The organism is Leeuwenhoekiella polynyae, from assembly GCF_004104075.1.
In the GTDB taxonomy this organism is placed as follows: Bacteria; Bacteroidota; Bacteroidia; order Flavobacteriales; family Flavobacteriaceae; genus Leeuwenhoekiella; species Leeuwenhoekiella polynyae.
In genome coordinates this window covers 1-57671 of record NZ_QOVK01000021.1, presented here as the reverse complement: position 1 = coordinate 57671, position 57671 = coordinate 1, and the positions used below count along the sequence as shown (strand labels likewise).

56 protein-coding genes (1 of these 56 running past the window's edge) are annotated in these 57671 nt (G+C 38.2%); 20 read left to right on the top strand and 36 right to left on the bottom strand.

Translation table 11 applies throughout. The features are described 5' to 3' along the window. From DSM02_RS16755 to DSM02_RS20820, 20 genes are all read right to left on the bottom strand, one after another. Nucleotides 1–646 carry the 5' portion of a cation transporter gene (locus DSM02_RS16755; protein WP_449405355.1) on the bottom strand. Its footprint begins 146 nt before the window's first position, so 646 of the gene's 792 nt are visible here — the first part of the coding sequence; its start codon is at nt 644–646; its stop codon lies off the left edge, out of view. A 10-nt stretch (nt 647–656) separates the two neighbouring features. After that, entirely contained in the window at nt 657–2006 is a 1350-nt protein-coding gene (gene nhaA, locus DSM02_RS16750) for a Na+/H+ antiporter NhaA (protein ID WP_128766684.1), read from the bottom strand. Between the two features lie 97 nt (nt 2007–2103). Continuing rightward, the gene (gene lpdA / locus DSM02_RS16745) at nt 2104–3507 is read right to left on the bottom strand and encodes a dihydrolipoyl dehydrogenase (protein ID WP_128766683.1); all 1404 of its coding nucleotides are present in this window, start codon (nt 3505–3507) and stop codon (nt 2104–2106) included. Between the two features lie 89 nt (nt 3508–3596). Further along, the gene (locus DSM02_RS16740) at nt 3597–4025 is read right to left on the bottom strand and encodes a Fur family transcriptional regulator (RefSeq protein ID WP_009778862.1); all 429 of its coding nucleotides are present in this window, start codon (nt 4023–4025) and stop codon (nt 3597–3599) included. 38 nt (nt 4026–4063) lie between these two features. After that, nucleotides 4064–6616 (bottom strand): heavy metal translocating P-type ATPase, encoded by a 2553-nt coding sequence (locus tag DSM02_RS16735; protein ID WP_128766682.1) that lies wholly within the window; start codon nt 6614–6616, stop codon nt 4064–4066. Between the two features lies 1 nt (nt 6617). Then, nucleotides 6618–7049, bottom strand: a complete 432-nt coding sequence (locus DSM02_RS16730) for an MgtC/SapB family protein (protein ID WP_228249894.1) — start codon at nt 7047–7049, stop codon at nt 6618–6620. Nucleotides 7050–7064: 15 nt separating this feature from the next. Further along, on the bottom strand, nt 7065–7955 hold the full coding sequence (locus DSM02_RS16725; protein WP_008613747.1) for a bestrophin family protein: 891 nt from the start codon (nt 7953–7955) through the stop codon (nt 7065–7067). 57 nt (nt 7956–8012) lie between these two features. Further along, nucleotides 8013–8267, bottom strand: coding sequence for a zinc ribbon domain-containing protein (locus DSM02_RS16720; protein WP_008613749.1), 255 nt, complete (start codon nt 8265–8267; stop codon nt 8013–8015). 5 nt (nt 8268–8272) lie between these two features. Continuing rightward, the gene (locus tag DSM02_RS16715; RefSeq protein WP_011709087.1) at nt 8273–9034 is read right to left on the bottom strand and encodes an AlbA family DNA-binding domain-containing protein; all 762 of its coding nucleotides are present in this window, start codon (nt 9032–9034) and stop codon (nt 8273–8275) included. Between the two features lie 58 nt (nt 9035–9092). Continuing rightward, entirely contained in the window at nt 9093–9284 is a 192-nt protein-coding gene (locus DSM02_RS16710; protein WP_041250021.1) for an SHOCT domain-containing protein, read from the bottom strand. Nucleotides 9285–9341: 57 nt separating this feature from the next. After that, nucleotides 9342–9563: a SpoIIAA family protein gene (locus DSM02_RS16705; RefSeq protein ID WP_013073459.1), complete on the bottom strand. Its 222-nt coding sequence runs from the start codon at nt 9561–9563 to the stop codon at nt 9342–9344. Between the two features lie 210 nt (nt 9564–9773). Next, complete coding sequence (locus DSM02_RS16700; protein WP_013073460.1) at nt 9774–10316, bottom strand: hypothetical protein; 543 nt, start codon at nt 10314–10316, stop codon at nt 9774–9776. Then, entirely contained in the window at nt 10316–10567 is a 252-nt protein-coding gene (locus DSM02_RS16695) for an SHOCT domain-containing protein (RefSeq protein WP_013073461.1), read from the bottom strand. The genes DSM02_RS16700 and DSM02_RS16695 overlap by 1 nt, the downstream gene beginning before the upstream one ends. A gap of 30 nt (nt 10568–10597) precedes the next feature. Next, nucleotides 10598–10957, bottom strand: a complete 360-nt coding sequence (locus tag DSM02_RS16690; RefSeq protein WP_128766681.1) for a SpoIIAA family protein — start codon at nt 10955–10957, stop codon at nt 10598–10600. 26 nt (nt 10958–10983) lie between these two features. After that, nucleotides 10984–11406: a Fur family transcriptional regulator gene (locus DSM02_RS16685; RefSeq protein WP_128766680.1), complete on the bottom strand. Its 423-nt coding sequence runs from the start codon at nt 11404–11406 to the stop codon at nt 10984–10986. Between the two features lie 15 nt (nt 11407–11421). Then, entirely contained in the window at nt 11422–11760 is a 339-nt protein-coding gene (locus DSM02_RS16680) for a P-II family nitrogen regulator (protein WP_009778856.1), read from the bottom strand. Nucleotides 11761–11856: 96 nt separating this feature from the next. Beyond that, entirely contained in the window at nt 11857–13107 is a 1251-nt protein-coding gene (locus DSM02_RS16675) for an efflux RND transporter periplasmic adaptor subunit (RefSeq protein ID WP_190324899.1), read from the bottom strand. A 22-nt stretch (nt 13108–13129) separates the two neighbouring features. After that, the gene (locus DSM02_RS16670; RefSeq protein ID WP_128766679.1) at nt 13130–17563 is read right to left on the bottom strand and encodes a CusA/CzcA family heavy metal efflux RND transporter; all 4434 of its coding nucleotides are present in this window, start codon (nt 17561–17563) and stop codon (nt 13130–13132) included. A 137-nt stretch (nt 17564–17700) separates the two neighbouring features. Next, complete coding sequence (locus tag DSM02_RS16665; RefSeq protein WP_121668025.1) at nt 17701–18021, bottom strand: DUF6660 family protein; 321 nt, start codon at nt 18019–18021, stop codon at nt 17701–17703. 180 nt (nt 18022–18201) lie between these two features. Continuing rightward, entirely contained in the window at nt 18202–18366 is a 165-nt protein-coding gene (locus tag DSM02_RS20820; protein WP_382402986.1) for a DUF1232 domain-containing protein, read from the bottom strand. 587 nt (nt 18367–18953) lie between these two features. Here DSM02_RS20820 and DSM02_RS16655 point away from each other — a divergent pair. Further along, nucleotides 18954–20156 (top strand): site-specific integrase, encoded by a 1203-nt coding sequence (locus DSM02_RS16655; RefSeq protein ID WP_128766678.1) that lies wholly within the window; start codon nt 18954–18956, stop codon nt 20154–20156. A 90-nt stretch (nt 20157–20246) separates the two neighbouring features. Here the strand turns inward: DSM02_RS16655 and DSM02_RS16650 are convergent, their stop codons facing one another. Further along, nucleotides 20247–21140 (bottom strand): helix-turn-helix domain-containing protein, encoded by an 894-nt coding sequence (locus DSM02_RS16650; RefSeq protein WP_128766677.1) that lies wholly within the window; start codon nt 21138–21140, stop codon nt 20247–20249. 157 nt (nt 21141–21297) lie between these two features. Here DSM02_RS16650 and DSM02_RS16645 point away from each other — a divergent pair, with 157 nt between their 5' ends. The 6 genes from DSM02_RS16645 to DSM02_RS16620 are packed head-to-tail and all read left to right on the top strand — an operon-like array spanning nt 21298 to nt 25719. Next, nucleotides 21298–22281 (top strand): aldo/keto reductase, encoded by a 984-nt coding sequence (locus tag DSM02_RS16645; protein WP_128766676.1) that lies wholly within the window; start codon nt 21298–21300, stop codon nt 22279–22281. 27 nt (nt 22282–22308) lie between these two features. Further along, nucleotides 22309–22761 carry a nuclear transport factor 2 family protein gene (locus tag DSM02_RS16640; protein ID WP_128766675.1) on the top strand — a complete coding sequence of 151 codons (453 nt, stop codon included), beginning with the start codon at nt 22309–22311 and terminating at the stop codon, nt 22759–22761. A 7-nt stretch (nt 22762–22768) separates the two neighbouring features. Continuing rightward, nucleotides 22769–23374: a flavodoxin family protein gene (locus DSM02_RS16635; RefSeq protein WP_128766674.1), complete on the top strand. Its 606-nt coding sequence runs from the start codon at nt 22769–22771 to the stop codon at nt 23372–23374. Between the two features lie 9 nt (nt 23375–23383). After that, entirely contained in the window at nt 23384–24535 is a 1152-nt protein-coding gene (locus DSM02_RS16630) for a carboxymuconolactone decarboxylase family protein (protein WP_128766673.1), read from the top strand. 54 nt (nt 24536–24589) lie between these two features. Further along, a complete protein-coding gene (locus DSM02_RS16625; RefSeq protein WP_128766672.1) occupies nt 24590–25054 on the top strand; it encodes a (2Fe-2S)-binding protein in 465 nt (154 codons plus the stop codon). 20 nt (nt 25055–25074) lie between these two features. Beyond that, nucleotides 25075–25719 (top strand): hypothetical protein, encoded by a 645-nt coding sequence (locus tag DSM02_RS16620; protein ID WP_128766671.1) that lies wholly within the window; start codon nt 25075–25077, stop codon nt 25717–25719. 633 nt (nt 25720–26352) lie between these two features. Here the strand turns inward: DSM02_RS16620 and DSM02_RS16610 are convergent. Further along, a complete protein-coding gene (locus tag DSM02_RS16610; protein WP_128766670.1) occupies nt 26353–27369 on the bottom strand; it encodes an XdhC family protein in 1017 nt (338 codons plus the stop codon). Nucleotides 27370–27390: 21 nt separating this feature from the next. Then, nucleotides 27391–29628 (bottom strand): xanthine dehydrogenase family protein molybdopterin-binding subunit, encoded by a 2238-nt coding sequence (locus DSM02_RS16605; protein ID WP_128766669.1) that lies wholly within the window; start codon nt 29626–29628, stop codon nt 27391–27393. 304 nt (nt 29629–29932) lie between these two features. Here DSM02_RS16605 and DSM02_RS16600 point away from each other — a divergent pair, with 304 nt between their 5' ends. Beyond that, nucleotides 29933–30232 (top strand): DUF4172 domain-containing protein, encoded by a 300-nt coding sequence (locus DSM02_RS16600; RefSeq protein WP_128766668.1) that lies wholly within the window; start codon nt 29933–29935, stop codon nt 30230–30232. A 325-nt stretch (nt 30233–30557) separates the two neighbouring features. Here DSM02_RS16600 and DSM02_RS16595 read toward each other — a convergent pair whose 3' ends face one another. From DSM02_RS16595 to DSM02_RS16575, 5 genes are read right to left on the bottom strand one after another with little or no spacing between them, the layout of a single operon-like run. After that, nucleotides 30558–32684 carry a glycoside hydrolase family 97 protein gene (locus DSM02_RS16595; protein ID WP_128766667.1) on the bottom strand — a complete coding sequence of 709 codons (2127 nt, stop codon included), beginning with the start codon at nt 32682–32684 and terminating at the stop codon, nt 30558–30560. A gap of 10 nt (nt 32685–32694) precedes the next feature. Further along, complete coding sequence (locus tag DSM02_RS16590) at nt 32695–34074, bottom strand: alpha-amylase family glycosyl hydrolase (RefSeq protein WP_128766666.1); 1380 nt, start codon at nt 34072–34074, stop codon at nt 32695–32697. A 31-nt stretch (nt 34075–34105) separates the two neighbouring features. Beyond that, the gene (locus DSM02_RS16585) at nt 34106–35458 is read right to left on the bottom strand and encodes a SusF/SusE family outer membrane protein (protein WP_128766665.1); all 1353 of its coding nucleotides are present in this window, start codon (nt 35456–35458) and stop codon (nt 34106–34108) included. Between the two features lie 12 nt (nt 35459–35470). Continuing rightward, the gene (locus DSM02_RS16580) at nt 35471–36964 is read right to left on the bottom strand and encodes a RagB/SusD family nutrient uptake outer membrane protein (RefSeq protein ID WP_128766664.1); all 1494 of its coding nucleotides are present in this window, start codon (nt 36962–36964) and stop codon (nt 35471–35473) included. 6 nt (nt 36965–36970) lie between these two features. After that, on the bottom strand, nt 36971–39934 hold the full coding sequence (locus DSM02_RS16575; protein WP_240674092.1) for a SusC/RagA family TonB-linked outer membrane protein: 2964 nt from the start codon (nt 39932–39934) through the stop codon (nt 36971–36973). Between the two features lie 481 nt (nt 39935–40415). Here DSM02_RS16575 and DSM02_RS16570 point away from each other — a divergent pair, with 481 nt between their 5' ends. From DSM02_RS16570 to DSM02_RS16535, 8 genes are all read left to right on the top strand, one after another. Continuing rightward, nucleotides 40416–42020 (top strand): DUF6377 domain-containing protein, encoded by a 1605-nt coding sequence (locus DSM02_RS16570; RefSeq protein ID WP_240674091.1) that lies wholly within the window; start codon nt 40416–40418, stop codon nt 42018–42020. Between the two features lie 329 nt (nt 42021–42349). Further along, nucleotides 42350–42568: a hypothetical protein gene (locus DSM02_RS16565; RefSeq protein ID WP_128766662.1), complete on the top strand. Its 219-nt coding sequence runs from the start codon at nt 42350–42352 to the stop codon at nt 42566–42568. A gap of 11 nt (nt 42569–42579) precedes the next feature. Continuing rightward, nucleotides 42580–42918 carry a single-stranded DNA-binding protein gene (locus DSM02_RS16560; protein WP_128766661.1) on the top strand — a complete coding sequence of 113 codons (339 nt, stop codon included), beginning with the start codon at nt 42580–42582 and terminating at the stop codon, nt 42916–42918. A 65-nt stretch (nt 42919–42983) separates the two neighbouring features. Next, on the top strand, nt 42984–43364 hold the full coding sequence (locus tag DSM02_RS16555) for a DUF6876 family protein (RefSeq protein ID WP_128766660.1): 381 nt from the start codon (nt 42984–42986) through the stop codon (nt 43362–43364). An 11-nt stretch (nt 43365–43375) separates the two neighbouring features. Further along, nucleotides 43376–43825, top strand: coding sequence for a JAB domain-containing protein (locus DSM02_RS16550; protein WP_128766659.1), 450 nt, complete (start codon nt 43376–43378; stop codon nt 43823–43825). Between the two features lie 443 nt (nt 43826–44268). Further along, on the top strand, nt 44269–44649 hold the full coding sequence (locus DSM02_RS16545) for a BfmA/BtgA family mobilization protein (RefSeq protein ID WP_128766658.1): 381 nt from the start codon (nt 44269–44271) through the stop codon (nt 44647–44649). 11 nt (nt 44650–44660) lie between these two features. Continuing rightward, entirely contained in the window at nt 44661–45692 is a 1032-nt protein-coding gene (gene mobB, locus DSM02_RS16540) for a MobB family relaxase (protein ID WP_128766657.1), read from the top strand. Nucleotides 45693–45696: 4 nt separating this feature from the next. Next, the gene (locus DSM02_RS16535; RefSeq protein ID WP_128766656.1) at nt 45697–47286 is read left to right on the top strand and encodes a type IV secretory system conjugative DNA transfer family protein; all 1590 of its coding nucleotides are present in this window, start codon (nt 45697–45699) and stop codon (nt 47284–47286) included. A gap of 264 nt (nt 47287–47550) precedes the next feature. Here DSM02_RS16535 and DSM02_RS16530 read toward each other — a convergent pair whose 3' ends face one another. From DSM02_RS16530 to DSM02_RS16500, 8 genes are read right to left on the bottom strand one after another with little or no spacing between them, the layout of a single operon-like run. Next, on the bottom strand, nt 47551–48405 hold the full coding sequence (locus DSM02_RS16530) for a DUF4138 domain-containing protein (RefSeq protein ID WP_128766655.1): 855 nt from the start codon (nt 48403–48405) through the stop codon (nt 47551–47553). Between the two features lie 10 nt (nt 48406–48415). Then, a complete protein-coding gene (gene traM / locus DSM02_RS16525) occupies nt 48416–49345 on the bottom strand; it encodes a conjugative transposon protein TraM (RefSeq protein ID WP_128766654.1) in 930 nt (309 codons plus the stop codon). 21 nt (nt 49346–49366) lie between these two features. Beyond that, nucleotides 49367–49984, bottom strand: a complete 618-nt coding sequence (locus DSM02_RS16520) for a conjugal transfer protein TraK (protein ID WP_128766653.1) — start codon at nt 49982–49984, stop codon at nt 49367–49369. A gap of 10 nt (nt 49985–49994) precedes the next feature. Next, nucleotides 49995–50837 carry a hypothetical protein gene (locus tag DSM02_RS16515; protein WP_128766652.1) on the bottom strand — a complete coding sequence of 281 codons (843 nt, stop codon included), beginning with the start codon at nt 50835–50837 and terminating at the stop codon, nt 49995–49997. Nucleotides 50838–50839: 2 nt separating this feature from the next. Continuing rightward, nucleotides 50840–51427 (bottom strand): conjugal transfer protein, encoded by a 588-nt coding sequence (locus DSM02_RS16510; protein WP_382402982.1) that lies wholly within the window; start codon nt 51425–51427, stop codon nt 50840–50842. Then, on the bottom strand, nt 51424–53835 hold the full coding sequence (locus DSM02_RS16505; RefSeq protein ID WP_128766651.1) for a TraG family conjugative transposon ATPase: 2412 nt from the start codon (nt 53833–53835) through the stop codon (nt 51424–51426). Before DSM02_RS16505 ends, DSM02_RS16510 begins: the two co-directional genes overlap by 4 nt. Then, a complete protein-coding gene (locus tag DSM02_RS20425; RefSeq protein ID WP_164918334.1) occupies nt 53822–54106 on the bottom strand; it encodes a hypothetical protein in 285 nt (94 codons plus the stop codon). Before DSM02_RS20425 ends, DSM02_RS16505 begins: the two co-directional genes overlap by 14 nt. Nucleotides 54107–54141: 35 nt before the next feature. Further along, nucleotides 54142–54429 carry a hypothetical protein gene (locus DSM02_RS16500; protein WP_128766650.1) on the bottom strand — a complete coding sequence of 96 codons (288 nt, stop codon included), beginning with the start codon at nt 54427–54429 and terminating at the stop codon, nt 54142–54144. 110 nt (nt 54430–54539) lie between these two features. Between DSM02_RS16500 and DSM02_RS16495 the strand changes: the two genes are divergently transcribed. The 4 genes from DSM02_RS16495 to DSM02_RS16480 form a co-directional block, all read left to right on the top strand. After that, entirely contained in the window at nt 54540–55220 is a 681-nt protein-coding gene (locus DSM02_RS16495; RefSeq protein WP_240674090.1) for an N-acetylmuramoyl-L-alanine amidase family protein, read from the top strand. Between the two features lie 87 nt (nt 55221–55307). Then, complete coding sequence (locus DSM02_RS16490) at nt 55308–55982, top strand: response regulator transcription factor (RefSeq protein ID WP_128766649.1); 675 nt, start codon at nt 55308–55310, stop codon at nt 55980–55982. Beyond that, the gene (locus DSM02_RS16485) at nt 55983–57257 is read left to right on the top strand and encodes a sensor histidine kinase (RefSeq protein WP_240674089.1); all 1275 of its coding nucleotides are present in this window, start codon (nt 55983–55985) and stop codon (nt 57255–57257) included. It abuts the gene before it with no gap. Nucleotides 57258–57318: 61 nt separating this feature from the next. Then, nucleotides 57319–57671 (top strand): carboxypeptidase-like regulatory domain-containing protein (locus DSM02_RS16480; RefSeq protein WP_164918333.1); only part of this gene is annotated, 353 nt, incomplete at its 3' end.

The following is a 57671-nucleotide window of genomic DNA, read 5'->3' as shown; positions in this document are numbered from 1 at the left end:
TCGACGTAAAAATAGCACTGGCCTGCATATGCGCCTCCTTACTTTTGGCCTTATTTATCAACCAAAGCGAAATAAGGTTACCCAGAAGGGCGAAAATGGAAACAATGATCATCAATTGGAAAATTGGTGTTTCACTACTGGTAAAAAACCTTCTTAATACCTCTGCAAAACCAAGTGTTGCCAAGGCCATCTGAAAATATCCGCTGAATTTTGCCACCTTCTTTTTTCTGGAAATGGCACCACCTACTGCAAATAAACTTAGCGCATATACTATCGAATCTGCCAGCATATCCAACGAATCTGCAATAAGGCCCATAGAAGAAGAGATCCACCCCGTGGTCATTTCGATAATGAAAAAGCCGAAATTTATCCCAAAGACCCACCAAAGGATTGTTTTCTGTTTGGATTGGTCTTCTATTACGGGAGGATCGGCTTCTTCGGTCCCTTGGAAGGAATCCCCAAGGTTTAAACCGGCTATTGATATTTGTATATCTTCGATTCCATTCACATGATATACTTCCAATTTCCTGTTGGGAATATCAAAATCCAAATATTTCACTTGTGTATAAGCCTCCAACTTCATCCGGATCATCTGTTCTTCTGAAGGACAGTCCATTTGACTTACTATAAAAGTACTTTTGTTCATTTCTCCCATATCACTTAACTATATTTTTCTTTCCTTTATTGGAAGTTAATAAGAGAATTACCGCACCGCCAATAGCTGCAAGTAATGAAGCTATCAAAATGCTTATTTTCGAAATTTTAATCAATTCCTGATCATTAAATGTGAGATTGGTAATAAAAAGGGACATGGTAAAGCCAATTCCCGCAATCATACCAATTCCAATTATATGTTTCCAGTTTAGTGTAATATGTAATTCGGAAACTCCAAGTTTTTGCCCAATCAATGTAAAAATACCAATCCCTGTTACTTTGCCAATTGCTAATCCCAAAAGGATCCCCAGCCCTAAAGAACCGGAAACAACCTCAATTAAATTTACATCGAGCTTTACTCCCGCATTCGCGACTGCAAAAATTGGAATGATAAAGAAAGCATTGAAATCAACAAGGGAATTTTCCAGTTTGAGCAAAGGAGGCCTTGAATTCTCAGTATCTGTTTTAATGGCTTTTAAAATTATTTGTTGTTTTTTATCCTGAAGAGGATTTAATTTTTCCAGCTCTGTTTTCTCAAGATTAGTAACGTTTGTGGCAGTCCTTTCTTTTAATATTTTACTGTCTAATTTGGGCACTATTGGAATGGTAATGGCAAAAAGTACTCCCGCAATAGTTGGATGGATCCCCGAATTAAGGAAGCAATACCATAAGATGATCCCAATAATAATATACCAAATCAAATTTTTGATCCCAGTCCAATTCATTAATAATAATAACCCAAATGCCCCCATGCCCGATCCAAGGTATATCCAGCTCAACTCGTTGCTATAAAACAATGCTATCACCAATATGGCACCTATATCGTCAGCAATAGCGAGGGCTATTAAAAATGTTTTTAACTGCCTGGGGACATTTTTTCCCAGTAGGCCAATAATCCCTAGTGAATATGCGATATCGGTAGCCATAGGGATGCCCCAACCCTTTATATTTTCAGTGCCTAAATTTAGGCTAATAAAAATGAGGGCCGGAACTGCCATACCACCTAAAGCTGCCAACAAGGGGGCTGAGGCTTTTTTAATTGAAGATAATTCCCCCACCATAACCTCCCTCTTCAATTCAAGGCCGGCAACCAAAAAGAAAATTGCCATTAGGCCATCATTGATCCATTCTTCAATTGTTAGCCCAAAACTAAGATGCTCGGAAAATTCAAAAAGCAATTCATCGCCAAGAAAATGATGATAGGCACCTGCCCACTGTGAATTAGCTAAAAGAAGGGCAACTATAGTAGCAATTATTAAAAAAATCCCCCCAGCTGTTTCCCTGTCGAGGAACTTTGTTGCCGTTTCCCTGATATACCCAATAGTGGATTGATTTCGAACTGATTGCCCCATTTTATCTTATCTGTTTTTTGAGTTAATTACTTAAACCTTAATATTTCAAAAAGCTTAGTAGCGTCTTAATTTTTAAGAACTTACTGTTAGGTCAACTTTAAATATGCAACGCCCTGTCTTCGGTAGCTGCCAGACAGGCCTCCTTAAAGGTCTCGGAAAATGTGGGGTGACCGTGTGACATTCTTGCAATATCCTCGGCAGCTGCCCTAAATTCCATCGCTACCACCGCTTCGGTATAACTGTCTGCTATGCGTGGGCCTATCATATGAACCCCCAATATCTCATCGGTCTGTTTATCTGCGATTACCTTGATAAAACCGTCAGTGTCCATACTTATCTTTGCCCGTGCGTTTGCCTTAAAAGGGAAAGAGCCTGTTTTTATACTTTTATTGGCCTTTTTCAGTTCTTCTTCCGTCAAGCCTACACCGGCGACCTCAGGCTGGGTGTACACGATATTTGGGATAAGCGAATAATTGATATGGGGCTTTTGGCCAACAATCCGTTCGGCTACAAAAACGCCTTCTTCACTGGCTTTATGGGCAAGCATTGCCCCCCGGATTACATCCCCAATGGCATACACACCCTTGACGTTGGTTTCAAGGTTTTTATCTACCGTTATCTGTCCTTTCTCATTGGTTTCCACTCCTATATTTTCAAGCCCTAAACTGGCGGTGTATGGTTTTCGGCCAATGGCCATAAGACAGTAATCGCCATCTAAACTCATTTCTTCTTTATCGGAAAGATTTTCCGCTTTCAATTCTACTTTATCCTCAGTTGCCGTTGCGTTTGTCACCTTATGTTCCAAATAAAAATCAATTCCCTGTTTTCTAAGGGAACGGTGCAATTGATGTCCCAGTGCGCCGTCCATAGTGGCGATAAGGCTATCAAAATATTCTACTATGGAAACCTTTGAACCCAGGCGGGCGAATACGGAACCTATCTCAACACCGATAACGCCACCCCCAACGACCATTAAGTGCTTGGGGATTTCCTGTAGGGCAAGGGCTTCGGTAGAAGAGATGATACGCTTTTTGTCTATTTTAATATTGGGCAATGAAGCGGGTTTGGACCCTGTGGCAATGATGATTTTATCGGTTGCTATGGTTTCCGTTTTATCTTCTCCCTTAATTTCAATCGTGTTTTTGTCCTTGATGGTGCCATGACCTTCATAAACGGTAACCTTGTTCTTTTTCATCAGATAATCAACGCCATTGATGATTTCCTGTACCACATCCTGAACCCTTTGGCTCATTTTCAGGATATCGACATTGGCCTCTTTAACATCAATCCCAAATTTTTCGAATTGATGCTTGAGTTTGTAATAATGCTCAGAGGCTTCCAACCAGGCTTTTGACGGGATACAGCCCACGTTTAGACAGGTGCCGCCCAGGGTGCTGTATCTTTCTACAATGGCTACTTTTAATCCTAATTGGGCGCAACGGATCGCACTTACATACCCGCCCGGGCCAGATCCTATTATAGTTACATCAAATTTTTCCATATTCACATTTTTTTAAGTTCGTTACGGTGGAAAAAACCTTAAGCTTGACCATTGGGGGCTGGGATTCAGGCTTAAGGCACTCCCACCTATTATTTTTTACTACAATTTTTACATATCCCTTTTAATACCAGGTTCACATCGTTCACCTCATACTGGTCTGGCAAACTCTCTTCCGATATTTTATTTGGTAAACAGATTGTTTTCTTACAATCGGTACAATGAAAGTGCATATGTAAACCTGTACTGAGTTTAACATTGGTGTTTTCATCAGAAAGCGCATATTTTGCAAAAGCAGTTCCATCGTCAATTTGGTGCACCATGCTTTTTTTCTCAAAGAGCTTTATCGTCCTATAGAAAGTGGTCTTATTGGCTGTTTTGATATTTTTATGGATAAAGACTTTTTGCATTTCATTTAAACTTACCGCATAAGTTTTCCTTTTGAGGTATTTGTAAATTTTCAACCTCATTTCAGTGGAACGTATCCCTTTTGACGATAATTTTTTTTCCGTTTTTGTCATTTTATATTCTTTCGAAAAACAGTCTAAGTCCGGATTTTCTATTCTTTTTTATAAGCCAAAAGCCTTAACGCATTAAAAACCACCAGTAGTGTGGAACCTTCATGGATTACAACCGCCATTCCAATATTTGCCAAGCCGAATATGGTTGAAGGTATAAGTAGGGCAACAATACCAAGGCTTACCCAAAGGTTCTGCCTGATAATCGCCTTTGCCTTCCTGCTTAAGCCTATGGCAAAGGGCAGGGTTTCCAACTTGTCGGCCATTAGCGCAATATCCGCCGTTTCTAGGGCCACATCACTTCCAGCAGCACCCATAGCTATTCCTACAGTGCTGTTTGCCATGGCAGGGGCATCATTAACGCCATCGCCCACCATTGCCACCTTGGATTCCTTTTCTTTTAATTCTTTTATAGCATCCACTTTTTCTTCCGGCAATAGGCTCCCCCAGGCATCGGTCAATCCTATTTCTTCTGCTACTGCGTCTGCTACCTTCTGGTTATCACCAGTAAGCATGATCATTCGTTTAATTCCTATTTCTTTTAATTTTTTAAGGGTTCCCTTGGCGGCTTCACGAGGGGTATCCATTAATGCAATGATGCCTATATATTCTTCATTTTTTCGTATAAGCATTGTTGTATTTCCACCACCTTCAAGACCACGCACTTTCGTAGCTATTTTTTCGGAAGGTGTACTCTCATCAAGCCCTTCGTACAGGTCGAGGTTACCTATATAGATTTTATCATTGCCAAATGATGCTTTAATCCCTTTACCCAGAACTGCCTCTAAATTAGAGGCATTTGGGATTTCCTCGCCTTCCAGACGCTCTTTTCCATCACGAACTACAGCTTTGGCCAGGGGGTGATCACTAAGACCTTCCACGGCTACTGCTATTTTGAGAAGTTCATTGTCTGAAATATCCCCAAGTGGCACCACTTGGGTAAGTTTTGGCTTTCCTTCCGTTAGAGTTCCGGTTTTATCAAAGGCTAGGGCGGTAATAACCCCCAGGTCCTCCAGAGGGCGCCCTCCTTTAATTAATACCCCGCCACGGGCAGCTCTGGCCACTCCACTTAATACAGCACTTGGGGTCGAGATTGCCAACGCACAGGGACTTGCAGCTACTAATACGGCCATCGCCCTGTAAAAGCTGGCGCTAAAGGGTTCGTCAATAACTAAAAAAGCAAACAAAAGAATCCCGACCAAAATAAGGACGGACGGCACAAAATATTTTTCAAATTTATCGGTGAGCAACTGGGTAGGCGATTTTTGAGTCTGAGCTTCGTTAACCAGTTTCACCAATCGGGAAAGCGTTGAATCTTTGGCTGCTTTGATAACTTTAATCTCCAAAGTATTGTTCCCATTGATCGTTCCGGCAAAAACGCGGTTTTCATCTTTAATATCATCTACCTCTGAGTAATCCTTCTCAACATCTTCTACGGGAACTTTATCTACCGGTACACTCTCCCCGGTTATTGGAGCCTGGTTAACACTACTCTGCCCATCTACCACTACGCCATCTGCAGATATTTTACTATTTGGTTTCACCACAATGATATCCCCAATATTGAGTTTTTCGATACCAACTTCTTCCGTTTTACCATTTTTCTTAACCAAAGCTGTTTTTGGCGCCAGTTCTGCCAGTGCAGCTATAGATTTTCGTGCTTTGTTCATTGCATAATGCTCCAAGGCATGCCCCAGGCTAAAGAGAAATAATAACAAAGCTCCTTCAGCCCATTCCCCAAGAATAGCTGCTCCTATAGCTGCGACCAACATGAGAAAATCAATTTCAAATCCACCTTTGGCTACGGTCTGTATGGCTTCTTTTGCTGTAAAGTAACCTCCAAAAAAGTAGGCACCTATGTATAGGGATAAGCTGACCCATTCCGGTATTGATGTTACGTAGGACAAACCAAAACCAATACCCAAAAGAGCACCACAAATAATAGCAAAAATAAGTTCGGTGTTTTTCCCAAAAATACCTCCGTGGGCGTGGGAATGTTCTTCCCCGGCCCCGTGGCTATCCGCTTCTCTATGATTCTGGAGATCAGTATCTTTATGCTTTTGTTCTTCTATATCCCTTACCTTTTCTTTATTTAAATTTTGAGGATTCTTTTCGGCAGATTTAAAGCCCTTATTCTCAGCAGAGGAGCTTTTTTTAACTTGTAGGTTTTCTTTTTCGAGCTTTGTAGTTATCTCATCAAAACTTGTTTCCCGTTTATCATATTCTAAACGGATCATTCCTCCGGCATTGGCGGAAGCTTCCAAAACGCCTTTGATATTCAGCAGACTCTTTTCTAAAGTCCTTGCATGCCGGGTATGTCTAATCCCCTCAACCTCTATAAGCAAATGTCCATATTTCGCGGTAATTTCAGCCCCGGTTCTTTCTGCCAATGATTGAATGCGGTCAATAGAAATTATATCCGGATCGTAATGAAAGCACAATTGTGGCACCGTATCTTCCTGATCGTCTTTTATATGCACTTTATCAAGACCTTCTTTGGCTTCTAATTCTTCAATGAGCCTTTGCACACAAGTGTCTTTTTCATTTGGCACCTGAGGTAACAGTACCGGAATTTTCAGTTGTAATTTTTTCATTTTAGGTGTTGTTTATTTTATGTTTTTTCAAAAAAGGGAAATGATGTGAAACCAATAATAGAATAAGAAAAGCGGATGTAACACTTCCAATGAGGTACATACCAAACCCAATTGATATACCAACCGCGGCAGTGGCCCAAATTGTAGCTGCGGTAGTCAAACCGGAAATTAAATTTTTCGCGCTATCCCTAAAAATAATTCCTGCACCAAGGAACCCAATACCGGAAACAATATTGGCGACAATGCGGGTTTGGTCAGTTACTTCAATATGAGTATTGATTATTGTAATTAATGCGGCCCCAAGGCAAACGGCTGCATACGTTCTAATTCCTGCCGCATTTCCGTCAATTTCCCTATCGAGTCCTATCAGGACACCTAGTAAAAGAGCGACAAATAATCTCGGTATCAGTGTTATTTCAGTTTGAAAATCCATTGTATTCATCTTGTATTATAAAATATAATAATCTGTTGGCTCTTTCTTTACAGGAACATCTGTTTCACCTATCATTTGTTTAATGTTTATTTCTATCGTTTCGGCCAAATCAGTCATGGGTGTATCCAAAGGGTCGTTTTCAAAGGGATCCTGCATGAGTATGGATGTTTTTTCAATGGCAATGAAAATGACTGGTATAATAAATGTTATAGCGATTTCAACTGCTATATTTTTATCGTCCAATCCAAAAGGCAACATTGTAGCAAAAACGTAGATGATCAAATGAATCAATAAGCTGTGTGCTTTGGGGAAGACAGTATTTTTTATACGTTCGCATTTGCCCATTGAATCACATAACCTGGCTATAGTACTGTCTATCTGTACCTGCTGAAAATCATTGACCATACCAATTTCTTTTGCCTTTAACAAAGTTTCAGAGTGTTGTGACAATAAAGCATTAGGAATATTAAATGCTTTAATCCCATAGGATTCTGAGTATACCTTAACCCGAGTGGAAAAGGGTAGTTTCCTCAACGATTCCCCTAGGGCATAGCACCAGATTACCTGACGATCGGTCATCTCTTTCACCATCTTTTGATAGCCTCCTTGATCCCTTGCAAAAAAAGACACACACTGCCTGACCAGTGTTCTGGAATCATTGACAATAGCCCCCCAAATAATACGGGCTTCCCACCACCGTTCATAGGCTTGATTGGTTCGAAAACCCAAAAGTAGAGCCACCGCAGTACCAAAAACGCCGGTTATTGCAATTGGAATAGAGATTTTTGACAAAAAACCATATTGGTCCATATAGCCAACCAGAATTGAATAACTACCGATAAATATCAGGTCAAATTTTATGGTTTTCAAGAAGTCAAAAATTGATATCCGCTTATTTAAGAGCATATTTAAAAATTATTTAAGTCCGTTCAATAAGTTGTTTGCTTATTCTCATAATGTAAACTATACTTCATTGCCACATTTAGAACAAAATTTTGCATCCATAGGTATTGGTTCTTGACAACTTATGCATTTTACTTTACCTAAAGGCTCGCCATAATGTTGACAAAAAGAAGCATTTTCAGGATTGTCTTTGCCGCATTTTGTACATCTCACAACAACCTTGGGTTCATTAAATCTTGGGTCATTATTTTTACGTTGATGCTTGTTGGAATGATGACCATAATTTCCTCTTAATAAATGTTTTAAAAATCCCATATTGTTTAGTTTAAGTATGTTTCCATATATTCCAACGCCTCGGGCATATCCAACTCGCGGGTTCCGTTCCCTGTTCTGATAAAGAAATGCGAACGATCGCCCAAATTCAAATACACAGGTTTTTGTGATTTGTGAACCCTTACATAACAGATATCCTTTTCTTCAAATTGGTGAAAAGACACTTTAACCAAAGTGCAAAAATGGGTACCCAACTTGAGGGACACCAATTGCATTATATATTGCTCAAACCCGTCCTTGCCAGGTTTTTTTAAAGTACCATAATCCTGTTCCAGCCCCAGAATACTACCTTCATCATCAATTCCGATAATTAAATGCCCTCCTTGGGTGTTCATAAACCCGGCAATTGTTTTTGCTATTACGTCTTCCAAAGCCTTATTCGGTTTAAACTGCCTCAAATCCCATCTCAAGGTAGATTTAAATTCTACTTGCTGGTTTTCTCCTGCCGCAATCAGCTCTCTGATCTCCTCCAGCTTATCTCTTCTTCCGGTCAATTGAAATATTCTTTGCCTGACCATAAACATAAGCGACAAGGCAATGCCCAGCAGTCCAAATAGCAATTTGATTATGGCTTGATCCAAATCCCATACTCTAAATTCCTGCTGATATGAAGCAAGCAGGTATTTCCACCATTCGCCATTATCTCCCTGCATGTCATACATGTGGAGTGAAATAGCCAGGGGCTGTATTATAAATAAGCCAAGGGCTAATCCAATGAATATAAAAACAAATACTTTCCGTTTTTTCATTTTTACCTTCTTTTATATGCCATAGGTGCCATCGCCTTCGATACCTGTGGCCTTATAACTACTTCTTCTTATCCTGAAGGACTTTCTTCTTTTGTTCAAATTCCTCATCGCTTATCTCGTCCCGGGCGTATCGATCTCTCAGGGCTTCCATAGCCTTATCCTTCCGTCTGTTTTGTCCCGGGGTGGGATAAGGAATTAAGAATATCCAAAAGATAAGGATTATCCAAAGCCCCCACCATATCCAGTGCATTCCCCCAAAATATCAGTCGTCCATCATAATCTTTCTGTTTAAATTTATTTAACTTTTTTAATGATTTCCTTTCTCCATCCATTCCTTGGCCAAATCTTTTTCTTCAGGGCTAAAGAATTTAATATGTGCCCTTGTAAAGGGAATCAAAACTTCCGTAAACTGTTCCTTCCATTTTGTATTTCCCACCAATGCAACCTTTTTAACGCGTTCTTCGTTCGGAAGTTTCAGTTCAATGCTCTTCCAATACGCACTTGCGGTCCACCCCTCAAAATTTTCCATTATTAGTAATAAGCGAAAAATGATAAGACGGAAATATTTATATATCACATCTATGTCCCTAATTGCGGTACAAATTTTGTACGGCAGGAGGATATTTTATTTACACTTATTACATCTCCCCAGCGCTATTTTAATAAGGCACTACTGGAAGAGGATGGGATTCTATTTATACTTTTTCATCTTTCTATGTTATTTTGAATTAAATGGCATTCACTCTTTCTTTAAAATAAGCTGGGCAAATTTTATTTCTATGGATCCTTCAAGTCCAGGAACCACTTGATTTAAGCTTGGGCTTATAGTTTTCTCTATAAATCCACCGGCACTTAAAAGACAGGAAAATGTAGGACCTTGGGGGATGTGGGTCAATGTCGCTTTAAAGTAGTTTTGCACTTCTTTATTAGGAAGCCTGATCGTTACCAACCAATTAAAATCAATTGGTTCATGTGGGCGCAAAAGGAAATCCTCAACCGGGACCTTCCCGGAAAATCTTATCCATATAGGTGCTTGAGTACTTTTAAGATAGGTGGCTAGCTGTGGATTATTTGTGTCTATAGTTCTCAAATCTATGGAACCCGTAATTTCTTTACTTGTGTAATCAAAAAACATGGAAAGTTGATGGCTTTCCGCCTTAAATGCATTGCCATCTATATTAGCTTTTATAAGGATATGCCCCTCCCGTGTACTGTATATAGTTTGGGTATGCAGGATAGGAGCCAGCATTAAAAAAAATATAGTTAGTTGTCCTTTTCCCATTATTTTTCCTGCCTAATTTTTTTCTGGTCCTTTGGTTCATTTTTATTTTGAAGTATATTTACCCGGTGTTTATATTCTTCCTCGCTTATTTCGCCCCGTGCAAAACGCTCCCTTAGAATTTCCATTGCTCCGTCTTTTTTCCGTTTTTGTCCCGGGGTGGGGTAAGGAATTAAAAATATCCAAAAGATAAGAATTATCCAAAGTCCCCACCATATCCAGTGCATTCCCCCAAAATTCCAGTTGTCCATCATAATCTTTCTGTTTAAATTTACTTAACTTTTTTAATGATTTCCTTTCTCCATCCATTCCTTGGCCAAATGTTTTTCTTCAGGGCTAAAGAATTTAATATGTGCCTTTGTAAAGGGTATCAAAACTTCGGTAAACTGTTCCTGCCATTTTGTAATTCCCACCAATGCAACCTTTTTAACGCGTTCTTCATTCGGAAGTTTCAGTTCAATGCCTTTCCAATACGCACTTGCAGTCCACCCCTCAAAATTTTCCATTTCAATATACCAGTATACTTTATGGTTTGCCTGTATATGGTTTTTTAATTGAGATATCAAATTGTCATAATCGGTAGCATCCAATCTATTTTGAGCTACCATATATACCTTGTTTTCTTTTTTATAAATTTTCATCATTGTTCCAATTTTTTAAATCAAAAAACTTAATCCAAGTCATTGCTACATTTCTCACAGACTCCCTTGGCCACCAGATTGATATCCTCTGCCACATAGCCGTCGGGCAGGTTTATCTGAGGGATTTTGTGCTCTGTAAGGCACACGGTTTCCCCGCAACTATTGCAATGAAAATGTAAGTGAAGGTCGTTTCCCACCTCACATTCACAATTGTCTTCGCACAGGGCATATTTAATGATGCCGGTGCCATCCTCAATTTGATGCACGATTCCTTTTTCTTCAAATGTCTTCATAGTACGGAAAAGCGTACTCCTTTCCGAGCTTTCGAAATCCTTTCCAAGGTCGCCTAAGCTAACGGCCACATTCAGTTGTGCCAGCCGTCTATAGGTCATCAAGCGCATTGCCGTAGGGCGGATGCCTTTGCTTTCCAACTTTTTTACTATTTTTTCCATTTGCTATAAAAGTATTTAGGGGTCGTAACGCTTTATGGATTCCCCGGTTTTTATCTGGAAGGCATCTTCAATATCGGAAAGATAAATTATTCCGTCACCGGGTTCAGTTGTTTTTGCATTCTCAAGGATAATATCTATTGCTGATTGTGCTTCTTCGTTTTGACATACCAGTTCTAACTTTACAACCGGACTGTCTGTTACACGGAAATCTAAAGAAGGTGATGCGCCTTTTGCTTTAAAAGCCCCCGTTCCTTCTCCCTGGGAAAGGGTCATACTTTTAAATCCGCTTTCACTAAGAGCTTCAATTACATTTTGAACTCGTTTCGGTTTTATAAATGCTTTTATTTCTTTCATTGCTGTAATATTAATTTTAGTATTAAGGATGAACCCTCTGGAATTTTAATTAAGACAAACATTTAACAGAGAGTCCATCCATCTAATTTTTTTAATTTAATGACCATGGGAAGTCTGGCTTTTCTGCATTTCAGAAACCAGATAATAGGCATTATTATAGGCAACCAACGTACCTTCAGGCAGAGGCTCCAGCAGTTTAATTTCAACCCAACCATCTTCATTTATTCCCGTTCTAACCTGCACTGGTTTCAATTCCCATTCGGTTTCACCATCTTCCTGGTGTTTTTGGGCCGTAAAGATGTAGGGATTTCCTTCTTCTTCAATTATTGCTTCTTCCGGTAAGGCAGGAACAGCTTCTTCACCGGTCCTGATTTTTCCGTTTATATACATCCCCGGAATTAGAAAATCTTCTTTATTATCGATTTCTGCATGCACATGTACCGCTTTGGGGTTTTGTTCAAATTGTTTCCCCACTGAATAAATTTCCCCGGTTAAATTACTGCCTGGAACCGATTCCAGTGTAAACGCAATCTTTTGGCCTTCTTTCACCTTATAAATATCTTTTTCAAAAACCATTAGATCGGCATGAACATGTTCATTATCAACTACCATAAACATACTGGTCTGAGGGTCTACATATTGTCCTACCTGTACCAGTACTTTTTCAATATAACCTCCAATTGGGCTTACTACCGGAATATATTCATATAATTCACCGTCTCTAACCTGGGAAGCATTTAGGTTTAACTGGCGCAATTGCGATTCGTACCCCCGCACTTCACCTTGTACAGACTGGTAATCTGATTGGGTTTGTTGAAAAGATTTTCCAGATCCTACCTCTGCTTCATATAAACGTTTCTGTCTTTCAAATTCCTTTTCCAAAAATTGCATCCTACTATATGCATTAATATAATCAGACTGCATTCTGGTTAAATTTGGGTGAGAAAGATAAGCCAACACCTGACCTTTATTTACCTTATCCCCCTCAATAACCTTTATAGAAGTTATATTACCGCCTAAAATTGCCGTAACGGTAGCTTCATATTGTGGCGGCACTTCTAACTGGCCATTGGCTTCCACAATACCCGACAAAGCTTTTTTAGGCAAGGTATCTACTTTAATCCCCAGACTATTGAATTTCATTTCTGAAAGATGTACCGAACGCATCCCACCTTCTTCTTCACCGTGTTCTTCATCTCCTTCCTCACCGTGATTTTCACCTTCTTCGGTATTAGTAGTTGCAGTTTCACTGGAAGCATCTTCCCCTGCCGCAGGATTTTCTTTACATCCAAAGAATATGCTGAGCGTTAAGGCAAGCATTAGAATATTTATTGATCTTGTATTCATATCGATTTTCTTATTTTAATTTTTAATTTGAATTCTTAAGGTAATATTCCAGTTGGTAGCGGCTGTCGAGATAATCGTTAAAAGCACTCCAGGCATTTACCTCGATTCTAATGGCATCTCTTATATTTTGGAGAAATGTCACATAATCGATAGCGCCTTCCTTAAAGGCCAGCACTGATCCACCTTGTTGCTCTTTGGCCAGCGGAAGTGCTTCATCCCTATAATAATTCCATGAGTTTCTCCATTTGATGTAGTCTTCACGCATATTTTTATAGGCGGTTTCCAGTTCGATTTTATCCTGATAAAAGTTTTGCTCTGCAATCTGTCTATTTACTTGTGCTTCCTGTGTACGGCCTAATTCCGGCCCAAAAAACAGCGGAATTTGAATTCCTATTTGATATTGGAAGAAACCCGATTGCCCGGCTATTTCCTGCCTACCGTACTGACCCTGAAATTTGGGCAAAAATTCAGATTTTCGTTCTCTGGTAACCGCTTTGGCAACATCTATCCTTTGTTCCGAAACCTGCAGCAACGGATGATTTTCAAGCGACTCTACCAGAAAGTTTAAAGGTTCGTCTAAAGTTTCAACAGGCAAATCTGGTACATCATAGATCGTATCACTAACAAACCATAAATTTAGACGCTGTAATGATTTCAGGTAATCTCGGTACGATTGTTCCAGCTGTATTTTAACCTCATTCCCCTGATTTGAAGTAGCAAGATACTCCAGTTTAGAGGTAGCTTCTGTTTCATACCTGATTCGTGCTGCTCTTTCAATGTCTTCAAAAATTGAATCCATTTTCTTATATACCCGATACCTCTTTTTACTTGTATAAACTGAAGCCCAGGCCCTGCTTACTTCACGTTCCACTTCTAAGGTATTTAGTTCTAAAGCATTTTCAGCAAGGGCCACCCTTTCTTTCTGTAATTTCAAACGGGGAGCTATTCCAAAAACATCTATGCCTTGTTGTTGAACACCAATTTGGGTATAGATCCCATCAGAGCCATTTCCTACCTCTTCTTTTCCTGTAAAGATTTGGGTATTCCCAAAATCATAGGCGGTTTTACGCAATACTTCCTCACTTTCAATTTCAAGTTGGGCAGCTTTTAATTGTGGAAAGTTTTGGATTGCCATTTCTTTAGCCTCTTCCAAACTAATAGTTTGTAAAGAATCCTGTATTGGATTTTCCGATGACATTTCATCAGATTGTGCATTTACGGAAAAGGTTCCGCCTAACATCAAGCCAATTATCAAAATTGTGGCTAAAGATCGTGAATTGGAAGAACCAAGCTTGTTCTGTTCCTTTTTCTCTCGTCTCTTCTCTACAAATGTATAAAGGACAGGAAGAACAACCAGCGTAAGTAAGGTAGCTGTAAGCATGCCACCAATAACAACCGTAGCAAGGGGTCGTTGTACTTCAGCTCCTGCTGACGATGAAAAAGCCATCGGCAGAAATCCAAAAATATCTGTTGTTGCTGTTAACATAATGGGACGTATTCGTTCTTTGGTTCCTGTAAAAATTCTATCTTTTATACTGGTTACCCCTTCTTCTTTTAAGGAATTAAACCTGTTAATAAGCACCAGCCCGTTTAAAACGGCAACCCCAAACAATACAATGAAGCCTACACCAGCTGAAATACTAAACGGCATATCTCTTAACCAAAGAGCAAATATTCCTCCAATAGCCGCCAGTGGAATGGCTATATAGATCATAATTGATTGGGAAAAAGATTGGAGTGCAAAGTACAGAAGCACGAATATCAGAAATAGAGCGATGGGCACTACTATTTGTAAACGCCCTTTTGCTCTTTGAAGGTTTTCAAACTCCCCACCATAAGTAATGTAATATCCTGGAGGTAAATCTAACTCTTCATCCAATTTTTGCTGGATGTCATTTACCACAGATTCCACATCCCTCCCGCGGGCATTAACTCCCACATAGGTTCTTCTAAAGGTGTTATCCCTGGAAATTTGCATAGGACCCGGTACATAACTAATATCAGCTACTTCCTTAATCGGAACCTGGGTTCCATCCGGCAGATCTATATAGAGGGTACGTAAATCATCAATGCTTTGGCGGTGCGCCTCATCAAAACGTATTACCATATCAAACCGCTTTTCCCCTTCAAAGATCACTCCGGCCGTTCCTCCGGCAAAAGCTGCACTTATATAATCGTTAATCTTTTCAATGTCCAATCCATATTGCGCAATTTTTTTACGATTAAACCGCACCGTCATTTGTGGAAGACCAGATGTTCGTTCAGGGTTCACATCTCCTACGCCCGGTATAGTCTGTATTATTTCAGCCATTTTATCAGCTTTTTCAGCAAGAAGGTCTAAATCTTCGCCATATAATTTTACCGCAACATCTTCCCTGACCCCGGTAAGCAGTTCATTAAAACGAAGCTCTACAGGCTGGCTAAAAACCAGGTTGACTCCCGTAAGTTCTTCATTAAGTTTCTCTTTGATCTTTTCTATCAATTCCTCTTTAGAACTTGCCGAAGTCCAATTATCCATATCCTTCTCTAATACAATAAACATATCGGCAATATCCATAGGCATTGGATCAGTAGGGATATCGGCAACCCCAATCCTCGCTACGGCGGTTTCTACTTCCGGGAAATTCTCAAGAAGGATATCTTCTATTTTTGTGGAAACATCGATTGTTTCACTCAACCCACTTCCAGGCCTGATTAACGCCTGCATGGCGATATCCCCTTCATCAAGTTGAGGGACAAATTCCCCTCCCATTCTGGAAAAGATAAAACCGGCTACTATAAGTGAGACAACCGCAGACCCCAATACTATGAACTTCAATCTTAAAGCTCCTTTTAATAAAGGCATGTATCCTTTTTGAATCCCTCCAATAATTTTATCACTAACTTTTTCCAGCCAGCGTTCAAACTTTCCAAACCAGTTCTTTTTATTCTGAATTGGTTTCATAAATAAAGCAGACATCATAGGGACATAGGTAAGGCATAAGAAAATAGCACCTATCATGGCAAAACCAAAAGTAAATGCCATTGGCCGAAACATTTTCCCTTCTACCCCCGTTAGAAAAAGAATGGGCGCAAATACGATAAGAATGATAATTTGTCCAAAAAAGGCGGAACCCATCATCGTACTTCCGGCATCATAGGCTACTTCATCCATTTTAGCCTTATTAAATTTTATTTTGCCGGAACGCATCCGTTTTTGTATTTCATATACCGTACCCTCAATGATGATCACAGCACCGTCTATAATAATTCCAAAGTCAATAGCTCCCAAACTCATTAGATTGGCCCAGACATTAAATTGCTTCATTAATATAAAAGCAAAAAGAAGTGATAAAGGAATGGTAGTCGCTGTTATAAGTCCACCTCTTAAGCTACCTAATAGTATCACCAGGGCAAAAATCACGATTAAAGCACCTTCCAGAAGATTCTGGGTCACGGTACTCGTAGTTCTTTCAATTAAAACACTTCTGTCAAGGAAGGGTTCTATTGATAAACCTTCAGGCAAAGATTGTTCTACCGTCTCCATACGATCCTGAACATTTGCAATTACTTTATTAGGATTTGCACCTTTCAACATGAGCACCATACCGCCAACAGCTTCACGGCCGTCCTGGGTAAAAGCACCATAGCGTACCTGGCTACCAAACTGGACCTCTTCAGCTGCATCTCCAATTGTTACAGGCACTCCATTTTCATTCTTGATAACAATAGATTTTATATCATCTAGTGACCTGATTAAACCCTCACCACGGATAAAATTGGCCATATTATTTTTTTCTATATATGCACCGCCTGTATTAACATTATTTTTTTGCAGGGCATCGAAGACTTGGGAAATAGAAACGTTTAACGCATTCAGTTTTTCGGGATTAATGGCAATTTCATATTGTTTTATAGAGCCCCCAAATGAATTTACCTCTACTACACCTTCGACGAGGGTCATTTGACGCTTTACGATCCAATCCTGGATGGTACGCAATTCCGTAGGGGAATAAACAGTGTCATACTCTTTTTGGGGCTTTATCGTATATTGATAAATCTCACCCAAACCTGTAGTAATGGGCCCCATAGCGGGACTTCCAAATTTTTCAGGTATTTGGTCCCTGACTTCGTTCAGTTTTTCCTGAACCAGTTGACGGGGTTTGTAAATGCCCATATCGTCCTCAAAAACAATTGTAACCACGGAAAGGCCAAACCGGGAAACAGATCGTATTTCCGTAACCCCGGGCAGGTTCCCCATTGAGAGTTCTACAGGATAGGTTACAAATTGTTCAATATCTTCTGTTGCAAGATTAGGTGATTGGGTGATCACCTGAACCTGGTTGTTAGTAATATCTGGCACCGATCCCAGGTTGACGGTCATCATGGACCAAATACCCGTCCCTATTAGTGCTAAGGTAAGTAGTCCAATAATAAATTTATTATTAATGGAAAATGCGATTATCTTATTAATCATATAAATAAAAATTTAATTCAGTTAAAATTCTTGATAATAATTTTGTGCCTAACAAAATCTATCAATAGGACCAAGGATCTAGTATGAGAACCAGGATTTGGTCAAAAAAGGACATAGCTATCCTTCTAAAAACTGAATTAAACTTTAGGGGGATCTAAAAAGGAAAGAATAGGTTCTTCCACTGAGCTGTCAAAATGGACAAAGGCTTTTGATGGAATTTCAATAATCAAAGCCTTGAAATTTGAAGAACCGAAATCTACTGTATGCACATGGCAGCAATGACAACTACAAAAAGGAGGGCATAAATCTGCTACTTTATCATGTGAATGGTCGATATCTAAATCCTGGGTAGCAACCATTGTTACTTCTGAATCAGAAATCACTTGTGAAGTATCACTATCATTACAGGCTAATAAGTTAAGCCCGAATATATATAGAGATAATATGATAGCGATCATTTTCACACTACAAAGATAAAAAAAAATCAATGCACAGATTGTGCAATGATATAATGAGTACGTTTTTAAAGTATATTCAATTATTTCAAATCTTGAAATAATCGCGAAAATCTATACCACAATGAACAGCCAAAATACAATAATTATGTTCCCGATCATCCAATTGTTATTTTTGTTCCATTAGTAGTTCTTTGCTTTTATCAAACACTCCGCTTTTACATCTTCAGGAACAAGCCTTCCGATGAAATAAATCCCAATCGGTATTAAGATTAGGCTGTCAAGATATCCAATTATCGGGATGAAGTCAGGAATAATGTCAATTGGACTTAACGCATAACCGATAATTATAAAAATCGAAAGTTCGGCTTACCAGAGAGTTCGCTTTTCTTTCGAAGTCAAATGGAGCATCACTATTCGCTGCTTTAGGTTCTTCCCCAGGTTTTTAGATTTTCAATAATACATTAGGCCTGTTCAAAATACTTAAGAATTGTTGCACAAAGGGGGAGCCAAATAGAATTTGATTCTATTTATTGTCTTTTAGTTTAAGATAATCATATATCTTTGCATTTACGAATAAAATCGGTGCAAAGGTTACCTATCCGGTTACCTGATTTTATTGAAACAGTGTAAGTGTCTGGTTATTAAAATATTGTCTAGTGGTAATTTAGTTCTGCCACCCCGACTTTTTAACATATTAAAATATGTTATTCAAAAGGGTAATTATATGATAAACATATAGTTACCCTTTTTTTGTGCTTCAATTTAACACAATTAACCATATTTAAATCGTGAGCTCATCGTGAGTTTTAGATACAAATCGTGAGTTAATCGTGAGTTCTTTTTTGTATATTACGTATTGAATTTGCTTTTCAGCAAATAAGGTAGTTTGACTTTCGTATTTAATCATTGTTTCATTTAAACAGTATACTACGATGCGTACTACTCAAACATTCTCTATCTCTTTTTTCATTCGAAAAAAGAAAAACCAGCCAGATCAAGCCCTTATTTACACTCGTATTACCGTAAATGGTAAATCAAAAGAAGTTAGCCTAAAACGAGCCCTACATACAGAAAAGTGGAATCAGACTGCTTGCAAAATGATAGGAACGAGTATTGAATCACAACAGGTAAATCGTAAAATCGATGATGTTCGTTCTAAATTGTATAATATCTATGAAGAGCTATTACGGGATGAGCAAATTATAGATGCTGAAATCATAAAGAATAGATTTCTAGGTATTGACAAAACTCATAATACCCTCATTTCTCTCTTGGATTATCATAATCTTAATATGAAGAGCGTATTAAAGTATGGGACTCTTAAAAATTATAACACTACAGAAAGTTACTTAAAGGAATATTTAAAAAGTAGTCTGAAAGTTTCAGACTTATATCTAAAACATATCGATTATGAATTTACACTAGGCTTTGAAAGGTTCTTAAGAGCTAAAGCTTCTTTAAATAATAATGGAGTAATGAAGCATATGGAGCGTTTTAAAAAAGTAATGCGGTTAGCTGTAGATTTGGATTGGATTGAAAAGAATCCGACTTTACGGTTTAAACTTCGCTTTGATAAGGTAGATATGATTTATCTCAACAAGCAAGACTTGAGTAAGTTGAAAAATGCAACTTTTAATAAAGTAACACACACCACCACTAGAGACATTTTTGTATTTGCTTGCTACACAGGTTTAGCCTTTGCAGATACAAAATCATTAAAAAAGGATAATTTACAAATAGGTATAGATGGTAAAAAGTGGATTTATACCCGACGATTAAAAACCAATACTCAAGTAAGAATACCGCTCTTGAATGAGGCTGAGATCATTTTAGATTTCTATAAAAATCATCCAAGAGTTATTAATAGTGATTTACTATTACCCGTCTATTCTAATCAGAAAATAAATCAATATTTGAAAGAGATAGCTATTAAACTGAAAATCAAAAAGAAACTAAGTTTTCATACGGCCAGGCACACTTTTGCAACGACAGTAACTCTGGCAAATGGAGTTCCAATAGAAACTGTTTCTAAAATCTTAGGGCATCACAAAATAGCTACAACACAGATTTATGCCAGAGTCATAGATTCTAAAATTTCAAATGATATAGATGTATTGAGGGAAAAGTTGGGATAATAAGATTTTAAATTTCGTTTTTAGTTCAATTAGATCTGAAATTCAGGAATAATAGTTTTTAAGGAATTTAATGCATTAGATTAAAACCTATTAATTTAAATTCCTATAAGCGCTAGGTGTATATCCGGTATTTTTCTTAAATAACCTATTAAAATGCTGTGGATATTTAAACCCCAGTTCATAAGCGACTTGACTTATAGATTTATCACCATCAAAAATGCGGTCTTTTGCGAGGTCAATTAATTTTAAGTGAATGTGATCTATAGCAGATTTTCCGGTTTCTTTTTTGATGAGATCACCCAGATAATTTGCAGATAAATTCAATTCTTCAGCAAAATAAGATACTGAAGGAAGTCCGATTTTTTGTGGCTTTTCAGAATTGAAGTAAGCATGAAGCATGCGTTCAAAGTTTGAAACAACACCTTGGCTTAAAACTTCTCGGGTGATAAACTGGCGCTCATAAAAGCGCTCACAATAATTTAGAAGTAACTCTATGGTATTACATACGATCTGTTTACTGTGTTTATCTATAGACTGTTCTAGTTCATAATCTATTTTAGAAAAGAGATCCTTTACGATATGTTGCTCTTTTTCAGAAATGTGAAGTGCTTCGTTAAGTTCGTAGGAAAAAAATGTAAAGGAATGAATTTTAGAGGCAAGGGGAGTTCCTTTAATAAAATCAGCGTGAAAGAGTAAGGCATTACCTTTAGGATTGTAATCCTTTTGAGTTTTGATTTCAACCGCTTGTCCCGGCCCCATAAAGACTAAAGTGCCCGCTTCATAATCATAGGTATTGCGCCCGTATTGTAATTTTCCACAGTTTACACCCTTTAGAAAAATAGCATAAAAACCAAAGTTGAATTTTCCGCTTTTTAAGGGTTTTGCATCGGCACTATCAAAACATGTAATTAACGGGTGCCTGTTAGGAATATCCTTTAATGCATTATACTGTGATATCGTTTCTACTTTCAGAATGTCTTTCATAACCAAATGCCATTGTTTACCCGCAAATATACCGAACTGGTTTTAAGAATTTTGGAACTCACGCTGCAAACGGTAAAAATGGTAATAAAGGAAGTAATTTATATACAACCAAGAGCGGTAAAGTAATTGAACTTTGTAAGGAACAAAATAAAAAGCTATGAAAAATCGAGAATTGGGAAAAAGTGGTCTAGAAGTTTCGGCTTTAGGATTGGGATGTATGGGGCTTAGTTTTGGTTACGGCCCTGCCACTGAAAAAAGTCTTGCTCTAAAATTGATACGAGATGCTTATGATAAAGGTGTTACGTTTTTTGATACAGCAGAAGCCTATGGGCCATTTGAAAATGAAAAGCTCTTAGGTGAAGCATTAGAGCCTTTCCGTAAAAAGGTGGTGATCGCGACTAAATTTGGTTTTAAAGAAGGTATTCCTGGTAAGGGTTTAGATAGCCGGCCAGAGCGCATACGTGAAGTTGCAGAGGCTTCTTTAAAAAGATTGAATACAGATGTGATAGATCTGTTTTATCAGCATCGTGTAGATCCTAATGTGCCCATCGAAGAGGTGGCTGGTACTGTTAAAGATCTTATTGCAGAAGGAAAAGTAAAACATTTTGGTTTGTCTGAAGCGGGAGCAAGCACCATCAGAAAGGCACACGCTGTTCAACCCGTTGCTGCTTTACAAAGTGAATATTCGCTTTGGTGGCGAGAACCCGAACAAGAAATTATTCCTACCTTAGAAGAATTGGGTATTGGTTTAGTTCCCTTTAGTCCTCTAGGAAAGGGTTTTCTAACCGGAAAAATTGATGATAAAACGAAGTTTAGTGAAAACGACTTTAGAAATAGTGTTCCGCGGTTTAATGAAGAAAATAGAAAAGCCAATCAGGCTTTAGTAGAATTATTAGGAAAAATTGCAAAAGAAAAAGAAGCTACTTCTGCACAAATAGCTCTTGCCTGGCTGCTTGAGCAAAAACCTTGGATCGTACCCATTCCCGGTACGACAAAATTGCACCGCTTAAAAGAAAATATAGGGAGTGAAGCCATTAAATTAGAAACAGCGCATTTAGAAAAAATTGAAAATGTGCTGAATACAATTGATATTCAAGGTGCACGCTACCCAGAGCAAATGCAAAAAATGATAGAAAATTAATTGACTTTAAAAATAGAATAGAATAGAATGAAAAACACATATAAAATAGTAGGATTTTTTATGTTCCTCTTTACTCAGGTAGGCATTTCACAGGATAGTGATGTAGCAAAACAGGTTAAAGAACTTTCCATGAATAAATGGCAGTGGATGGCAGCTAAGAATGTAAGTGAGCTTAAAGATCTTTTTCATCCTCAAGCCCAATTTGTGCATATGGGCGGTAGTTGGGGTACAGATCGCGAATTAGCAATTATAGGTAGTGGAGGAATCTGGTATAAAAAAGCAGACGTTCATAGTGTATCAGTTGATGTAATCGGTGATACGGCAATTCTTTTGAATCAAATTACACTTTTAGCTGAAGTAGGAGGTAATGAAGTAACTAATCCTTTTATGGTAACTGAGGTTTATGTAAAAGAAGAAAGTGGCTGGAAGCTGGCGAACTTGTCGTTTGTGAAACTGTTAACAAGAAAACCCGGAGAATAAAAAAATAATGAGATATATAGTTTTACTAACAATTATATTATCTGTTTCCTGTATGGGCCAGGCAGATAATCCTTTGGGAAAACCTATAGAAAATAAAGCACAGCATATTTTGATTGTTTATTTGTCGCGAACAAATAATACCCGGGCGGTAGCTCAAATGATACAGAAAAAAACCGGTGGTGAAATGACTGCTATAGAACTACAAGACCCTTACCCTGAGAACTATCAGGAAATTGTAGCTCAGGTAGCAGAAGAAAACGAAACCGGTTTTTTACCTCCTTTACAAACTAAAATTAATAATCTGGATCATTATGATACGGTTTTTATAGGGTTTCCCACCTGGGGAATGCAACTCCCACCACCTATAAAAAGTTTTTTGACTACAAATAACCTTAGCGGTAAAACCGTAATACCTTTTAACACCAATGCAGGTTATGGTTTGGGAAGCACGATTAAAACAATCAATAAATTGTGTTCTGATTCTAAAGTACTTGAAGCATTTTCAGTTGAAGGCGGTATAGAACGGGACGGGATCCTCTTTGTTATGGAAGGAGAAAAAGCAGAACAAGTAGAAGAAAAGTTAGATGATTGGCTGACTAAAATCGACTTCTAAAAAAAAATCATGAAAAAAATTAATGTAAAACAGTCAACCCTTTTAGTTGTAATAAGTATGCTAACCTTTTACAGCTTATCATTTGGTTCTGCATATGCACAATCTAAAGATGAACTTAGTCCTGTTGAACAAGGGATTGCCTCAATAGCAATCGCTACAGCAAAGGGTGATACTCCATTGCTTAATAAAGCATTACATAGAGGTCTTGATTTTGGGATGACCATAAATCAGGTAAAGGAAGAGTTAGTACACCTCTACGCTTATTGTGGTTTTCCCAGAAGCCTTATGGCCATAAATACATTGACTGAAGTTCTTCAAGAGCGAAAAGATAAAGGTATTCAGGATCAAGAGGGGCCGGCAGCAACTGATATAGATGCTGTTAATAAATACGAAGTTGGAAAAGAAGTTCTGGCTGATTTAACAGGAGTTACGGATAGGCCAAAGGCGGGTTACGCGGAAACTGTTCCCATTATTGAGATTTTTTTAAAAGAGCATCTTTTTGCAGATATTTTTAAGCGAGGAGTACTTAACTATAAAGAGCGTGAGATTGCAACTGTAGGTGCATTACTACGTATGGGAGATCTTGATCCAATGGCACGTGGACATATGGCAATTGCGATGCACCAGGGAGTTACTGAAGCTCAAATGAAACAAATTATTGAGATGGTAGAAACTCAAGCAGGACCGGAAAAGGCTTATATAGGTAAATTGCTTCTAGCAGCACTTACCGATAGCAAGGAGCCGACGCCTTCTTCCGCATTAAGCGAAATCGAAAATTTAATATTCCTCAGAGGAGAAAAATTAGACAATCCTGTATTTACAGGTAATGCATATCTCACTTCACTAATAACAGCAGATGAGGTGAATACAACTGCTGTAGGCGTAGTGACTTTTGAGCCCGGTGCACGAACTTTTTGGCACCAGCATCCTACGGGTCAGATCATTATTTCAATTTCTGGTACGGGTTTTTATCAGGAAAAAGGAAGTCCTAAACGCATCTTGAAAAAAGGGGATGCCGTGAAATGCCCTCCAAATACGCCGCATTGGCACGGCGCAAGTGATACCGAAGCTTTTGTTCAGATTGCAATTACGGATAGGTCAGAAGGGCCTACTCAGTGGTTTGATGTGGTTACAAAAGAAACCTATTTATCAAAAAAATAATATATATAGGTATTTAGTATCTTTAATAGAATTGAACAGCTTAAAATATACACTATGATTTCACTAAACGTTAATGAAAAAGATTTGCAGGTAGATGTTGATCCCGAAACACCTCTTCTATGGGTATTGCGAGAACATTTAGATCTGCCGGGTACAAAGTATGGATGTGGTGTGGCACAGTGTGGGGCGTGTGTTGTACATCTTGAGGGCGAAGCCGTGCGCTCTTGTGTTACAAAAGTTAAGCGCGCTGAAAACAAAAAGGTAGTCACGATCGAAGGTCTGGCAGAAAATAACGATCATCCCGTACAACAAGCCTGGACGGAAGTAGACGTACCACAATGTGGGTATTGTCATAGCGGTCAGATTATGTCTGCAGCAGTATTGTTAAAGGAGAATCCCAATCCAACCGATGAGGATATAGATCTGGCGATGGCAGGTAATATTTGCCGTTGTGGAACCTATTCCAGAATTCGTAAGGCGATTCATGTTGCCGCAGAAATTAATAAAAGCAGTACTTAATAATCGTTCAATTAGAAATTATGAATCCATTTAAACCTAAAAATCAAGGAAAAATTTTAAGTACTGTAGGAGGGGTTTTTCTAATTCTTTTGGTAGTAGGCATTTCAGTAGGAATGTCTGAAAAGAATTTTTCAACTGAAGACTATATAGAACTTTCAAGCCTTAAAAAAGATAGTGTAGTTTCTAAGGAAGCCTTTAAGAAAGTCTACTCTGTATTGATGCATCCACGCTGTATGAATTGCCATCCTTCGGGAGATATTCCGCTACAGGGTGATGACAGTCATTTACATGGCATGTCACCACAACGCGGTGAAGACGGAAAAGGGGTGTATGCGATGAAATGTGCCAATTGCCATCAAAATGAAAATACACCCGGTAAACATGCTCCCCCGGGAAATCCCGAATGGCATTTGCCACCCGCGGATATGAAAATGATCTTTCAAGGAAGAACCGCTAATGAATTGGCTAAACAATTAATTGACAAATCTAAAAATGGAAATAAATCCATTAAAGATTTAATTGCACATGCTGAAGATACTTTAGTAAAGGCTGGTTGGCATCCCGCTGAAGGGCTATCCTTGCCGCCAATGAGTCATAAAGAATTTAAAGAAGCTTGGGTAACCTGGCTTAAAGCCGGTGCTTACGCTCCTGATAATTCTGAATAACCCAATTAGAAGAACTGCACCTGAATAAAGTAAGTCTCATTTTAGTTACCCTTCTAAGTATTTCCTGTAGAAAAGAGGTTGGACATAGTCAAAATCTTGACGTGGATAAAATGATGATTCGAATGGCTGAAATTGAGATTGAACCTGCCTTTCTAGATGATTATAAATCAATACTTAAGGAAGAGTCTAAAGTCTCCGTCATATTGTAACCCGGTGTGATTTCAATTTATCCTAGGTATCAAAAAAGAAAACCCACTGAAATTGAACTATTATTAGATATCTATGCAGGTAGTAACGCATACAAAGCACATTGGGAAACACCACATTTTAAAAAGTATAAAACGCAAACCTTAAAAAGGATGAGGTCTTTAAAATTAATTGATTTGAATGGGATTGATGAAGAAACGATGCCCATAATTTTTAAGAAAATGAACTAAAAAGATCCGCCAACGGGTCAGTAAGGGTCGGGTCTGTAAATTAAACTGGGTCTGAGTTTCTAAAACCCTTATGTTTTGCTGGAGATGGCTCATTGGTTTACGCCGCAATAATAGTAAAAAGCAGCGGTTCTATAATTATCATTTTAATGTAAACCATTACGTATATCAAATAATATTCTAAATCTTTATTATTTGCCTAGAAACTAATTTTTTCTGATTGGTTTCTCAAAGAATTTACCGCTTTATTTCTTCCAACCGCTATTATTTCGCTAATAATGGCATTTGCAATTTCTTGTGGTGTTATTGCAGAAATATCTAATCCCGCTGGACCATATAATTTATCAATAATACGGTCTGCCTTTTCAGAATGAACTTCTATGAGTTCATTTATTAACTTTTCTCTTCTTTTGACAGAACCGAGTAGCCCAATATAAAGGGGGTTGGTTTCTGCTAGATTATAAAGAAAATTTAAGTCTGTAGCATAATTATGATTCATCAGTACTACTGCAGAATTATCATCTATTTCTAATATTTTAGTATCAATGGGATTTAGATGTTTTACAGACTCAACACCGGGAAAGTGACTCTTATTTCTTGGATCTTTTGGTGATGCGATAAGAGTGACCTTCCATCCCATATAAGAACCGATTAATGCCAGTTGGACGGCGTCATGTTCCGAACCTATTATGAACAGCTGGAAAAGCGGCGACAACTCCTGAATAAACATTTTCAATATTGGGGATTGCCCGTTAATAGAAGCTTCTGAAATAGAGTTTCTGTCTTTTAGTGTGAATATTGATCCTAATTCATTGGAGTAGGTTTCTGTATCTAAGGTGTAGGTAACATAAATCTTGATGATGACTCTATTATTTATAGCCGATAGGATTTTCTTAAATTGAGCTTCATCTGTAAAAAAGGGCTCAATCAGAATATACAAAATCCCCTCGCAACCTAATCGATAACGTCCGTCATAAGTCATCATCTTTGCCTTACCGGTTCTAAAAACAGTTGCAGCTTGAAAATAAATTTCCTTTTCTACACAACCACCGCTGACAGCACCGGTCATTTCTCCTTTTTCAGAGATTAACATTCTAACTCCTGGTTTGCGGTAAGAAGATCCCTCTAAATGAACTACTGTAGCTAGAACAGCAGCCTTATTCTGCTTGAAATATTGATAAGAGGTTTCAATAATTTTTTTAAACTCGTGAGTCATTAATAACTTTTCTAAAGGAGTTTACAACATTTCTTCCTCGAAAGGATGGTTGTAGTGCCGTTTATTTTTTGCCCGGGACAATGCATTAGTATACGCGGCAAAAATAGGAGGGAACGGGGGCTCTCCTAAACCAGTAGGGTTTTTACCATTTTCAACAAAATGCACTTCAATATCTTTAGGAGCTTCCGGCATACGTATCAATCTGTAATTGTAAAAATTACTTTTCTGTGGCACACCGTCTTTAAAAGTCATTTTGCCAAACATCGCATTTCCCAAACCATCGGTAACCGCGCCTTCCACCATATTTCGTGCAGCATCCTTATTGATAACAATGCCGCAGTCTACAGCACTATACACTTTATCAAAAACTAATTTTTCATTTTCGTTTTTTAAATCAACTACGTGACCTACGTAACTGTTGTGGCAGTAGTAGGCCGCAACACCCCGATGAACACCGGGTTTTGAAATTTCCCAGTTTGATTTATCACGTAACAATTCAAGTAGCACTATAAAGCGATCTGCTTCGTAATCATTGTCTTTGCCTACCGGACCTGTTTTTGCTTTTTCAAACAATTCTAGTCTAAATGCAATAGGATCCTTACCGGCGGCAACAGCAACCTCGTCCAGAAACGCCTGTTCAGAACCGCCCATAAAATTAGAACGCGGAGCTCTAAAAGCTCCGATGGTAATGTTTGAATTAATTTGCCAGCTTTCAGCTAGATAATTGTCAACCGCTCCTGCCGGGAAACGGTTTGCATGCAGCGGACTCTCAGGTATACCGCCTGTTTTTATGTGGTAGGCAACCATTTTATTATTTTCATCCAAAGCTGCTCTAAAAGTAGCGTGGTAGGCAGGACGGTAAATGCCGTAAGTCATATCGTCCTCGCGGGTATACACCAACTTGACCGGATTTTTTATTTTTTGAGAAATTACAGCAGCTTCAACGACCTCGTGAGAATATGCCCGTCTGCCAAAACCACCACCCATACGGGTCATAATAATTTCAATTTGATCTTTACTCATTCCTAGCCGTGCGGCAACCGTAGGCTCTGTAAGTTCGGGAGCCTGTAAAGGACCGGCTAATATTGCTTTATCTTCAGTAACGTGAGCAAAAAAGTTTACCGGTTCCATGGCATTATGTGCTAAAAAAGGAGCGGTATACGTACTTTCAATAACCTTAGCGGCATTTTTAAATGCTGTTTCAGGATCACCATCTTTGCGTACTACAGTACCAGGTTCTTTAGATTTAGCATCCATCTGTTCCAAGTGATCTTCAGAACTCTCCAATCCTGCCGGAACTACCTGAGTCGATTTATTGCCAAAGACATTGAGTTTAAGCGTATGTTCTTCAAAGGGTTCCCACTCCAGTTTTAATGCTTTTTTTGCTTGCATAACTTGCCAGGTAGAATCGCCTACCACTACCACTAGATTGGGAAAGGTAGCGGTGTCAAAGATGTTTAACTCATAGCCTTCATTGTAAATGTCAATATCAAAAATATCAGTTATTCCAGGCATTTTTAAAGCTTCCGTACCGTCGTAAGATTTCAATTTAAGTCCAAATGCAGGAGGATGTGCTATGGTAGCATACTTCATTCCTGGAACCTTATAATCCATTCCAAATAAGGGTTTTCCGCTTACAATGTCTGGTAAAGCAACATTCTTTTTAGAGCTGCTTATAATCGTAAAATCTTCGGTATTTTTTAATTCTACAGACTCTGGAACTTTTTCTTGCGATGCTGCTTCAGCCATTTCGCCATAAGTACTTGTTTTACCGGATGTATGCTTTAAAATGCCTTTTTTGATTGTAATTTCTGAAGCTGAAACATTCCAGACTTTGGCAGTGGCATTAATTAGCATCTGGCGTGCTGTTGCTCCCGCTGTACGTAAGGCATTATAGCCTTGCCTTACAGATTGACTGCCGCCAGCAAATTGTCTCGTATATAAATCGGTACGAAAAGAGGCTTGCTTTACAACAACTTGATCCCAGTCGACGTCTAATTCCTCAGCAACAATCATAGGTAAGGATGTTAATACATTTTGACCAAATTCTGGATTGGGAGCCATTATTGTTACTGTCCCATCTGTAGCTATTTTTAAATAGGCATTCATTTCAAACCATCCTTCAGGAATTTGTTCTTCAGTAATCGCATTGGTGTTAGAATGCAAGAGCCAATTGAAACTTAATAGCATTCCGCCACTGGCTAAAGCTGAGATTTTAAGAAAAGAACGACGATTTACGGAAGTTTTTATTGTACTCATAATTTTCGGTTTAAATTTCTGAAGTTCAGAAATGCTAACCAATTTAGTGAATTAAAATACTATCTGAAACCTCTTGATATGCAAACCAGTAAAAAGGGTTAGCAATGCCGTAGAATAATTAAGTTAATTGTTTAAGTTTAATATATTAGGACAGGATCTTAACTATAGATACTTCAAGTCTAAACTCATAAGCGGTTTCTTATAAAATAGACAACCCATAATAAAGCTTTGAGCCGATTAGAAGTGCTAATCGGCTCAAATTTTTACTATACTTGAGCCAATTAATTAGTTTAATCAGCTCATCATGTATAATTGGCAATACGAAGACTGGCCAAATTTTAAGTATACAACAACTGAAATTGAAGAGAAGCTCTTTAAATTCAGCCAAAGGGCTGGTCGCGTTAATGGTATATTGGAAGGACTTTCAGATACGATGCAAATGGAAGCTATCTTATCGCTAATGGTTGCTGAGGCAGTGAAAACTTCAGAAATTGAGGGAGAGTATCTGAGCCAGGAAGATGTGATGTCTCCATACGGAACAATTTGGGCTACGGTAACTCAAAATCCGTTAAAGATCCAATGGCGCGGGGTGTGGGGGATTTAATGGTGCAGGTTAGGCAAAATTTTGCAGAACCATTGACTTTTTATAAGTCTATAAATTAACTCAGGTAATTGAAGCATAATCCAGTTAAAAAGTAATCTTCACTTATATCAGATTAAAAAAACATATTAAAATACTATTTGAAGAAAATCTAAAACCTCTTTTTATTAATTTTTTAAGTTTGAATAAATATTATTAACAGGAATCAGTACTCGGGATATGTACAATATTTAATCATTAATTACATCTAACAAAAAAATCTCAGACTTGATATTAGTCTGAGATTTTAAATATTTAATTGAATTTTACAATTTATTTATTTCTTCAGTTAATTTTCTGAAACTTTTTTAATACTAATCGCTAGACCGCCACCGGGGGCTATATATTGTTTTAAACGGCTTTTAGAATTTACTATGATGCTTTTGATCGTATAATTTTGAGGGTTTACATCATAACTTGCATCTTTCGCGTCAGCATACACCGTAGCAACGTATTTCTCATTTTTTGGTAGAAAACTAAATTCAATAATAGCAGTTCTTGAGTTTTCATCTGTAATACTGCCTACAAACCAATTTTCTTTGCCTTTTTCTTTTCTAGCAATGGTTACATAATCACCAGGTTCAGCTTCTAAATACCAACTGTTATCCCAATCTACAGCTACATCTTTGATGAATTGAAAAGCATCAGGAAAACGTTTGTAATTTTCAGGTAAATCTGCAGCCATTTGCAAGGGACTATACATAGTCACATAGTAGGCTAATTGTTTGACCAACGTAGTATTTACACGTTGCTTATTCTTTCCGTAATGCGACAAATCTGTCTGAAAAATACCTGGTGTATAATCCATCGGCCCCCCAATTAACCGTGTAAATGCCAAAATACTAGCGTGTTCTGGAGCAAGCCCGCCCATTGCTTCAAATTCTGTTCCCCGAGCAGATTCTTGAGCTATCCAGTTTGGATAAGTGCGGTGCAACCCTGTAGGTCTAACAGCTTCATGGCTATTAACCATTATTTTATAATCAGCAGCTCTTTTCGCTACGTGTGAATAGTGGTTAACCATCCACTGACTATCGTGGTGTTCTCCACGTGGAATAATTTGGCCAACATATCCAGTTTTTACCGATGTATATCCGTTTTTATTCATAAAATCGAAAGCACGGTCTAATCTTCTTTCATAATTTGTAGCAGAAGCTGATGTTTCATGATGCATCATAATTTTAACACCTTTAGACTCGGCATATGTACCTACTTCTTTAACATCAAAATCTGGATAGGGAGTTGTGAAATCAAAAACGTTTTCTTTCCAATGACCAATCCAATCTTCCCAACCAATGTTCCAGCCTTCTACCAATACCGCATCAAAACCATTTTCAGATGCAAAATCAACGTAATCTTTTACATGTTTTGTTGTTGCTCCATGGCGGCCGTTAGGAGTTAATTCTCTAAAATTATCGTTAAGTTTTACGTTAGTTTCTGTACCGTAGGCCCAAGTGCTTTTACCTTCTACAAAATACTCCCACCAAACCCCTATATATTTTGTTGGTTTAATCCACGAGGTATCTTCATATTCAGTCGGTGCATTAAGATTTACTATCATATTTGATGCTAGAATATCCCGTGCATCATCACTTACAATTATAGTCCTCCAAGGAGATTGTGTATTAGTTTGCATAAAACCTTTGTTACCCAAAGCATCAGGAACTAAATGGGAACTCATTATTTTATTTGCAACATCAACATTTAACTCCATAGCAGCATAATTTTGAAGTGCAGCTTCATGAATATTGATGTATAAACCATCGTCAGATTTCATCATTGATGGTGTTTGTACAGCTAATTCTTGAATAGGTGTCTGTGAATTAATAAAAATAGTAGCTTCTTCTATTTTACTTGGTATCTCTGAGATTTTTGAAGTTGTATACGCATACTCATTGGTATCATAATCCCCTGGAATCCAAAATATTTTATGATCACCATTAAGCGAAAACTCTGTATGTTCTTCTTTAATAACAAAATAATTTAGCGTGGCTTGCTTAGGAAACTCGTATCTAAATGCTAGCCCATCATTAAATAATCTAAAGCGTAAGAAAATATGTCTATTGTCTAATTCTGGTTGAATTAATTTGATTACCAGTTCGTTATAATTATTACGAATTGTTTTTTGTTTACCCCAAACTGGACTCCAGTTTTCATCAATTTCATCAGTATTAATTTCGTCAATTTTAAAACCATCTATTAGAGATGGAATATCTTTAAGTTCAATCCCTAACTTACTAGGTAGAATTGCTGATATGTTTTTGTAGTTTAATGAATATAGTGGAGTTCCCTCTTCATTTAATTTTATCTTTAATTCTAAATTACCGTTAGGAGATTTTAAATTTTGAGCATTTAATAAGCTTATATTCAGGCATAAAAACCCAATAAAAATTATAAGTTCAATACGTAGGTTATTCATTGTTAACTTCCTATTTTGTTAATATCAAATATTTATATGACTCTAAATTTAATTCAGTGTTTAGAGAAACGCTTTCGCCTGTAAAGGCATTAGTCCACGTTGAGTTTTGAAAACCTGCAGGAAGAATATACTTCACGTCTCTATTTCTTAAATTAGAAAGAACAAGCACTTGCTCTTCTCCCGCCGTCATTGTAAAAGTTGCAATATCATCACTGCTATACGAAGCCAGTTTTCCTCTTCGTATCGCGGTACTTTCATTTCTAAAAGCGATAATTGCTTTGTATTCTGCAAGAAGGTCTTCGTTTACGTTAGACCAGTCTATAGGGTCTTTTGTGAAAAACTCTAGACGTTCGTTAAGGCCTATTGCCTGCCCATTATAAATCATAGGTACAGATTGCATATAGGCATCTACCACAAATGCTGCAATCGAACCTTTTACACCGCCAAACAATTCAATAGGCGTGCCATCACTTAAGTTCACATCGTGGTTTGTTGTGTATTTTACAACACGCTTGCTATCATCATAGACATCTGCATACATCGTAGCATTTGAATCTTGTAGTAAGGTTACGGGCTCGCCTTCAAAAACGCGCTCCATTGTACCGAAGAAATCAAAACCAAAGGTGTAATCAAACCCCGAATTAAAATGATCAGTTCTAGTACCTTCAGCAAGCATTAATAAGTTTTCATCACTTTTTATATTTTCTAAAGTTGTGATTGCCTCACTCCAGAATGTGTAGGGCACGTAATCTGCTGCATCCATTCTATACCCGTCTACATTAGCTGTGTATAACCAGTACGTCAAAGCATCAATAATTGCTGATCTCAACTCTTGATTATCATAGTTAAGCTGCGCTACATCGTTCCAACCTGTTCCTGGTGGTACAATAATATTTCCGTCAGCGTCTTGCTGGTAGTACTCAGGGTGCTCGGTTATCCAAGCATTGTCCCAAGCCGTATGGTTCGCCACAAAATCTAAAACTACTGCCATTCCTTTTTCGTGCGCAGCACTTACTAAAGTTCTTAAATCTTCTAGCGTACCAAATTCTGGATTTACGGCTTTATAGTCTTGCACGGCATACGGTGAACCTAACCCACCTGCAGAGCGCTCTACACCAACGGGATAAATAGGCATTAAATACAACACATTTACACCTAGTGATTGAATGTAGTCTAAACGATCTGTAACACCTTGAAAATTTCCGGCTTCGCTAAATGCTCTAATGTTTACCTGATAAATAGAAGCATCTTCACTTACGGGAACATTAGCATACGGCATGCTATACTGCTTGTATAAATTTGCTGTAGCTGTTGCATCGTCATCATTCTGACAGCAAAAAAGCGTACCAGTGAATAAAAAGAGAATTAAAATATTTATATAATTTTTCATTGTTATGTCTTTAAGCATTAGTAATCACTAATTAGTTTAGTTTCTCAATGGTATAATTTGCCATTTCAGGGTTTGTAGCATCTACCGTAAAGGTTATGTAATAGGTACCCGCCTCGTTAACCCCGTGTGCACCAGGATCATCGTAATACAAAATACCGTCTGTACTATTTCGTGGTCCGTAGTTGTTAGGCCACGAATCATCGCGTCTAAACTTTAACGCACCAGGAACTAAATCTGCTGTGATTTCCCAAAACCCTCCCGTAGAGTTAAACGTCATATCTGTATCTGCATCCCAACCTGCTGGTGTTGCATCGCCTATAATTCCCCAGTTAACTGTATTAATGCTATACGTCGCTGTTGCAGGATCTTCATTTACTTTAAAAGTAACTTCATAAACACTAGAAGCAGTAACTGTATACGCACCCGGATCATCTAAATACGCAATACCGTCATCATTATTTTGCGGCCCATAATTAGTTGCCCAATCGTCATTAAGTCTCCATTTCATCGCACCGGTTTGTAGGTAGCCTACGTATTTCCAAACCTGATTTGTTGTATCATAAAACATGTCTGTATCTGCACCCCAACCTTGTGGTGTTGCAGGACCAATAATTCCCCAAGAATATGGGGTTGCAGACCATTTTAAAGTATTTAGATCTACGTTTATTTGGTACGTTCCTGCTGCAGGTAGCTTAAGATTTGCACCATCTAGCACAAGGTTTCCGTTATCATCGCCGCCATAAACCGTTTCAGAATCTAGATCTAAAGCAATTTTAAATTCTAATTTATCTGCATCGCTCAACGTGAATACCCCTTTAAAAACTCCAGATGTAGCAGTTGCCGAAATAGTATTTGCTGTGTCCGCATTCCAATCTGAATAACTTCCCGGTAGGTATAAACTAGTATTTGGGATTATCGTAGTATAGGGTGTAACCTGCATTCCAATCGCACTAGAGAAAATTGTACGGTCTAAATAGGCTTGTACGCGTAATAATACCGTACTTTCTACACCTGCCTCTAGTCCCAAATCTTTTGCAATATCATTTATTTCTGAACCAATAAATGATTTACTAAATACCTCAGACCCTGCTACTACAGTTACGCCATTAGCCCAGGCTTGATCACCTATCGTATCTGTAGCCACGTCAAATTGTAGGCTATATATTACTGGAGCTTCTATAGGAAAAGTAATTGCATCCCAAGATACTGTTACTGCTGCTTGAATAGCTTCTTCTTGAGTTAACAGTATTGCATCTGGAGTTGCTAAGGGATTTTCCGTGAAATTTACGGTTGCCAGTTTTGTTAATTCTGCATCGTCTTCACAAGCTGCAAAAAGGAAAACCACAGCAAGAAGAAATAAAAATTTATTCATATAATTTTTCATAGTACGGTGTTTTTAATATCCAGGATTTTGTTCAAGATTTTGATTTGCATCTAATGCAGAAGTAGGAATAGGAAATAAGGTTCTATATGCTTCTGATACTCCTCTATAATCATTAGCATCTAAGAAGGTCCCAAAACGTATCATGTCTTGTCTGCGGTGGCCTTCCCAGTTAAGCTCAAAAGCACGCTCGTTATAAATATCTTCTAAGGTAGGTGCTACAGCTAGAGCCGCTAAACCAGCTCTAACGCGTACCGCATCTACCAAAGGCTTTGCAGCTGCAGCATTATTTAAGCGAACATAACACTCTGCTTTCATCAACATAAAATCTGCATATCTAAAGATTGGAAAATCATTAGAGGCGCCAGCTCCGTCTAGTGGTGCTACGGGGTAAAACTTCATATTGCGCACACCAGCATAGGGTGCAGCGCCAGGATTGTCTAATGAAGAGACTTCAAGAGAGTAACTAATATTTCCTGGTTGCTCGCCTACTTTAAACTGTGCTTTACGTATATCATTATCTGCATACGCATTATAATAAGCGGTTGGTACGATAGTCCCGTTCCACCCGCTAAAGCCAAATACTTCTTGTGCATGAGGGCCGCTTAAACTGCGTACAGTATATATATTACGCGAAACGATATTTTCGGTAACGTACATCGCAAGTATGGTTTCATCCTCTGGCATTACATCACCAAATAGTTCGTAATACTCATACCCTAAAGGGTTAGTGTCACTTGTCGCACCAGAATGTAACGAGAAGCCACCTTCTTCTAGTTTTGTAATCGCATCTAGACTTTTTTGCCATTGTGCAGTTCCTTTATAAACCTCTGCATTTAAGTATACTTTAGCCAGCAAAGCATAACCTGCCCACTTATTAAAACGGCCATAGTACGTACCGCCTTTAGTAGTAGCAAGTGTTTCGACATTATCTTCTAATTCTGTAATTACAAAATCATACAATTCTGCTCTGCTTATTTGGGGCAACTCGTCTACCGTAATGTTGTTTTCGGTATAAAATGGTACATTGCCATAATCATCCATCAATAAGTAATAAAAAAATGCGCGTAAAACTTTGGCTTCTGCTATCTTAGAATCCTCTGCGTTAGCATTTTGCAATTGCTCTACGGCTAGGTTTGCACTAAAAACAGCACTGTATAACCAGTTCCACGTATTGTTTACAATTAAATCTGTAGGCAACCACGAGTGTAAGTACAAACGAGCAAAATCTAATTGCCAATCGCCTGTGTTACGGTGTGGAATTACCTGCTCATCTGCACTCATCGAGTTGAGGTCATACCAGCCGTTATCTGCCCCAGCATAACCTACGCCATCCCAGTTACCACCTACTCTTGCGTAAACACCTGCCAAAGCCACATCCGCGCCTTCTGGCGAGCCGTAAAATTCGTTAGCTGGGTATTTATCATAAACTTGCTCTTCTATATCTGTACAGCTTGCAAAGCTTGCAGCTATAAGTCCTACTACTACTAGTATATTTTTTAGTTTCATGTGTGTTTATTTTAATTTTACGCTTAGACCTAAAGCTATTGTGCGTGTTCTTGGGTAAATTCCGTTATCTGAACCAAAACCGTTACCTCCGCTTAAGTTAAGTTCTGGATCTATGCCTGAGTAATTTGTGATTAATAACAGGTTAGAACCCGTTAAAGAAACCCGTACAGACTCTACGAACTTAGCATCTTCAAAAGAAAATCTATATCCCGCAGTTAAGTTTTCTAGACGTATAAAATCGCCATTTTCTAACCATAAATCTGAACCGTATTGCGAGGTATAAATCCCTAGCGGAATTGCACTTTGCAATACATTAGACTTTCCTAAATTTTCTAAATAGCTCAAACTCGATTTAATTCCGTTGTAAATTTTGTTTCCGCCAGAACCTCTCCAAACCATAGATAAATCAAAACCTTTGTATCTAAAGGAAGGGTTAAATGCAAAATTATATGTTGGCAAAGCCGAACCTTCTAGCACACGATCTGGACTTCTCACGCCCTGGTCTATAACACCATCTCCATTTTGATCTACAACCGTTTCTGCGCTAGAATCATCTTTACCTAAATGCTGAAGAATATTAAACGTCCCTATAGGTTTACCTTCAATTAAGAAAGAATTAGAACCCCAAGACACATAATCTGTATTTAAAGGAACACCGTTAATGCTTCCGCTTAAATTCAACACCTCGTTATCTAGTAAAGAAGCATTTCCGCCTAGGGTTAAGGTCACATCATCTGTGCTAATTAAATCATAGCTAAGCGATAATTCTAAGCCTCTGTTGCGTATACTTCCCACGTTTGCAGCAATAGTGCCGTAAGGAAATGGTGGTTGAGGCACGGTATAATTAAACAGTAAATTATCTGTAGTTGCTGTAAAAGCATCAAATGAACCAGAGAATCTACGATCCCATAGCGCAAAGTCAATACCTGCGTTAAACTGCTTTTTAGTCTCCCAACGCAAATCTTCATTTACGTTTTGCGTAATGTTGAAGTTGGTAATCTGCGATCCGCCAAAATAGGTTACACCAGCCGCACTAACCAGCGACAGGGAGTTTTGCGGATATAACCCTTGCTGATTACCTGTAACCCCATAACCTGCTCTTAATTTTAACTGGTCAAAAAGATCCTGGTTTTTCATAAACCCTTCTTCATCTATAATCCAAGCAGCACCAATAGCTGGGAAATTTCCCCATTTATTATTTGCACCAAAAACAGAAGAACCATCACGTCTATAACTTAAGGTTAATAAATAGCGTTCTAAATACGAGTAGTTTATTCTACCTAAGAAAGAAGCGAGTGTACGGTCATTTTTATACGAAGAAATATCTCCAGGACGCACATCAGACAGGTCTCCTAACTGCAAAGCATTGTAAGTCGCCAGGTCATTAAAAAAGCCTCTTGCCTGCGCATAATTACCTTGATAAGTTTGACTTTGATATTCATACAATGCTAATGCATCTACAGTATGATCACCAAATGTGTTTTTATATTTCAAGCTTACATTCATCAATTTTTCATCTTGACGATTATTATTAATATTAGCAAACCCATTTTGATCTATTGCTGCTGCTACAGTTGATTTTACAGGTAGAAAAAAACCGTTTACATTATCGGTTTTTCTCCAGCTACCAAAACCAGTTATAGAGAATCCTTTGACCAATTTTAAATCTGTGTTAAGACTCCCAAATAAACTGTTATTTTGCCCTTCATTAACCACGGTTTCTGCAACTGCATACGGGTTGATGTATTGAAAAACATTAGGATCCATATAATAATTACCAGCAGTATCATAAACAGGATCAGTTGGTCTCATTACATAAGCATTAGAGATTAAATTGGAGGTGAAGGCTGCACGACCTATGCTTTGCACGCTGCTGGTAGTATTGTTAATCCCACTGTTTAAATTCATGGTAAGCGTAAGATGATCATCTAATGCTTTTTGAGTAGCAGTAATTCGACCTATAAACTTTTTATTGCTAGAATTAATTACAATTCCTTCTTGTAAAATAGCACTTACCGAAGCTCGGTAATTAAAATTATGTGTCCCTCCTCCAAAAGAAATGGTGTGGTTTTGCGTATATCCTGTACGGGTTAAAATATTAAACCAGTCTGTATTTGCACCGTGATTTGTAGATGCAGGCACACTATTATTACGTGCTTGCTTCCACCACTCCTCTGCATTAAGCATATCTAGTTGCTTAGGGATAAAATCTATAGAAGCCGTACTGGTGTACTCTAAAGATGAAGTCCCTGCGCGATTCTTTTTAGTAGTAATAATGATAACACCCGGCGCACCACGAGAACCATATATGGCAGTCGCCGAAGCATCTTTTAAAATATCTATAGACGCGATTTCGCTAGGCGGAACCTGATTAAGCAAATCCATATTACCTTGTATCCCATCTACCACCACAAGCGGATCGTTGCCTCCTATTAGTGAAGTTATACCGCGTATCCGCACACTAGGAGAAGATCCCGGCTCGCTACCCGTCTGGGTGATGTTTACACCGGCAGCTTTACCTGTTAATTGCTGAAGCGGATTTGTAATCGCCCCTTGATTTAGATCTTTTTCTGAAACCGAAGAAACAGCACCTGTAATATCTTTCTTGGTAGTTGTACCATAACCTATTACTACAACTTCATCTAGTGCAGCTACCGATGTTTTTAAGGTTGCATTAATACTCGTTTGATTGTTTACAACAATTTCTAAACTCTCAAACCCTATACTAGAAAAAACCAGCACAACATCAGGGCTAGAAACGCTAAGGCTGTAATTTCCGTCAAAGTCAGTCATTGTGCCGTTAGTAGTTCCTTTTTCTAAAACATTTACACCAGGCATAGGTGTACCTGCATCGTCATACACAATACCTGTAACGGTTTGTTGAGTCGTTAAACTTGTAAAAATTGGAGCAATCCTTTCTTTATTTGCTGAAAAACCAGAAAAGGAAATAAGAAGAGCTGCAACTAGCATGCAGCACGTTTTTAGCATCACCTCTGTTTTAGCTACGCTAAAGGAAGAGACACGCTTCATTGTTAAATAATTATTTTCCATACTTGAGATTAAAATGATCTACTTGAATTATGTGAATGCCCTACTCGTTTTATAAAGTGCCGCCTAATAAAAAAATATACGCTCACAACTTTAAACGTTTGCGGACTCAAAAATTTATAGAGGACTCAAAACTATATTAAACTCATATTGTTAAAAATATTTATATGAAAAATCAAGATTAATCAAGACATCAAATCAACATAAACAACTATAAAACAAGTATTTAAATTATTTAAGTTTTTATGAAAATCAATGTTTTATTGAGATAAATATTAACGTATATTTAGAGTAATCTTTAAAAACAACCTCTTATTAACCTCTTTTTTAATGTGTCAATAAAAATTGTTTGTATAAATTACCAACCTTGCATTTGCCTAACTTTATTAATAAGCACTGCCCTTTGAAAGATTTTACGATATCGTTTTTTATTCTGTTGTGCCTTAGCTCAAGTCTTTTTGCTCAAAAAAACGACAGAATACTAGGTGTTTTAGATCGCGAACTTCAACATCAAAACACCTATTTACTCGAGAAATACGACCGCATTCATAAGTTGCAGGCAACACTAGAGCGCAAACGCCTCACAAGTGATAAAAAGGCGTTATACATATCCTACATAAACCTCTTTAATGAGTACAAATCGTTTAAATATGATTCGGCTTATTATTATGTAGAACAAGCAAAACGTACCGCGCTTAGCATTAATGATTCTACTTTACTGGCAAGTGCAAAAATTCACGAAGGTTTTGTTCTTATTTCGGCAGGTCTTTTTAAAGAAGCGATAGATACCTTAGGTAGTATTAAAAAAAACACCCTTCTAGATCAAGATGTTTTTGATTACTATTTTACGCGGGCACGATCTTATTTTGACATTGCTAATTACAATCAAGATCAACGTTTTCTTATAGATTATATTAGAAAAGGAAATAAACTATTAACTACTGCAATGGCTCAAGCCACCCCTAAAACTTCAGAATACTGGGCAGCAAAAGGCCTATTATTACTCAAACAACAAGACTGGGATGGGGCTAAAGATGCTTACTTGTATTGGATTACAAACTTCGATCTTCCGGCAGATCAATATGGGGTCGCGACCTCTAGTTTAAGTTATGTTTATACGTTTTTGGGCGATCAAGAAAAATCTATAGAATACCTAGCAAAGGCCGCTATTTCTGACATACGTAATGCCACCAAAGAAAATATAGCCTTGCGCAACCTCGCCAACGAACTTTACCAAATGGGGGAATTAGAGCGGGCAAACACCTACGTTCACCTCGCGATGGATGATGCTACTTTTTACAATGCCCGCCATCGTAAAGTAGAAATTTCGAGCATTTTACCTATCATAGAAAGTGCCCAATTGTATAATGTAGAACAGAAAAATGATGCGCTAGAAAAGACCGTCATATTACTCGCCATTCTTGCAATTATTGTGTTGATTTTTGTGGGAATAATTTTTAAGCAGCTTAAAGAAAAAAATGCGGCTAGAAAAGCTTTAAACGAGTACAACTTACGCCTAGAAGAAGTTAACCTCAGCTTGCTAGAAGCAGATGCGATTAAACAAGATTACATCACCTATTTCTTAAAAGCTACTTCAGATTTAATTAATAAAATAGGTACGATTCAAAAAAGTACAATTCATAAAATCAAAACCAAAAACCCAGAAGAAGTCTTAAATGTACTTAAAAAATATAGCGTAAAAAGCGAGCGCAGTGAGCTCTTTCACCGGTTTGATATGGTGTTTATTAAACTCTTTCCTTCGTTTACAAAATCGTACAACAAATTGTTTCCTATAGACGAGCCCCGCACTTTAAAGAAAGGAGAGTTATTAAATACCGAACTGCGCATTTTTGCACTCTACAGATTAGGAATACAAGACAGTCAGCAAGTGGCAGATTTTCTTGATATTTCGGTGGCTACGGTTTATACATACAAAACCCGAGTAAAAAGTAAATCACTATACAAAGATATTTTTGAAGAAAAAATAATGGATATTAAACGACTCTAGAATTAATAGAGCTTTAATCTTTATCTGTTATTTAGAAATTAAGTTTAATTAGTGTCTGAGTTAAAAAATAAAATCTATAATTTATTCTAACTAATCAGAGCTTCTAAAATATTCGAGAAATATAGCTTTTATAGCATTTGATATTAAACATTTGCCCCCCACTTCTTACGTTTTAGAACTTCCTATACTTCCTTTTTGAATTCCCTTTAGCAGCATCGCTGTACATCTCTTTTTTTTGAAAGCAAAATACCAATAGTTTGAAGTTAGCCGGACAGCATAACCGCTTGTGCCGCGCTTTTATATGTCCTTACTAATTCAAACTCTTGAAAATGTATCAGCAACAAAAAAAGGGAACAGCGATAGGCACTAAGGGAAGTAAATCAAAAACAAGCATTATGAAATCAGTTCAAAACATACAAAAAGAAGCGGGATCAAAACAAACAAAAACAAAAAAGGAAAACGCTCAGGATAAAATAAGTAAATCAATTTTTCAAGATACAAACGCAAACTGTCTGAATAGTTTAGGCAGCATTTTAATTAATCTTTAAATACTACTGTTATGAGTACGATCAGAAATCAAGTTCAATTAATCGGAAATGTAGGACAAGAACCTACGTTAACTACACTGGAAAGCGGAAAAAAAGTAGCTCGCTTTTCACTGGCTACTAATGAATTTTATAAAAATTCTAAAGGAGAAAAGGTACAGGATACCCAATGGCACACCGTAGTTGCCTGGGGAAAGACCGCAGAGCTTATTGAAAATTACGCTCCCAAAGGCAAGGAATTAACCCTGACCGGGAAACTTAAATCCCGAAGCTATGAGGATAAAGACGGCTTTAAACGCTATGTAACCGAAGTAGAAGCCTTTGAAATTCTTCTACTGGGATCTAAAGCTTAAATCTAAAAAGAGGGCGTTCCCGATCAAAGTTTCGCCCTCTAATTAAACACTTTAAACCTATTAAAATGAGTATACAAAGTAAACAAATACAAGAACACTTGCAACGATTTTGCGGTAGTGAAACCTGCTACACGATTCCGATGCTTAAAACCCGATACACCGAAGGGGTGAAGTACCTAGTCGAAGCTGCCAACTGCTATTGGCTGATAACTGATGCAGCTGTAATTACTAAAAGCCTAAAACACAAAAGCTATTTTTTAGTGATTCATTTCAAACGCTTTTCTAAAGAAGTACAAGCGCGTTTGCATAAAGAAGCACAAATCACCTATGCTGATGGAAATGGAACAATTCTGTTTCAACAAGATTATGAGCTAACAGACTTGCCTCTGGATGAACTGCGCCTATTCTTTGTAGATGATATGCTGATGCTGCCTAATGAATATTAAACCTTTTAGTTATGGAAACACGTATCAATGAAATAAGGGTAAGTTACCGCCCAAAACTAAAAGCGGAACACTGGCCTAAAATTAGCTCCTCCTCACTCGCCGCTCAGGTGGTTTTTGAAAACTGGGACCAAAACACCATTGCGGTATATGAATCCTTTAAAATCCTGTTGCTAAACAACAGCAATAAAGTCAAAGGAATCTACCAAATATCGCACGGAGGAATAACCGGAACTTTAGTGGATTTACGCCTGCTTTTTGCAGTGGCTTTAAAGTCGTTATCGGTTGCTTTAATATTAGTCCATAACCACCCCAGTGGAACCCTAAGGCCCAGTGAAGCCGATAAAAACTTAACCAGAAAAATCAAGTCGGCTGCTGATTTCTTAGACATCAAAATTCTAGATCATTTAATTTTAATTCCAACAGGGGAGTATTACAGTTTTGCAGATGAAGGCATTTTATAACTACCGAAACTTTAAAAGTTGAAGGCCTCTAAAAAGAGGTCTTTTTTTATGCTACTAATTCAATTTTAATACAAAAGTTGTATATTTAAACGGCTGTACTTCAGCAATTAATTATTTATAGGGCTATCCTTTTTTTGACTTTCGCCGATAGCGCTAAATATCGAATATAAACATATCGGAAAATCATTTTCCCTGAGAATGGCAATCGGTCCCGATACCTATCGGGATTGACCGGATTGTATGGAATTTTGTTCGCCACGGGCGAACGAAAAGGAATAGCAAGAGGATAACACGCTGCGCGATGTTTTGGATTCCTTTTTTATTTTAAATCACTGATTACCAGTAATTTGAATAATTTATAATTTTTTTACAATCAACGATTTGCGACAAACGGGCTGTGAACGCCCAATTTTAGGGAAGATTTTGCGACAAATCGGCGAAATATGGACTCATTTACCGGAATTAGATTTAAAAAGGAAACCGCAAAACGTTTCCAAACATTCTCACGCAAGTACTTCAAATCGCACACCGAGGCAATGGCTACGATGCTCGACTTTTTCTTCTACAATGAAATATCTCCAAAGGAACAATTAGGCCCCACCGGGCGTACCATCGAAGCCAAAATTTTAAAAAGAATCAATGCGGTTATTGCCATCATACGTGATGTGGAAAAGACCCAAACCAAACCTACAATGGCGATGATTCAATCCCTGTTTGAAACAGAGGAACCAACCCAAAAACCACAGCTTATAGAAAAGAAATATGCGGAAGAAAAAAAGGAAGTCCGCTTTCGCGAGAAGAAAAACCAAAGCAACCAACTTTAAATCATTGAGCTATGTACATCACCATCACACCTCAAAAATTAGGAACCAACTTTTCCCAAAGCTCCGCTGATTTTGTGGACTATCTGGAGAAGGAAAATCAAGGTTTGGAAACACAGGATATGGAGCACTTTTTCAATCAATATAGCGATCAAATACCTGCGGAAGAAGTGATCCAAGAAATTGATGGAAACACTGCAAAATTGAAAAAGGTAGAACCTAAGTTTTATTCCATTACAGTCAGTCCTTCACAATATGAATTGCGAAAACTTCAAAACAGTAGTGAAGATTTAAAGAGGTATACCCGTGAACTGATGAAGGATTATGTTTCCAGCTTCAATCGGGAAATCAACGGACGACCAGTCCATATTGATGACATAAAATACTATGCTAAAATCGAACATCAGCGAAGTTTTAAAGGAACAGATTGGCAGGTTAAAGAAAATCAGCCTTATGCTACAAAAATTCTTGCACTTAAAAATGAAATCAGAAATGTTCAAGAAGGACGAACTGAAGGAAATATTAGCAAAATAAAAAAAGAAATTGCCAAACTGGAACGCCAAGCACCCCATCAACAAAACGGAAAGCGGATTGTTCAGGGAATGGTAAAAGATGGAAATCAAAGTCATATTCACATCATTGTAAGTAGAAAGGATGCTTCCAATTCGGTCAGTCTTTCCCCAGGAAGTAAACACAAAGCTTCAGAAGTTGAAATGCACGGTAAAAGGGTAAAGCGTGGTTTTGATCGGGATCAATTTTTTGAAAAAGCTGAAAAGACGTTTGATAAGACTTTTGCCTATAACCGCAATTTTGCCGAAACCTATAAAGCGCGAAAGGATTTTGTGAAGGATACTAACCGCTATTTTGCAGCCTTGATGAAATTACCTGCAAACGAAAAAGCATTGGCGTTTAAAATCATGAGCAAAACAGGCTTGCCCGTTGTCCCCAGCATTCCAGTTAGTCAGGCACAAGTCGCACTTCGGGTTTTTAAACGCTTAAGACGTGGGGCGGAAGTAGTTCTCAAATCAAGTTCTATAGGAATCTAAGCGTATGGAAATCGATCAGTTACATTCTTTGGTTTATTTCGGGGTTGGTGCAAGCGTCTGCTTTGTGGTGCTCTTTAAGCTCACCAGATATGCTTTCAGCATCAATTGTTTCTTAGTACTACCCTTACTGTATTTCTTGTCCCTAGAAACGCCTTGGATTCCGCTGATACTGTATTTGGGATGTCCACTGCTGCTGATCAATAGTGTTTTGTATGTTTATCTGGATGCCTCAGAAGTGTCCCACGGGATAGATCCGCGCTATACCGTCAATTTTAAAACGAATCAGGGTAAACTACAGCTTCATAATATCAAACGGGGCGCTTCGGTCATCGGAGCCGCAGGAAGCGGAAAAACAGAAAGTGTGGTCTATGGATTTTTACAGCATTTTCAAAGTAATGGGTTTTGTGGTGTGATTCACGACTATAAAGATTTTGAACTTACCGAAATGGCTTATCCACTTTTTAAGGATAGTGTGATCCCATTTAAGGTTATTTCCTTCGATAAAATCATACATAGGGTAAACCCTATTGCACCACGCTATTTAGAGAATGAGGAAAGCGTAAACGAGGTATCCCGGGTGTTAATTGAAAATCTTTTAGAACAACGAGAGAGTGGGGTGTCAGGTACTACTAAATTCTTTAATGATGCAGCTGAAGGCTTAATTGGTGGATTGATTTGGAAATTGAAAACCGATTATCCCAAATATTGCACACTGCCACACCTAATTGCAATTTATCAAATGCTGGATACCGATAGTCTCATTCAATTTTTGGAAACCAATACCACCTCCAGAGCAATGGCAGATGCTTTTATCAGTGGTAAAGATTCAGAACGACAAACCGCAGGGGTGAAAAGCACCTTGGCCAATGCCCTTAAACGCATCAGTACGCAAAGTATTTTTATGGCTTTATGTGCTGATGAAGTTTCCTTAAAGATCAACAGCAAAGCGTCACCCTGTGTGATCTCAATAGTCAATAATCCTAAATATGAAGCTGCCTATGCACCGGTGATCGCTACGATCATCCATACAATTACCAAACAAATGAGCGTGCGCGGACAGCTTCCCTCATTTTTAATGATGGAGGAAGCCCCGACCATACGTTTATTAAATATGCACCGAATTCCCGCAACCCTGCGCAGCTATGATATAGCAACCGTCTATGTCATGCAGGATAAAATCCAGAACGATATGATGTATGGCGATAAGGCGAGTAGGGCGATTCTGAGTAACCTTTCCTATCAGTTTTTTGGGAAGGTAAATGATCCGGATACGGCAAAGTATTATGAGCGCTTTTTTGAAATTGTAAAAGACCCTACAAAAAGTATAAGTAAGGCTGCAAATATCTTTAAATCTGATACGCGCATAACCAAAGGAGAACGGGAGGTTTCTAAACGTAGAGCAGCAATCTTTTTTAAGCTTAAACCGGGGGAGTTTATAAGCTTCGCTGATGGAGTTGATAAGAAGGTGCGTTTTAAACTACCTGAAATTTCTAGAGAATTACCCACAGAAACACAACCCTATTCCCTTAATGATCTAAAAGCGAATTTTGAGCGTATCTATCAAGAGGCACGGTCGATCTTCAATCATACATGAGAATTTCTGTTTGTTTCAAATATGAAACAAAATGGATTTTAAGAAAGCTATTCTTTTGTCTAAATATCAAATGACCTTTGAACACCTGAGAGAAAATATAAAGCTGCCCAGAAAAAGAAGAAAACGTACTATGGAGCCGGTCTTAACGTGTAGCTCAAAATTTAGGGATTAAAAACAATGAAATTCAAATAATGGAAGCAGCTTTTAGATGGGAATAGGTTCCTTACTTTCACCATCCTCCTTAAAAGTAAAGCATCTTGATAATCAATTCGGATCATTGATAAACCGATGCGAGATTTTTAATTCCAAATCGCGTTCTCCATTTTTTTCTTGGAGTTTTACTATTACCCGGCTGTTGTTATTGAGCGAAAACTTCGATAACACATAAACAAATTGGGCGCGTTCTCCCTTTTTAACTTTGCAAGGTAACTTATGTTTGTACAGCGGCTGTTTTACAATGCGTTGGGAGGATTTACGTTTTCCCTTGGCGCGTGATTGCACAGCGATCTCTAAAAATTCAACATCATAATCCAATCCGGATTTATTCTCAACCTCAAAAACGAAATACAACTGCTCCTGATCAAACACGATATTTTCGGTGTTTAGTTTTATTCCATATTTACGCTTAGACAAATGGCCTAGATGCTGTTTGCGCTTCAATAGGGTGGTGCTAAAAGCTTTAAAATGGGATAACGTGATAGCCGCTGCAGGTTTTAAATTAATTGATGTTAGTGTGTCTCGTTTGGAAGCTTCTTGACCGATACTGTGCTGCTTTTCAATAAAGTAATTGACATTGCTAATCTGTGCTTTGTATTTGATGATATAGGAGTACACCAGGCCATCTGTTGTTATAACCAATAGGTTACTTTCCCTGCCGGGTTTGGCTTGTAAAAGTCCAAAGTATTGTGGGACATCCCGATTGAAACTAAAGACAAAGCTTTCGGATCCTACAACACCTTGCCGGATAGGGCTCGGAAAAAACAGGGCTACGTTTTTATGCTCATTTGCATAAATAGTATCGAGTTTAATTGGGGTTGATTGGGAGCGTGTCCCGGCTTGTGATGAAACACTTGAAATCAATATGAAGCTTAATATCATAAGGAATTGATGGGTTTTCATAGGACTTGGTTTAGTGTGCTTTTAAAAGCAGTTTATAATTGTTAAGTACGGTAACTTTTACATTTCGATTATCGCGACGCAAGAGTTGAGAAATACCACCCACTTGGGGCAGGCTGGGGATATTGACATCCTGTAGTACATCATCAAATACTTCGCGACTGGCCTGCGCTCGAAAGTTATTCTCGACATAAATACCTTCGAGTCCATCCTGAAAATCATAGGCCTTAAGCGGGACACGTTGGTGATTGATTTGCTCGATGCTGATTAGTGCCCGATTGGGCTGAAAACTCACGGTTCCAAATACCAAGGTGTTTTTTGGAAAAGTAACTCCGTTGATCGTGGATTCGCTCGTCAATCGTAAGCGAATTCTGGAATTGGCTTTGACCACCTGGTCTCCATCTACAACCGCGTGAAGGCCATCGTTAGTGGTAGCATCAACCGGATTCTTCTTAAGACTGGTAGAAGTAGCTGCAGCAAAAAAGAGCTGGTGTTGTAATCCCAATTCTTGGGTAGCAACTTCAAGTTCTTGCCGCAGTGCAGCGGAATCGAGTACCGGATGAGGGGCTACGTATGTTGTTGATTTTCCCAATTCAGCGTACAGCCGTGGTTCATATTGAATTTGATTGGCTTGATAGATACTATCTACAATACGCTGCTTTTCTTTTTCGGCAAACAGCGGATCAAAATACCCCAAAGAGTCCAAAAGGCTTTCGTCATAAATACTGGGCGCCGTATTTTTGCGAACTTCCTTAAGATCATTTAAGGCGTCAAGTTTGGACTGATACTCTTTGGAGTCACTCTCTAATTTAGGGACGGTGGTTTGTTCTAGCTCATGGTTATCTGAATCCTCATCATTGAGCATAATCGTATAGCAGATCAAAAAAAGGATCACCACCGCCAATACAGCAACAAAAACGATTTTGTTTTTTTCTATTTTCATAATTCTAAATTTTAGTGTCGTTTAATAACTTTCATCGGTTAGTTTTCGAAGACTCTTTTCAAAATAATCGGTGATCAGTAGCCCGTGGGGATTGTTGGGAAAATTGCGATCCACAGTTATTAGATTACCTGTAGTTACCAATTCATAAATATCTGTTATAGCCCCGCGGTTGATTTCAAAATGAGTGGTGGTTTTAAAAGAAACGGGATCGGTATCCAGATTTACTTCCGATTCGATACTTTGGATACGCTGTATCAGAGAGTATTGAATTAACCGATTGTACACCCCATCAGCTTTCTTTTGTCGATAGACCGCATCTACAGAGCTGTTGCCCAACCACAAGGCCTTTTCCAGATTCTCTTTGTAATTACTGGCATCGATATTATAAAAGTGTTTATGGAAAAGCTCCAGATGCGCAAGGGCTTCTACTTCCTGATTTTCTTTTTGAGCGATGAGTTTTAAAGGAATGACTTCTCCTTCCGTGCTGATGGCAAATGCGGAGTCTAGGGCTTTTTGATAGGTCGTGTAAACCATCCATCCCGAGAATAGCATCGAGAGTGTTGCACCAATGACCACACTGATTACAATGAGGCGATTGATCTTGAGCACGGCATAAATAGAGGTGTAGGGTGTTTTCATAAAACGTTTTTTAAGCGGTAAATAATCGTAAGGTGAACGAGGTCGCGCGCCGGTAGAGCTTAAATTTGAGAAAGACTATAAAGCCTACAGAGCCCAGTTGAACCACAGGAGCAAAGAAGCCTTCCCCATAATCGGTTCCAAAGAGATTGGTCCAGAAATTATCAGTGATTTCGGTGTAGATGGCATTGACAAATACATTAACCAGGAAAAAAGCGGGTACCAGCATGTAAACCGCTGCATAGAGTTTAAAAAAGGTATAGGCCAAGCTGCGAAACTTTTCAAATACAGCCAGACTGATAATCAGTGGAAAAAAGGCTTGCAGTATACCCAGTAAAAAGAAACGCTCCGCTAGAAATAACGGATAGATGAACAAATCCAAAATCCAAAGGAGGATACTGGTGATAAAAGCGAAGATTTTAAAGCCAAATAACGGAGTAATCAAGGCTTCATACAACAAAGCCATCGCGGCTTTAGCCGCTTCAAACATTCCGACTTCTTCCTCAATAGGAATATCTTGCATCTGCAAAGGGAGCAGGGCAGGGGCGGTATTGCGATATTGTGATTCTACAGCGATCAGGATTCCATCAAAAAAGCCCAATACCTGAGTGGAAAAGATAGCCAGTAAAACCACCGCAACGTTTTTGGCCAGTTCCTGCGGAGAAAGCCCCCAGGTATATCCGCTCTGATCGGCAATGCCCTCGTTGTATTTTTTAAGAATATTGATCAGAAAAAATAAAACGGCCAGACTTTTCATCCCTGTGATGGTATACCGGGAGAATTCACTGTTTTTGATCGTTTCAAAAATAGTGTCCACATACTCCAAACCGATTCCTAAAAGTACCAGCGCGCTCATCCCTAAAAACTTGTTTGTCGGTTATTGATCTTATCCTGCAGTTTGCGAAAGGAGATGATCTCCTTATACCGCTTGGTTTTGAGATTGATCTCCGAGACCATCTCCTTAGATTGCTCTTCCTTTTCTTTAAGGATACGCGCTCGCTCGGCATCAGACATTTTCAAGTAATTACTCGAGAGAATCTGATCGATAAAGTCCATTGTTTCTATGGAATTTTCCACTATGTTGTTAAAAGACTCACTCACCCGGGTGATTTCATTGGGCTTGATATATGGAGAGTTTAAAATCCCACGCAATTCGTTTTGCATCACTTGGATTAGCCGCGTATTGTTGCGGCTGATCTCCCGTACAGCCTTGAGCTGTTTGACTACGGTATTAACCTTTTCCAAATTCTCCTTTTGCTGCTTTAAAAACTCCACGGTCTTGAGCAACTGGGTGGTCTGCTTGGCAGATTCCACTAAGGTTTTGACAAGACTCACAAAATTGGTATTGTCATAAACCGGCATCCCCTGGCAGGCAGCGCCTGCAGGCATTAAAAGGCTCATTGTTATCGGTAAAGCAAAGAATACTTTTCGAATTGTTGTTTTCATAAGTTTCGATTTTGATTGATGAATAGATTAATGGCCTGCTGCATATCTTGGGTTTGCTCGTAGAAGGCCATAATGGCCTCGTTTTCGGCTCCATCGGTGAGGTAGGCTGCAAAGACTTCAGGAGGTACTTCGAGTCTGAAAATATTACTGGCTTTCCCGATTTTGATAAAGATCTCAGTGTATTTACGCGAGCCGCTCAGGTTGTTTTTGATGGAGCGTAGTTGATTGAGGTCATGACTGGAGAGTTTGAGGCGTCGCACCAAAGCGTCATAGCCTTTTTCATTATTCAGGCTGTAAATAACCTGAGTGTTCTCTAAAATGCTAGCGGAAGTAGCATTCTCGGGTAACTGATTGATGGATTGTAAAATGATGCCTATTGCTCCGTTTTGCTTACGGATCGCCTGATAGTAAAACTCTACACTTTCCAATACATTTTCAAACTTCAACTGCTTGGCAAACTCATCAAAAAGAATGATCCCTTTTTCGGCCTTGTTGCTCCAAATGCTGCGTTGAATTGCCGTTTTGATCAGCTTGAGCATTACCGATAGGATCTCCTTATTATCCTTGACTTCATCGAGTTCAAAAATAATCAGGCGCATGTCTTCAATTTTATAGGTCTGATCTTCTGATACTTCAAAGAGGTAACTGTAAATTCCATCTCCCACATATTCTGACATGACATGCAAAAAGCTGTTCCTATTAAAATAATCTGAATGGATTTTAAGGTCTTGTAAAAGCTGCGCTCCTCCCGTTTCAATAAAGTGGTAAAACCCGGAGAGGGAATGCGCCGTAGTAGTGCTCTTATAATAAGCTGTCAGGAGTTTTTTAAGCGATACGCCTTGAGATTTTGTGCTAGAGGATCCAGAAGCATACAACTCAAAGAGAAAGGCACAAAGATCTTCTAGACGCTCTGAGGTAAGGTCTGTGATCCGTTCTACATAGAACGGATTAATCCCTAGATTCTTTCCAGATTCATACCGTAAGACCAGATGCTCATCTGGATAAAGTTTGGCAAATTTGGTATAGGAGCCTCCCAGATCGATAATGACCAAACGCACCCCACTTTCAAAATACTGACGCAGGATATTATTAGCTAAGAAGGATTTGCCTTCACCCGTAGGTGCAAAAATGGCAAAGTTGCGGGCTTTAATGCGCTTCTTTTTTTCATCCCAGACATCTTTTACGACCGGAATGTTATGCTGTCGATCGTTGAATACAATACCGGTAGCATCCGATTGATAATTGGTGGTGTTGAGCAACATACACAAGGCGTGTTTGAGATCGGTGACATATAGGTCGCTATCGGAAAAATGAGATGAAAATCCGAAGTAACTGTTCAAGAAATACTGCTTTAAAGCCTCCCCTTTAGGGTAATAGGGAAGGATGTCTAGTTCTTTAAATTCGGTTTTTAGTTTAGCCGTGATACACTCCAAGGTTTTGGGCTCTTTAGTCCAGTAGATGACATTAAGCTGTCCGCGTATTACCCGGGAACCTTCATCGGTATTGATTTGATTCAGGATATGCTGAATCTTGCCTAAGACTATTTTATTTTGAGAGCCAAAATTGGAACTCTTGCTGAGCTCTTCTACTTTTTTATCCAGGATTTTACGCCACTTGTGTTTATCATCCAGATAGAGGATTTGATTAACGATGTGATTTTCGTCTAACGCCAATCCTAATCCATCAATATATCCCTGATGAAATATGAAATCATCAGAGGTGAACCGCTGATTGGTTTTGCTGGTTTGAACAGATTCTCCAAAGCACAATTCACTATTAATGGCGAGGGCATCAAAGAGATGATCCCCGATTTGAATCCGGTTTTTATCCAATAGGATATCGGTAGTAAGATTCTCATTAAATCCATTGAAATAGTTTGTTGTTAGCGTTTCAACAGTAGCCGGAGTAAGCGGTTTAAAAACCATCTTACGTGTATTATTGATAAATGATACAGCATCTTCCACAGCTGACTTAAAAGAGTGAACAGCCTCATCCAAAGTAACTGGTAGGGTCTTGCTGATTTTTTTAAACGGGTTGGTGTAGTTTGCATACGAACGATTTTTAGTGGGAGGGAGTATGAAAAAAAGGTAACAGGAGTGCGATAGATAATCCCGTCCTTTAAAATACTTATGCGTAGCTTTTTCTAAAAAAGAAGTGTTGGGCAGTTGCCCTGCGCTAAATTCTTTTTTAAGATAGCTATCTTGTTTGTGTACCACTGTTCCTACCGGTAAACTTTTTAAAGCCTGAAACCAGCAGGCGTGCAGGTCTTCATAATCTTTTTCCGATAGCGAATAGATCTCCGGTAAAAAACCTTGATAACACAATACCACAGACCCGTCACTGCTGAAGAGGATGTGGTCTTCCAATGCAGCAATAGGATTTCTTTGAGATAGCTTAATGGTTTTCATAGTCCAGACCGGAGTTTTGCTGATTACTGATATGCTTGGGAAATAGGCTTTTGAGGGTAAGAAGCGCTTTTGCCTTTGTGAAGCGGGTCAGTGTGATGAATAAAATCACATTGAACAGCATTACGCCTACAACCAGTATAAAACTGAAGGAGAAAATGATCACCAGCAGAGAGGCAATAATGCTACACATCATTAGAGCAAACAAGGGAAGGGGAAGTCCAAAAATAACCGCCCGCTTCCTGATGTTTTTATAGATCTCATACTTTTTCATAAGCTTAAGTATTCAGTGGTCAAGTGAGCTAAGCACTAGACTACAATTCCTATGAGATACGAGAAGATGCCCACGACACCTCCGGCTATCAGTACAAAGACCAGTACCCGGGTAATACCTTTTTTGAGATCTGCATTCTCTCCAAAAAAATGACCTGCGTTAAATAAGAATCCTACTAAGAAAATAACGCCCAGAATTATAGGAAATACGGCTCTGATGGTATCGGAAACATCATTTACAGAATCTTCAATTCCTCCAATTTGAGCAAAGAGGGGAATGGTGACCAGCGATAGGATCGTTGTGAAGTAGCTTGATTTTTTCATAAGAGTTCGTTTTAAATTAGTGTTTGATTGAACTACCTGAAAAGTATATATTTAAGTATTCAAAATATTGATAATCAGTAATTTGTGAATAAAATAAAATTTGGATTCATTTGATTTTAAATGATTTCAAATCCCTTCAAATTTTAGGAAATACAGCTATTCACCTGTTGATAACTCAAAAATCAAAACTTGAAATGAAGCTTCAAAACGTCATTTTTCTCTATTTGCTCCTCAAAACTTGTCTCTTTTTTGGTCAGGATGTCGATCGACCTTTACGTATTGTGATCGATCCTGGACATGGAGGAATTGATTCGGGATCGCGCGGTGAAGATGGTATTCAGGAGAAGGATTTGGTTTTGGACATAGCCAAAAGATTGATTGCTCAACATCCAGAGTTTGATGGGAAACCCGCTGAATATTTTCTAACCCGATATACAGATACTTTAATCAGTCTTGAAGATCGGACAAAACTGGCTAGGATACTTCAAGCAGATTTGTTTATCTCCCTGCATTTTAATGATGCACCTGCTAAAAAAGCAAGCGGAGTAGAGGTATATGCGTATAACCAAGAAAACCCGTATTTAAAACAATCCATTTGGCTGGGTCACCTATTGGAACAGCGAATAGTTTCTTTAACCCATCAAAAAAGTAGAGGTGTCAAATTTGCGAACTTTCAGGTACTGGGAGATCTAAAAGATTTTTGTAAGGCAGTTTTAGTTGAGGTTTATCAACACTATAGCAGATTAAATAAGGCAATAAGTAACGTGTTAAATATGTGCTTGTTTTGCTAGATCTAATTATTTATCATAAGTATGAAACTATTTTCTTAAGAATCTCTTTAGAAAGAAGTATTAACTTTGATATTAAAGTTTAGGTTTATGAAATTTCTTATCGCTGAAGACGAGATTGAATTGCAACAGTCTATAGCAAAATATCTTAGTCAGGAATCTAATATATGCGAAGTAGCTGCAGATTACATAGAGACCTCTGAAAAGCTTGATTTATATGAGTATGATCTCGTGGTTCTTGATATAAACCTAGTTACTGGTAGTGGACTTGAATTACTGAAAAAGCTTAAAAATCAAAACAAAAAATGTGGCGTGATTATTATATCGGCTAATAATTCTTTGGAAAACAAATTGGAAGGATTGGATGTTGGCGCAGATGATTATATTACAAAACCCTTTCATTTGGCTGAACTTAATTCTCGAATCAAAGCCGTTTTACGACGAGGCAAATTTGGTGGTGAAGATTCTCTTATTTTTGAAGAAATTCGTTTGGATACACTCTCAAGAACGGCTTATTTTAATGAAAAACCCATTACCCTTACGCGAAAAGAATATGATCTCCTGCTCTTTTTTATAACTAACAAGGGCCGCGTGCTCAGCAAATCTATTATTGCAGAGCATCTCTGGGGAGATGACAGCGATATGCTAGACAGCTTTGATTTTATCTATGTTCACATAAATAATCTTCGAAAAAAATTAACTTCCGAAGGAGCTAAATACATACATACCGCGTACGGTTCGGGGTACCTATTTACCGCTGAATAAATGGCTGATCAAAAAAAAATACATCTATTGCAAAAGGCATCTAAAACCTTTTTGACAACAAGTAGTATCATTATGATATTTTCTGGGATTGCACTTTATCTATCCCTAAAAGCACTACTTGAAAGTGAGATTGAAGAAGAATTGTATTCTAATAAAGATCGAGTGGAACGTCTACTTCTTTCAAAACCCGACTTAAAAGGAATTCCTCCTATAATGGTTGTTGAAAAAGTAAAAGATCCTCAACCTACAGTTCTAAACGATACTTTAATTTATGATCCTTTACAAGATGAAATCGAATTATTCAGGCAATTAGCCGGAACTAAGGAAATAAATGGTCAGGAATATAAAATTACAGTGAGAGCCATGGTAATTGAATCTGAAAATATCCTTTTTGCCATTGTTTTCACCTTTCTCGCTATCATTCTTGTTGCTTTTGTGTTCTTATTTTACCTCAATAAAAGCCGTAATGCCACATTATGGAAGCCCTTTTTCTTGAATCTGGCTAAGATTAAGGCATTCTCTATAAAATCTGAAACACCTCTGACCTTAACGGAATCTGACATTATAGAGTTTGGCGATCTTAATAGAGAAATTATTTCACTCACCACAAAGGTTCAAGCAGATTATCACAACTTAAAGCAGTTTACCGAAGATGTATCGCACGAGATGCAAACTCCGCTTGCCATTATGCAGGCTAAGATCGAAACCCTTTTTAATGGGGTTAAAATTGATGATTCTCAATATGAGCAACTTGATTCTTTACAAAACGATATACGCAGGTTAAAAAATTTGAATAAGCGTCTAATTATATTGGCAAAAATAGATAACAACCAGTTTACAGACTCTCAATTCGTTTCAATAAATGAGTCGTTTCAGGAGGTGCTTCTCAATTTTAAAGAACTAGCTTCTATTGATTATAAAATTGAGCATAGCGAAGAACTTACCGTAAAAATGGATCGCTCTTTGGCGCAAGTATTAGCCAACAATTTAATTTCAAATGCAGTAAAACATAATTTAGAAAATCAGCCTATCAAAGTTGATTTTTATAAAAACAGCGTGCAGATCGTTAATAGTGGAAACAGCGAACTCGCAAATCCCGAGCAGGTTTTTGACCGGTTTTACAAAGAAAGTACCAAGAGAGATTCAAGCGGTCTGGGCCTTTCGATCGTTAAGAAAATCTGCGATTATTATGGTTTCACCCCATCATATAGTTTTAGTAAATCGCCAGAATCGACTACCGGCTTTCATAAATTTGAAATTCGATTTACACATTGATTTAAAGCCAACTTTAAATTCTCTTTAGAAAGCGGTACTATTTTGGTAAAAATTTCTAATTATGAAAGTACTAGCACGTCTCAAATTATTTATCTTAATACTCTTAGCTCCATTTTCTGGAGAAGCCCAAGAAACCGTTTTGATAGAAGGAAGTGTGACCGAAGAATCAGCACAACCTTTACCCTTTGTCAATGTTATTTTAAAAAAGCCGCAAGGCGAAAGCATCATCAGCGGTACCATAACTGACGAGCTTGGGGCTTTTAGCTTAAGCGGAATCCCAAAAGGAAATTATATTGTCGAAATTTCATTTATAGGCTATGAGACCATTCAGAAAAAAATTACTGCTGGCGGTCTCAATCCCATTTTTGACTTAGGAAAAATCCAGATGATGCCTTCGGCAGAAGCATTAACTGA

What these genes read in the sequence shown, in the direction of transcription:
- DSM02_RS16690 (WP_128766681.1), bottom strand. Translation starts at nt 10,957, where the DNA reads ATGATGAAAATTTATAAAAAAGAAAACAAGGTATATATGGTAGCTCAA.
- DSM02_RS16665 (WP_121668025.1), bottom strand. Translation starts at nt 18,021, where the DNA reads ATGATCGCTATCATATTATCTCTATATATATTCGGGCTTAACTTATTA.
- DSM02_RS16680 (WP_009778856.1), bottom strand. Translation starts at nt 11,760, where the DNA reads ATGAAAGAAATAAAAGCATTTATAAAACCGAAACGAGTTCAAAATGTA.
- DSM02_RS16700 (WP_013073460.1), bottom strand. Translation starts at nt 10,316, where the DNA reads ATGGGAAAAGGACAACTAACTATATTTTTTTTAATGCTGGCTCCTATC.
- DSM02_RS16505 (WP_128766651.1), bottom strand. Translation starts at nt 53,835, where the DNA reads ATGAAAACCATTAAGCTATCTCAAAGAAATCCTATTGCTGCATTGGAA.
- lpdA (WP_128766683.1), bottom strand. Translation starts at nt 3,507, where the DNA reads ATGGAAAAATTTGATGTAACTATAATAGGATCTGGCCCGGGCGGGTAT.
- DSM02_RS16675 (WP_190324899.1), bottom strand. Translation starts at nt 13,107, where the DNA reads ATGAATACAAGATCAATAAATATTCTAATGCTTGCCTTAACGCTCAGC.
- DSM02_RS16695 (WP_013073461.1), bottom strand. Translation starts at nt 10,567, where the DNA reads ATGATGGACAACTGGAATTTTGGGGGAATGCACTGGATATGGTGGGGA.
- DSM02_RS16565 (WP_128766662.1), top strand. Translation starts at nt 42,350, where the DNA reads ATGTATCAGCAACAAAAAAAGGGAACAGCGATAGGCACTAAGGGAAGT.
- DSM02_RS16655 (WP_128766678.1), top strand. Translation starts at nt 18,954, where the DNA reads ATGCGTACTACTCAAACATTCTCTATCTCTTTTTTCATTCGAAAAAAG.
- DSM02_RS16510 (WP_382402982.1), bottom strand. Translation starts at nt 51,427, where the DNA reads ATGAAAACAACAATTCGAAAAGTATTCTTTGCTTTACCGATAACAATG.
- DSM02_RS16605 (WP_128766669.1), bottom strand. Translation starts at nt 29,628, where the DNA reads ATGAGTACAATAAAAACTTCCGTAAATCGTCGTTCTTTTCTTAAAATC.
- mobB (WP_128766657.1), top strand. Translation starts at nt 44,661, where the DNA reads ATGTACATCACCATCACACCTCAAAAATTAGGAACCAACTTTTCCCAA.
- DSM02_RS16715 (WP_011709087.1), bottom strand. Translation starts at nt 9,034, where the DNA reads ATGAAAAAACGGAAAGTATTTGTTTTTATATTCATTGGATTAGCCCTT.
- DSM02_RS16520 (WP_128766653.1), bottom strand. Translation starts at nt 49,984, where the DNA reads ATGAAAACACCCTACACCTCTATTTATGCCGTGCTCAAGATCAATCGC.
- DSM02_RS16595 (WP_128766667.1), bottom strand. Translation starts at nt 32,684, where the DNA reads ATGAATAACCTACGTATTGAACTTATAATTTTTATTGGGTTTTTATGC.
- DSM02_RS16590 (WP_128766666.1), bottom strand. Translation starts at nt 34,074, where the DNA reads ATGAAAAATTATATAAATATTTTAATTCTCTTTTTATTCACTGGTACG.
- DSM02_RS16515 (WP_128766652.1), bottom strand. Translation starts at nt 50,837, where the DNA reads ATGAGCGCGCTGGTACTTTTAGGAATCGGTTTGGAGTATGTGGACACT.
- DSM02_RS16600 (WP_128766668.1), top strand. Translation starts at nt 29,933, where the DNA reads ATGTATAATTGGCAATACGAAGACTGGCCAAATTTTAAGTATACAACA.
- DSM02_RS16720 (WP_008613749.1), bottom strand. Translation starts at nt 8,267, where the DNA reads ATGGGATTTTTAAAACATTTATTAAGAGGAAATTATGGTCATCATTCC.
- DSM02_RS16490 (WP_128766649.1), top strand. Translation starts at nt 55,308, where the DNA reads ATGAAATTTCTTATCGCTGAAGACGAGATTGAATTGCAACAGTCTATA.
- DSM02_RS16620 (WP_128766671.1), top strand. Translation starts at nt 25,075, where the DNA reads ATGAATCCATTTAAACCTAAAAATCAAGGAAAAATTTTAAGTACTGTA.
- DSM02_RS20425 (WP_164918334.1), bottom strand. Translation starts at nt 54,106, where the DNA reads ATGAAAAAGTATGAGATCTATAAAAACATCAGGAAGCGGGCGGTTATT.
- DSM02_RS16625 (WP_128766672.1), top strand. Translation starts at nt 24,590, where the DNA reads ATGATTTCACTAAACGTTAATGAAAAAGATTTGCAGGTAGATGTTGAT.
- DSM02_RS16710 (WP_041250021.1), bottom strand. Translation starts at nt 9,284, where the DNA reads ATGCACTGGATATGGTGGGGGCTTTGGATAATCCTTATCTTTTGGATA.
- DSM02_RS16485 (WP_240674089.1), top strand. Translation starts at nt 55,983, where the DNA reads ATGGCTGATCAAAAAAAAATACATCTATTGCAAAAGGCATCTAAAACC.
- DSM02_RS16545 (WP_128766658.1), top strand. Translation starts at nt 44,269, where the DNA reads ATGGACTCATTTACCGGAATTAGATTTAAAAAGGAAACCGCAAAACGT.
- DSM02_RS16730 (WP_228249894.1), bottom strand. Translation starts at nt 7,049, where the DNA reads ATGGATTTTCAAACTGAAATAACACTGATACCGAGATTATTTGTCGCT.
- DSM02_RS16630 (WP_128766673.1), top strand. Translation starts at nt 23,384, where the DNA reads ATGAAAAAAATTAATGTAAAACAGTCAACCCTTTTAGTTGTAATAAGT.
- DSM02_RS16550 (WP_128766659.1), top strand. Translation starts at nt 43,376, where the DNA reads ATGGAAACACGTATCAATGAAATAAGGGTAAGTTACCGCCCAAAACTA.
- DSM02_RS16725 (WP_008613747.1), bottom strand. Translation starts at nt 7,955, where the DNA reads ATGCTCTTAAATAAGCGGATATCAATTTTTGACTTCTTGAAAACCATA.
- DSM02_RS16575 (WP_240674092.1), bottom strand. Translation starts at nt 39,934, where the DNA reads ATGCTAGTTGCAGCTCTTCTTATTTCCTTTTCTGGTTTTTCAGCAAAT.
- DSM02_RS16535 (WP_128766656.1), top strand. Translation starts at nt 45,697, where the DNA reads ATGGAAATCGATCAGTTACATTCTTTGGTTTATTTCGGGGTTGGTGCA.
- DSM02_RS16650 (WP_128766677.1), bottom strand. Translation starts at nt 21,140, where the DNA reads ATGAAAGACATTCTGAAAGTAGAAACGATATCACAGTATAATGCATTA.
- traM (WP_128766654.1), bottom strand. Translation starts at nt 49,345, where the DNA reads ATGAAAATAGAAAAAAACAAAATCGTTTTTGTTGCTGTATTGGCGGTG.
- DSM02_RS16530 (WP_128766655.1), bottom strand. Translation starts at nt 48,405, where the DNA reads ATGAAAACCCATCAATTCCTTATGATATTAAGCTTCATATTGATTTCA.
- DSM02_RS16705 (WP_013073459.1), bottom strand. Translation starts at nt 9,563, where the DNA reads ATGGAAAATTTTGAGGGGTGGACCGCAAGTGCGTATTGGAAGAGCATT.
- DSM02_RS16580 (WP_128766664.1), bottom strand. Translation starts at nt 36,964, where the DNA reads ATGAAACTAAAAAATATACTAGTAGTAGTAGGACTTATAGCTGCAAGC.
- DSM02_RS16645 (WP_128766676.1), top strand. Translation starts at nt 21,298, where the DNA reads ATGAAAAATCGAGAATTGGGAAAAAGTGGTCTAGAAGTTTCGGCTTTA.
- DSM02_RS16670 (WP_128766679.1), bottom strand. Translation starts at nt 17,563, where the DNA reads ATGATTAATAAGATAATCGCATTTTCCATTAATAATAAATTTATTATT.
- DSM02_RS16735 (WP_128766682.1), bottom strand. Translation starts at nt 6,616, where the DNA reads ATGAAAAAATTACAACTGAAAATTCCGGTACTGTTACCTCAGGTGCCA.
- DSM02_RS16635 (WP_128766674.1), top strand. Translation starts at nt 22,769, where the DNA reads ATGAGATATATAGTTTTACTAACAATTATATTATCTGTTTCCTGTATG.
- nhaA (WP_128766684.1), bottom strand. Translation starts at nt 2,006, where the DNA reads ATGGGGCAATCAGTTCGAAATCAATCCACTATTGGGTATATCAGGGAA.
- DSM02_RS16685 (WP_128766680.1), bottom strand. Translation starts at nt 11,406, where the DNA reads ATGGAAAAAATAGTAAAAAAGTTGGAAAGCAAAGGCATCCGCCCTACG.
- DSM02_RS16585 (WP_128766665.1), bottom strand. Translation starts at nt 35,458, where the DNA reads ATGAAAAATTATATGAATAAATTTTTATTTCTTCTTGCTGTGGTTTTC.
- DSM02_RS16555 (WP_128766660.1), top strand. Translation starts at nt 42,984, where the DNA reads ATGAGTATACAAAGTAAACAAATACAAGAACACTTGCAACGATTTTGC.
- DSM02_RS16560 (WP_128766661.1), top strand. Translation starts at nt 42,580, where the DNA reads ATGAGTACGATCAGAAATCAAGTTCAATTAATCGGAAATGTAGGACAA.
- DSM02_RS16740 (WP_009778862.1), bottom strand. Translation starts at nt 4,025, where the DNA reads ATGACAAAAACGGAAAAAAAATTATCGTCAAAAGGGATACGTTCCACT.
- DSM02_RS16500 (WP_128766650.1), bottom strand. Translation starts at nt 54,429, where the DNA reads ATGAAAAAATCAAGCTACTTCACAACGATCCTATCGCTGGTCACCATT.
- DSM02_RS16640 (WP_128766675.1), top strand. Translation starts at nt 22,309, where the DNA reads ATGAAAAACACATATAAAATAGTAGGATTTTTTATGTTCCTCTTTACT.
- DSM02_RS16610 (WP_128766670.1), bottom strand. Translation starts at nt 27,369, where the DNA reads ATGACTCACGAGTTTAAAAAAATTATTGAAACCTCTTATCAATATTTC.